Raw genomic sequence first — 57671 nt, 5'->3', positions numbered from 1 at the left:
TATCCTATAAGAGCAGAATTTGGTAGTTCGCATGCAAATGATGACCACCGCAAATACGAGCGCGATACGACAACGCTAAAATACGAATACAAGCCTAGTAATCTTTTGAATTTAGAGGTAACGGCATATAATACCGAGCATAAAAAAGATGATCCGGTCTTAAAAATTTTAGGCGTAAAGACAAACGGCATAAATGCAAAGGCTAAGAGTATAGTCGAGACCGGCGCTTTGACGCAGACGCTTAGATACGGCGCTGAGTTTTACCAAAGTAAAAATTTTAACAAGCCAAATAATCACTATCCTGAAAAGGTAAATAACTACTCTATCTACGCAGAGGATGCGCTAAATTTTAGCTCGCTAACCGTTACTCCAGGCATCAGATACACCCATCACGAGCTAAAAAGCTACGATGGTAGAGCCGGAAATGTAAAGAGTTACACTTATAAATACAATGAATTTACCCCAGCGCTTGCGCTTGACTATGAGATACTTAAAGGTCTTAACGCTTTTGCAAGCTATGCAAGAGTCTTTAGAGGACCTGATGTCATGGAGTCGATGATGGCAAGTGGAAGCAGCAGGGGCAGAGCCTTAAATTGGTCGGCAAATAAGGATCTAAAAGCGACAACTGGTAATAGCTACGAAACTGGTCTTAAATATCATGGTGATATAAATGAAGTTAGCTCATATAGCCTCTCTGCAAAATATTTCATGACAAAATATAAAAATTTAATAGTTGATAACAACACAGCAAATGGGGCTTTAAAGAGGATAAATGCTGGTGGTGCTGATATAAGCGGCGTTGAGCTACTTGCAAGGCTAAATTTAGACGCACTAAGCCTAGCTGCTAGCTACACTCATCAAAATGTAAAATATAAAGATAGAGTTGTAAACACAGAAAGGGGCGGATATTACACTTCAAATGTCATCGGCTACCGAGATCAGGGCGACAAATATACATTTAATGCAGAGTATGCATTTTCTAGCATTGATACGCTAATAGGCTACAATCTAATCTACTTCGCTTCAAAAAATACCATATCAGCTAGCGATAATAAAAATGCCAAAATACCAAGCTATGCAGTCAGCGATATCTATGCTAGCTATACGCCAAGTAGCGGTAAATTTAAGGGACTTGAGATAAATGCTGGAATTTACAACCTCTTTAATAAAACTTATGCTTCGCAGTCTCAAAGAATGGCTGATTATACAGGCAATCCAGACTACGTAGACTGGGAGCCAGGTAGAAATTTTAAGGTAAACGTATCTTATAAATTTTAACTTCAAGGCAAGGTGAGAACCTTGCCAAATTTCTCTTTTATATAAAAATTCTAGCTTTTTTCACTATGCTGTTTGTTTTAAAATTAATATAGTATTATTTTGGCGACTAAACTTTTTTTGGGAGAAAAAATGAGGCAGAAGCACTTTGAAGTGGTAATTGTCGGAGCAGGCATTAGTGGGACGGCGCTCTTTTATGAGTTGGCTGCATTTAGCGACATAAAAAAAGTCGCACTTTTAGAAAAATATGACGGCGTAGCTACTCTAAATTCAAACGGCAAAGGCAACTCACAAACCATTCATTGTGGCGATATCGAGACAAACTACACACTAGAAAAAGCAAAAAAAGTCTCTCGTGTGGCAAATATGCCAGTAAAATATGCTCTAAAATACAATCTTGATGGCAAGTATATGTTCGCTCATCAAAAGATGGCACTAGCTATCGGAGATGCTGAAGTAGAGCGCATGAAAGAGAGATATGAGAGTTTTAGAGAGCTTTTTCCTTACCTTGAAATTTACGACAAAGAGAAGTTAAAACAAATCGAGCCAAACGTCGTTTTTGACGCAAATGGTAATGAGAGGCCAGAAAACATCATCGCCATAGGCACGCAAAATGGGCAGTTTACGACGATGGACTTTGGCGGCTTAGCAAATTCACTTGTGCAAAATGCGCTGAATTTAGGCGCAGATGGCTACGAGATCAGTCTAAACTCAGAAGTAACTGATATAAAAAAGGCGGGCGATACATTTCACATAAAGATAAATGATGGCGAAGTGATCACTGCAAACTACGTTGTAGTAGATGCTGGAGGACACTCGCTATTTTTGGCTCACAAGATGGGTTATGGGCTTCATCTTAGCACATTGCCCGTTGCTGGAAGCTTTTATTTCGCAAAAAAACGCTTACTAAACGGCAAAGTCTATATGGTGCAAAACGATAAGCTACCATTTGCCGCGCTTCATGGCGATCCAGATATCCTAGCTAATGGAAACACTCGCTTTGGACCAACGGCTCTAGTCATACCAAAACTAGAGAGATATCACGGCTGTTCAAGCTTTTTTGACTTTTGTAAATGTCTAAAATTTGATAAAAATGTCTTTGAAGTCTTTACAAATCTCTTAAAAGATAGCGACATCAGATCTTATATTTTAAGAAATTTCTTATTTGAAGTGCCATTTATCAATAAAAAAGAATTTGTAAAAGATGCTAGAAAGATCGTACCAAGCCTAAGTGAAAATGACCTAAGCTATGCTGTAAATTTTGGCGGCGTAAGGCCACAAGTTATCGACCGTAATAAAAAGTGCCTTGAGCTTGGCGAGGGCAAGATAAGCACAGGCGAGGGCATAAGTTTTAATATGACTCCAAGTCCTGGGGCTACGAGTTGCTTTGAAATAGCAAGAACTGATATGATCGAAGCCTGTAAATTTTTAGGTAAAAAATTTAACGAAGAGAAATTTAACGCTGAGTTTTTTGGATAAAAATGGGAGTGTTTGATATTTTTAAAAAAGGTGCGGATATGCCAAAAACAGCACAACAAAGAAAAGACGAGAGCATAAAAATTTTAAAAAAAGAGGGCGTGGCTGTGCTTGAGAGTCTACCACTAAGGTATGACAATAGTGAAGTTACGCCAAGAAGCGTTGATGAGATCATTGCTCGTGCGGTTTGCTCATTTACAGCGATCATGTGTGCTTGCACTATCCGCGACAATGGCCACTTAAGTGAAGATGAGATAGCCTGGGCTAAAGACTTTTTGGGTGATTTTTATGGCGATCTAAGTGTAAAAGAAAAAGAGGTCGTAGAGGGCAGGGCTGATATAAATTTAGCCGTAAATATGGGCTGGAAGTATGAGTCGCTTTGGATATTGCTTTGGGCGCTTGGCATTGCCGAAGATATCGGTAAGATGGATAAAATTTGTGACTGTGATTTTGTGATGGACGTATTTAGAGAGGGCGGGCTCAAAAACCGCTCAAAGCTTCGCAGTTTGGATGAAATTTTAAGCAAACTTGACCTAGTTTATCGTTACCACTGGGCGTGTGTAGATGCTAGGATAAATGGCAAAAAGGTTGCTGGACTTGACGAAGAGGTCGTTATGGAGAGACGTGCAGGGCTTGAGTGGCTATGCTGCAAAGGTTGGGAAAATAACGATTTAAGAGCTGAATTTAACGCTTGGGACTACCCTGATTTAAATACGTAAATTTACATTTTTGCACTAAAATAAGCCAAAAATGAAAGGAAAAATATGAAAATTTTAGTAACTGGAACAGCTGGATTTATAGGATTTCATCTTGCGAATGCCCTTGTAAAAAGAGGCGATGAGGTCGTCGGATATGACGTGATAAATGACTATTACGACGTAAATTTAAAGCTTGCACGCCTAAAAACGGCTGGCTTTGATACGAGCGAGATAGACTACGGCAAGCTTATCATCTCAAAAACACATCCAAACTTAAAATTTATAAAAGCAGATCTCGCCGACGAAAAGACGATGAAAGAGCTTTTTGCCAAAGAAAAATTTGACGTAGTCGTAAATTTAGCCGCACAAGCTGGCGTTCGCTACTCGCTTATAAACCCAAAAGCCTACATCGACAGCAACATCACAGGCTTTATGAACATCCTCGAGTGCTGCCGCCACAATGAGATCAAAAATTTAGTCTATGCAAGCTCTAGCTCGGTTTATGGACTAAATGAGAACATGCCATTTTCTACGCACGAGGCGGTAAATCACCCTATAAGCCTCTACGCAGCGACCAAAAAGAGCAACGAGATGATGGCACATACTTATAGTCATTTATTCAACGTGCCAACGACTGGACTTCGCTTTTTTACAGTTTACGGACCATGGGGACGTCCTGATATGGCGCTATTTTTGTTTGTTGATGCAGCGCTTAAAGATAAAACTATCGACGTCTTTAACTACGGCAAGATGAAGCGTGACTTTACCTACGTGGACGATATTGTAAAGGGCATCATCAAGTGCATCGACAACCCTGCTAAGCCTAATCCAAACTGGGACGCAAAGCACCCAGACCCTGCCACTTCAAAAGCGCCGTTTAAGGTCTATAACATCGGCAATAATAGCCCAGTCGAGCTCATGGACTACATCAAGGCGGTTGAGATAAAGATCGGCCGTGAGATCAAGAAAAATTTTCTCCCACTTCAAGCAGGCGACGTGCCAGCAACATTTGCTGATGTGAGCGATTTGGTGGCTGACTTTGACTACAAGCCAAATACAAAAGTAAACGACGGCGTGGCTAAATTTGTTGAGTGGTACTGCGAGTTTTATGGAGTTGAGATTTAAGGGACGCAGATGAGGCGATGCGAATGGGCAAAAGGCGAGCTTGATATAGCTTACCACGATAATGAGTGGGGTAAAGTCGTAAAAGATGATAGAAAATTTTTCGAAATGATAGTTCTGGAGGGCTTTCAGGCTGGACTTTCGTGGCATGGAGTGCTTCAAAAAAGAGAGGCTATGAGAGAGGCATTTGACGGCTTTGATCCAGAGAAGATCAAGCATTACGGCGAGGCTGAGATAGCTAAATTTATGCAAAATGAGAGGCTGATTCGTAACCAATTAAAACTAAAATCGCTTTCTGCAAACGCCCTTGCATTTTTATCCATAACACAAGAATTTGGCAGCTTTTATGACTATTTGTGGGGGTATTTGCTAAGAAAATTTGATCCAAAATTTGACGGCAAGCAGATCATAAATCACTATCAAGATATCAAACAAGTGCCAGCCACTACGCCTATGTCAGACTTTGTGGCAAGGGATCTAAAAAAGCGAGGGTTTAAATTTTTAGGCTCTGTTAGCACCTATGCATTTTTGCAAAGTGTGGGCGTTGTAGATGATCATATGGATTATTGTTTTTGCAAGGCAAAAGCTTGATTAGAATAATTTTTGCGGTTTTAGCCCTTTTAAATTTTGCATTTTCTCTTGACCTGCTGCGACTTAGCGAGTATAAAGATCAAAATGTCAGTGGCTGGCTAGCTAGCGAGAAGCTTGATGGCGTGCGTGCCTACTGGGACGGAGAGAATTTACTCTCAAGACAGGGCAAAAAGCTAAATGCACCGCTAAGTTTTACTAAAAATTTCCCAAAATTTGCGCTCGATGGCGAGCTTTATGCTAAAGAGCTTAAGTTTGAAGAAATTCAAGCAACAGTGATGGATAAGTTGCCAGATGAAAAGGCGTGGAAAAGGCTTAAATTTCACGTTTTTGACGTGCCAGAGGCAAGTGGTGGCTTGCTTGACCGTCTTGAAGTTTTGGCTAAATTTCTAAAAAATGAGCCAAATCACAATTTAATCATCATAAAACAGATAAAAATGCGAGATAACGCCCAGTTTTTGAAATTTACTGAAAGTATCATCGCAAAAGGCGGAGAGGGAGCAGTCGTACGTGAGCCAAATGCACCGTACGAGCGAAAACGAAGTAAAAATGTGCTTAAATTTAAGAAATTTAAAGACGCCGAGTGCGAAGTAATCGCTATAAATAAAGGTAGCGGCAAATATGCGAAATTTGCTGGCTCGCTTACCTGCAAAGCGCTTGGTGGCAAAGATGACGAAGAAAAAGCTGGCGAGCCAAAACCTGGCACTATCTTTAAAATAGGCTCAGGACTAAGCGATGAAAAGCGCCGAAATCCCCCAAAGATAGGCTCTATCATCACATATAAATTTCAAAATTTAACAGCCAAAGGCAAGCCAAGGTTTCCTATATTTTTGAGGGTTAGAGAGGATTAATAAACATTTTTATGCACCTTTAAAAAAATCAGCAATATCACAATTAAATAGTTTTGAGAGCTTAAAAAGATGGAGTATATTAAAGCGTTTATTATCTGTAAAATTTTCCATATTTGCATAAAAACCATTTGAGGCTTGTCCTATGCTAAGAGCGGTTTCAAGCTGGCTAAAACCTTTTTCTTGTCTTATTCTTTTTACATTATTTGCCACATTTTTTAGGAATTCTTCCTCTTCTTCTTTTGAAACAATTTGTGGCAAATTTAGCATTTTTATTCCTATAGAAAAGTTTCCTATAAGTTTAATTGCATTAAAATACTTTTACAATCATCTGTAAATAATATTTATATAGAGAATAAATAAGGAAATTATAGTGAAAAAGATTTTGTTTTTGGCTTTTGCATGTGTTGCCTTGTATGCTGAATTTTATAAAATTTATGTAACCAGAATTGATCAAGACCTATATAAAACATCAGATGGTATTTATATTCAAACTAAATATTGTTATGCATATGCGATCAATCAAGAAGCTATTTTAATATATGATCAATATAGTTATGACAATGAGCTTATATTTGATAGACATCAAAAATGTGATGTTGAGAGAATTTTTAAATAAAAATAAATAAAAAATAGATATTGCTATTTAAGATCGTGTTAAATCCTATATCTTTTATGGCTATATCTGGTTTTGCTGGCATGACGAAATGCTGAGTTATAGGTAATAAAATTTTACAGGAGTGAAAATGAAAAACAGGCAACTTATTTTTATAGTAGTATTTGCTTTAACATTTGTTGGTTGTTCTAGTGCCGGATATTTTCAAGCTAATCATAATGGAAGATACTATTGGAACCCTGGTAATTGTGATGCATTTGAGTATTATAACGACGATAGCAGCGGAGCTATATATTGTATGACTGACAATCAGCGAAATGGTATCGTTTTATATCCGGCATCAAATGAAGAGGTTATGCTATATAATCAGCAACAAGCAATAGCAGCACAACAATTTCAACAATCCTTAAACCAATTAAGTCAAACTATGAATAATGCACTTATACAACAGCAAAATAGCTATAACCAGCTACAGCAAATGAATCACAATATGCATATGCAAAATATAGATAGAAGTCTACAAGGCATTAATAATAGTTTAAATAGGATGTCAAACCCATATTGGTATGGCTATTAAAGACCGTAAAATTATGTGGGTTTTAGTCTGATATCACTAGCTAAAACCCAGCGTCTTTAAATTCATAACTTTTAATATACCTTGCTTTACTTTTACTTTACTCTATTTTTGATAAAATTAACCACTTTTTATGAAAGGCTTAAACTTGAAGATTTTAATAACAGGTGGTGCTGGATATATCGGCAGCCACGTAGTAAAAGCACTTTTAAAGCAAGGCAAAGATGAGATAACCATCATCGATAATCTCTGCAAAGGCTCACAAAAAGCACTTGAGGCACTCCAAAAAATAGGAAATTTTAAATTTATAAACGCAAATTTAGAAGATGATCTAAGTGAAATTTTTGCAAACGGTAAATTTGATGCGATTATCCATTTTGCAGCGTTTATCGAGGTCTTTGAGAGTATGAGTGAGCCGCTAAAATACTATCTAAACAACACAGCAAACGTCGCAAGGGTGCTAAGATATGCAAAGACTTACAACGTAAATAAATTTATATTTAGCTCAACCGCCGCAGTTTACGGCGAGCCAGACGTGGCAGAAGTTAGCGAAACAACGCCTACAAATCCGATAAATCCATACGGCAGAAGCAAACTCATGAGCGAGCAGATCATTAAAGATTACGCCGCTTCAAATGAAAATTTCAAATTTGCTATACTTCGCTATTTTAACGTAGCAGGCGCAGACGAGGAGGGGCTCATAGGTCAAAACTATCCAAACGCCACGCACCTTATTAAGGTAGCTGTGCAAACTATACTTGGCAAGCGTGAGAGCATGAGTATCTTTGGCGATGACTACGCTACAAAAGATGGCACATGCGTTAGAGACTACATCCACGTTAGCGATCTAGCAGACGCCCATATAAGTGCACTTGAGTACATCGGCCAAAATGGCAGCGAAACTTTTAACGTGGGATATGGCAGAGGATTTAGTGTAAAAGAGGTCATCGAGACCGCAAAAAAGGTAAGTGGGGTAAATTTTAAGGTGCTAAATGCGCCAAGAAGGGACGGCGATCCAGCTATCCTTATCTCAAACGCAAGCAAACTGCGCTCGCTAACAAGCTGGAAGCCAAAAAGAGATGACCTAGCGCTCATCATAAAAACTGCCCTTGAGTGGGAAAAGAAAATTTAAGGATAAACATGAGAGTGGCAGTAATTGGAACTGGATATGTTGGGCTAGTAAGTGGTGCATGCTTTGCTAAGATGGGCAACAGCGTGATCTGCGTCGATGTTGATAATAAAAAGATCGAAGCACTAAAAAACGGCGTCGTGCCGATATATGAGCCAGGGCTTGCTGATATTGTAAGTGAGTGCTACAAAAATGGCTCGCTTAAATTTAGCACGCAGATAACTGAGGCGCTAGAGCATGCAGACGTGCTATTCATAGCAGTTGGTACACCTATGGGCGCTGATGGGCAGGCGGATTTAAAATACGTTCTCTCGGTTGCTAAGTCTATCGGAGAAAATTTAAGCAAACCGCTAATCGTAGTTGATAAATCAACCGTTCCAGTGGGTACTGGAACTAAGGTGCATGAGATTATCGAGGCTGAGCTTAAAAAGAGAAATGTAGAGGTTAAATTTGAGGTAGTCTCAAACCCAGAGTTTTTAAAAGAGGGTGCGGCGGTTGAGGACTTTTTAAAGCCAGACCGCGTAGTTATCGGAGCTAGCAGCGAGTGGGGCTTTAGCGCGATGAGAGAGCTTTATGAGCCATTTATGAAAAATCACGACAGGCTAATTTGTATGGACGTAAAGTCAGCAGAAATGACAAAATATGCTGCAAATTCGATGCTAGCAACAAAGATAAGTTTTATAAATGAGATAGCAAATATCTGTGAACGCGTGGGCGCTGATGTAAATTTAGTAAGAAAAGGTATCGGCAGCGACTCAAGGATCGGATATAGCTTTATCTATCCAGGCTGCGGATACGGCGGCAGCTGCTTTCCAAAAGACGTCGAGGCGCTCATCTACACAGCTAGGCAAAATGGCTTTGAGCCAGAGCTTTTAAACGCGGTCGAGTCAAGAAATAAGGCTCAAAAAAGAGTGCTGTTTGATAAAATTTATAACTTCTTTGGCGGCGATCTAAAGGGCAAGACGATTGCACTTTGGGGGCTTGCGTTTAAACCAAATACCGATGATATGAGAGAGGCTAGCTCGCTAACTTTGATAAAACTTTTGGATGAGGCTGGCGCAAAAGTGGTGGCGTATGATCCAAAATCAAGCGAAGAAGCTAAAAAATATATGCCAAATTTAGATGTAAAATACGCTAAAAATAAATATGACGCGCTTAATAACGCCGATGCTATGGTGCTTGTGACCGAGTGGAGCGAGTTTAGATCGCCTGATTTTATGGAGATAAAAGAGAGGCTAAAAAATGCCGTTATTTTTGACGGACGTAACCAATACAACGCTAAAATTTTAGCTGAGCATGGATTTAAGTATTTCCAAATCGGAGTAAAGGCATGAGAAAATTTTTACTTTTTATCGCAGCTTGCGTGCTTCCATTTGCGCTTTTGGCAGGCGAAAACGTGGCAAAAACCGAGGAAAATATTTTTGAGCTACCTATCTCAAAGATGCCACCTGATTATTTTAAATACGAAGTCGCTTTTTTTAAAGAGATAGAAATCGACTGCAACTTTGCCTTTTTGCTCGGCGGAAAGCTTGAAGAAAAAGAGGACGCGCGCGGGATTTATTATAAATTTAGCGGCGGGGATGAGCTAGCGCAAACGATGATGCTATGCAAGGACGGAAAGAAAAAGAGGCGGGTTTATTATGAATTTACTAAAATTTTACCAGGCGTTAGCCCTATTAGAATCATAACTCCAAAAGGTGTAAGTGCGGAAATAAGAATGTATGAACGCGTAAAAAAGATAGAAGCAAAAAAGAAAGGAAAAAGTAAATGAAAATAGCAGTAGTAGGACTTGGATATGTTGGACTTCCACTTGCAGCAGCTTTTAGCGAGAAGTACGAAGTAGTGGGCTTTGATGTAAATGCAAAGCGTATAGAAGAGCTTAAAAGTGGCCACGATAGAACGCTTGAACTTAGCAATGAGCAGATGAAAAAAGCTATCGATAATGGTATGAAATTTAGTCTAAATTTAGACGATATTAAAAAGTGCAACTTTTTCATCGTGACTGTACCAACTCCGATAGATAAAAACAAGCGCCCTGATCTAACTCCAGTCGTAAAAGCGACTGAGAGCGTGGCAAAAGTGCTTAAAAAAGGCGACATAGTTGTTTATGAAAGCACCGTTTATCCAGGCGTCACAGAAGAAATTTGTGTGCCGCTTCTTGAAAAAAGTGGGCTTAAATTTAACAAAGACTTCTTCTGCGGCTACTCACCAGAGCGTATAAACCCAGGTGACAAAGAGCACACAGTGACAAAGATCAAAAAGATCACAAGTGGCTCAACTCCAGAGATCGCTGACAAGGTCGATGAAATTTATCGCTCGATCATCACAGCCGGCACTCATAAGGCCTCAAGCATCAAGGTAGCCGAGGCTGCAAAAGTTATAGAAAATACACAGCGTGATATAAACATCGCCTTTATAAACGAGCTTGCGATGCTCTTTGAAAAGCTTCACATCAACACTATCGACGTGCTTGAGGCTGCAGGTACTAAGTGGAATTTCTTAAATTTCCGCCCAGGTCTAGTTGGTGGACACTGCATCGGTGTAGATCCATACTACCTCACTCACAAAGCTCAAGAGGTAGGCTATCATCCAGAGATGATCCTAGCAGGTCGCCGTATCAACGATGACATGGGAAGATACGCAGCTGATCAGGTTATAAAACTAATGATAAGAAAAGGCGTGCTTATTAACAAAGCCCGCGTACTTGTCCTTGGTATGACATTTAAAGAAAATTGCCCAGATATAAGAAATTCTCGCGTTATAGACGTAGTTGATGAGCTAAAAGACTTTGGCTGCAAAGTCGATGTGACCGATCCTTGGGCTGATAGTGCTGAGGTAAAACACGAGTACGGCTTTGATCTAGTAAAAGAGTATAACCTAGATGACTACGACTGCATCGTGATCGCCGTAGCTCATAATGAGTTTAAAAAGCTAAATTTAAAAGGCCATTTAGTTTACGATATAAAAAATATCTACCCAGAGGCTGACGCTAGGCTGTAAGGAATTTAGTGCACAAAGTAAGCGTAAATTGTAAAATTTTACTTATATTTCTGGCTGCTTATCTGTTTGGATTTGCGGCTAGGATGCTCTGGGTATTGTGGGCAAAGGATATGCCAGAGTTTTACTTTAATGGCGAGTTTATGCTTACGACAAATGACGCATACTATTACGCAGAGGGTGCTAGAGACATGCTGGCTGGCTTTCATCAGCAAAATGACTTTAGCCCCTTTAATCACCCAATCTCAACTATAGTTTTTTATATTTGCAAAATTTTACCTTTTAAGATCGAAAGCGTGATGTTTTACATGAGCGTCTTTTTAACACCACTTATCGTGCTTCCAGTTGTTTTGATATCAAATGAGCTTAAGGCGCTAAAAGCTGGGGCTGTGGCAGCGTTTATGAGTGTTATCTTGCCAAGCTATCTTTCAAGGACATCGCCTGGATATTTTGATAGTGACATGTTAAATGTCACATTTGCGCTTTTTATTATCTATTTTTTGATCAGGCTTTTAAACACAAATGAACAAAAATTTATCGTTTTGCCTGGAGTCTTTGTGTCGCTTTATCTTTGGTGGTATCAAAGCTCATATGCACTTATTTTAAGCATTTTCTTTATGTTTTTACTATATACGCTAGTTTTTATGCGAGATAGATTGCAAAATTATCAAGCGATATTTTTTATGTTTATAAGCATCGTAAGCTCAAATGCTTTTACCAAAGATCCACTAATAGCAAATAAAATTTTGATTTTTAATTTAGTGGTTATTGCTTTATTTTTCTCTCTTTTTTTCAAATATAAAAATTTACTCTCAGCTAGAAATTTAGCCATTTTTCTTACTTTAATGCTAGCTATTTTTATCTATTTTGGTGGTTTTGATTTCATTACTTCAAAAATGGGTATTTATGTTTTTAAAGGCAATGAAATTCTTAGCGATAAATTTCACTTTATAAATGAGTATAATTTCATCAGTGAAGTAAAAAGTGCTAGTCCTTTGTATTTTATATATTTCATGTCAGGAAATATTCTTATATTACTGGCAGCTATTATTGGATACTTGTTACTTTGCTTTAAATTTCGTCCATTTTTACTTACTTTGCCAATGCTTGGACTTGGACTCCTATCTTTCTTTGGTGGAGTTAGATTTGTTATGTACGTAACACCACTTGTTGCGCTTGGTTTTGGGTATTTTTTGCATTTTTTTTTAAATTTATTTGATCTTAGAAATTCTATTAAAAATTTATCACTTTTGGTTTTTGTCGTAGCTGCTCTTGCTATAAATTTAGATTTTGCTTATTCATATAGGCCAAACACTGTAATTAGCCATGATGAAGCAGTAGCGCTTGATGGGCTCAAAAAGCTCACTAAGCGCGATGATTATGTATTTTCATGGTGGGATTATGGATATGCTATAAGGTATTTTGCTGATGTTATGACTTTAAACGATCCTGGCAGACAAGGTGGCGAAAATAATTATTTTGTTAGCCTTGCTTTGGGAAAAGATGAGGCTTTTTCGGCTAGACTTGCAAGAGTGGCAGTTACGTATAATGACATCTCGCTTGAGCAAAATATAAGGCCAATAGATAAAATTTTAAAAGACTACAACACAAGTGATATAAATACTTTTTTAAGTCAGCTTGAAAGCGAAAATTTCACTCTGCCAGCTGCAAAAAAAGATGTTTTTTACTATCTTGTGCCAAATATGATTGACATCGCACCAAATATCTTTAGATATAGCTATATCGACATTACAACTGGCAAAAGGCAAAAAGAGGATTTTTATCATGTTAGTGCATTAAATGGCGTTAGCGAAGCTGGTATTGACCTTGGAGACGGCTATACTTTGCCTACAAATGAGCAAAAATTTATCATACATAACGGCGAGAAAAAAGCTATAAAATCATTTTATAAGGTAAAAGGTGCTGGAAAAGATTTGCGAATAGATGAAAAAATCATAGATAAAAATGCCAAAATTTATGTGGTTTTTTTGGAAGATTATGCGCGGATATTGTTGCTTGATGAAAATGCTTTTAACTCATCTTTTGTGCAGCTTTTTATATTTGAAAAGGCCAATGAGAGATACTTTGAGCCATTTGTCATCTCAAGTGGCGTAAAAATTTATAGGTTAAAAATCTAATGCTAATCAATCTAATAAGCTCAATCGTCGTTTTTGTCGTATCAATGGGCATAAATTTCTTTCTTACGCCATTTATTTTAAAAAGCCTTGGTAACGAGGCGTTTGGTTTTGTAGGTCTTAGCAACGCCATCGTTAGCTACGCAGCAGTTATAAGTGTAGCAATAAACTCTGTTAGTGGGCGCTTTGTCGCTCATGCTTGGCACAAAAAAGATCTAAACCTTGCAAACACCTACTACTCATCAGTGCTTGTCGTAAATATCTTCTTTTGCGCCGTTGTCGTGGTGCTAAGCTCCGTTTTTATTATAAATTTGCAAAGCTTTTTAAATGTCCCTGAAAAATTACTCTTTGATGTAAGAATGACCCTTGTTTTTTACTTTATAAATTTCTGTGTTGGGCTATTTAACGGTGTCTTGACGGTTTGTGCCTTTGTGACAAATAAGCTCTATTTGCTCTCCATCAGAAATGCCATCTCAAGTGCGATCCTAGCGATCCTCATCGTGGCGCTCTTTTTCTTTTTTAAGCCATTTATCTCATACATCGCTATTTCAGCACTTATGGCAAGCCTTTTTGTATTTTTTAGTACCATTTTTATGTCATCTCGCATCACGCCGGAGCTAAAATTTAGCCTTGGCAAATTTGACTTTTCTAAGATCAAAGAGCTTTTAAGCTCTGGCATTTGGAACAGCTTTAATGCCCTAAACCGCATACTTTTAACAGGCATGGACCTATTTATCTGCAACATTTTCGTAAATGCAAACGCCACTGGTCTTCTTTCTGTCGCCAAGGCCGCTCCTATCATACTTGAGAGCTTTGTGGCGCAGCTTAGTGGTATCTTTGCGCCAAAATTTGTCGAGCTTTACTCTAAAAATTTGATCACGGATCTTATAAAAGAGGCAAAATTCTCTATGAAAGTGATCGCCTTTGTAATGAGTGCTCCAGCTGCATTTTTCGTCGTTTTTGGGCTTGATTTTTACACGCTTTGGTTACCGTTTAAAAGTAGCGAGGAGATAAAATTTATCTATAACGTCTCGATGATCACGCTTGTACCCATCGTCTTTATCAGCTTTGTTTTCTCGCTTTTTAACCTTGATAGCGCGACAAACAAGCTTCGCCGTCCAGCCATTGCCAACACTATTCTTGGCGTTAGCACGATCATAGCGCAGATCGCGCTGCTTAAATTTAGTGGCTACGGCGTTTACGGCATCGTCATCATCGCAGCCATTTTTTATAGCATAAGAATTCTTGGCTTCGACCTCATAAATGCTGCTTTAAATTTAGAGGTAAAGCTCACTACATTTTATGGGGTTTATTTTAAAAATTTAGCCGTTTTTGCGCTCTGTGTGCTTGCGATGTTTACCTGCAAGGACTTTGTGAGCTTAGATAACTGGTTAAAATTTGCTATCTTTGCTGTGATACACGCCGGCGCAGCTTATGTTTTGGGATATTTCTTATTTTTTAATGACTTCGAGAGAGGCATAGTCTGGCGTAAAATTTTAAAAAAAATTAAAAGGTCTTAAATGGATGAAATTTACCTGATCTCTTTGGCAAAAGATACCAAAAGGCGCGAGCTTTTGCAGCAGAAATTTAGCTCTTATGATAGCTTTAAGCTAATAGACGCAGTTGATGGCAGGGAGCTAAACGCGAGGGAGTACTATAAGATTATTTCGCCATCATTTAAAGCTTACGGCAAGGTTTTAAGCCCAGCAGAGGTTGGCTGTTCGCTCTCACACGTGAAAGCCTATGAGGCGTTTTTGGCAAGTGAAGCCAAATTTGCTCTCATCTTTGAAGATGACGTGATAGGGGGTGATGAGGACATAAAAGAGGCCTTTTTGGCAGCTAGCAAGATGCCTGAAAACAGCGTGTTGATATGTGGCATGCAAGATGGGCTGGAGGGCAGGTTTAGCGCCTTTGGCAAAAAGGTGGATACTAGCCTAAGTAGGCCGCTTTGGCAGGTCTCAGTGCACTCATTTTCAAGCATTTATAGAGCAGGGGCCTATGTGCTAACTAAAAAAAGTGCCAAAAATTTGCTTGAAATTCACAAACGTGCACTTTGTACGACCGATGTTTGGGACTATTTGCTTGGCGTTAATGATATGCAGATGTATTTTTGCGACCTTTTTGCGCACCCAACTGATCTTAGCGGCTCAAACATCGAAGGCGAGCGCCTTGAGAGAGGATACAGCGCAAATTTAAAGGCCTATATCAAGACAATTAAATTTATATTTTTCTCACGTCTTGAAAAGCTTCAAGGCTATGAGAGAATTTTTAAAAGGGGCTAAATGAGCGAGCCATTAATCAGCATCGTAACAGCGACCTACAAGCGTCCAGAGCTTTTAAAAAAGGCCATAAGAAGCGCTCTAGCTCAAAGCTATAAAAATTTAGAAATAATTGTAACTGACGACGGCAATGACGAGAGCGCGAGAGAAATTTGCAAGAGTTTTAACGACGCAAGGATCAAATTTGTAAAAAATAGTGCTCACAAAAAGAGCCCAAATGGCAACAAGAATAATGGCTTTGATAATGTAACAGGCGAGTTTATCTGCTTGCTTGACGATGATGACGAGCTTTTACCAGAGGCGATTGCTGAGTGCTATGAAATTTTAAAAAGTGGCGAGTATTCGTGCGTTTTTGCAGACGCGATCTGCGAAAAAGATGGCGTGATGACTGAGGTGATGGCTGGTAGAAGCCCATATAGCAAGAGTGGGGCGATGAGTAAGGTTGATTATCACTGCGGGCGGATAAATGGCGAGTATTTTAAACTTTTTTCGCGCGAATTTATAAACGGCTTTAGGTTTGATGAGAGCAGTTTTGGCGGCGAAAATGAGCTTTACATCCGCTTTTTTGAAAAAAATGTCTTCTATCTTAAAAAGCCACTTTACATCTACCGCATCGCAAGAAGTGATAGTGCTACGCTAAATGCCGGCAAGCACGCGTTAAGCGTGGCAAACGCCTATATAAAAACAGCAAATTTGCACTACGATATCGCTATAAAAAATGAGCCAAAATTTCTAGCTATGCAGTATAAAAATGCCGCTTACTACGCCAAGATAGCAGGCGAATATGGTTTGATGTTAAGGTGTATCTTTAAAAGCCTTAGCATTAAATTTAGCAAAGAAGCGTTTATTTTCTTGCTGCTTTGTCCGCTCCCAAGTGGGCTTTTACCAGCACTTTCAAAGCTTAGAGTAAAGATCAAGCAAAGGTTTGGTGTATGAAGATATTATTTGTCACATCAACGCTTAGAAGTGGCGGTGCGGAGCGAGTTTGCGCGGTGATCGCATCAAGATTTAGCATGGATCATGATGTAAGCCTTGTTAAATTTGACAATGATGAGCCATTTTACGAGCTAGCAAGTGGCGTGAAGCTCATAAATTTAGGCGTTGGGGCTGATGAGCTTGGCTTGGTTGGAAATTTAAAAAAGAGAGTTTCAAAGGTGCTTGCCTTAAGAGCGCTCATAAGAGAGGGTAAATTTGACGCTGTGATATCCTTTTTAGACGCTGTAAATACCTTGGTGCTCTTTAGCTCAGCTGGGCTAAAAACGCCTATTATTATAAGCGAGCACACAAACTATCTTGCGCCAAAAAAGGCGATCTTCAAGGTGTTAAGACGCATCAGCTATCCATTTGCAAACGCACTTAGTGTCTTAAGCGATGAGGATCTTAGTTACTACTCGAAATTTTGCAAAAATGTGATGAAAATTTACAACCCACTCTTTAAAGATATGTGCAGTGAGAGCTTTACGAAAGAAAATTTAGTCATCTTTGTTGGCAGGCTAAATAAGATAAAAAATTGCGAAATGTTTGTAAGAGTGGCTGCAAGCTTAAAACAAAGCGGCTATAAATTCGCAGTTGCTGGAGATGGCGGCGAGAGAGCAAATTTAGAAAATTTAGCCAAAAGCTTGGGCGCTAATGTCGAATTTTTAGGCAACGTTAGCGACATCGCCTCACTTTATAAAAGGGCAAAGGTGCTGATCTCTTGCTCAAATTTCGAGGGTCTTGGAAACACCTTAATAGAGGCGATAAACTATGACTGCGTGCGGGTTGCGACAAGGACTAGCGGGGCAAAAGAGCTTATAAAAGATGGCTTTGATGGCTTGCTTTGTGAGATAAATGACGCTGATCAGATGAGCGAAAAGCTTGCAAATTTGCTGCAAGATGAGGCAAAAATGGGCGAATTTGCTAAAAACGCAAGGGCTAGGCTTGATGAGTTTAGTGTGGAGCAAATTTATAAAAAATGGCTGGAGCTTTTAAAGCTTGGAGGTGTGAAGTGAAAATTCTTTTTGTCATCGCCGCACTTAGAAATGGTGGGGCTGAACGTGTGCTAAACGTGCTTGCAAACGAGCTTTGCAAAGACAATGAGATCACTATCGCTCTGCTTGAAGAGGATCTTGGGCTTTATAAATTTAGTGAAAAGATAAAGATCATAAACCTTAATGTGAGTGGTTCAGGGCTTGCTTTAAAATTTAAAAAAATCCTAGCTCTTAGAGCGCTTTTTAAGGAGCAAAGGGCTGATCTGATAATTAGCTTTATCGACTGGACAAACGTCGCTTGCGTGCTGGCAAATGCTGGGCTAAAGAGCAAACTAATAGCAACTGAGCATCACGAGCACAGCTACCTAAAAAGCAAAATCGCAAGTGCTATGCGTGATATTAGCTACCGCTTTGTAGATGGCTTAAGCGTGCTAAGTAAAAGCGACTACGACTACTATAAATTTGCCAAAAACCGCGAGGTCATCCACAACCCACTCTTTATCGACGTGCCTGAAGTTTGTGAGAAGCAAAATGTCATCTTAAGCGTGGCAAGGCTGGAGGCGGTAAAGGGCTATGATATCTATTTTGAGGCGCTTAGCAAGATGGATAAGAGCTTGCTTGATGGCTGGGAGATAAAGATCGCAGGCAGTGGCAGGCAAGAAGCCGAACTGAAGCAAATGGCGTCAAATTTGGGACTTAACATTAAATTTCTAGGTCATATGAGCGATGTTAGCAAGCTTTATAACGAGGCAAAAATTTTTGTTCTTAGCTCACGAAGCGAGGGACTTTCAAACGTGCTAATAGAATCAGGCGCCCTTAATTGCGCTAGGCTAAGTAGCGACACTGTGGGTGCAAGAGAGCTTATAAATGACGGCATTAACGGGCTTATCTTTAAAAATGGCGACGCAATTGATCTAAAAAATAAGTTTGAGATGCTTCTAAAAGATGAAAATTTAAGGGCAAAACTAGCAAAAAACGCCAGTAAAAATGCAAATTTATTTAGCAAAGAAAATATCATCAAGCAGTGGCGAGAATTTATAAAAAAGGTTGTTAGCAAGTGAAAAAATTAGCCGTTTTCTTATACTCGATGGGGCCTGGCGGGGCTGAGCGAAATGTGGCAAATTTACTGCCATTTTTGGTTAAAAGATATGAAGTTCATCTCATCTTAATGAGCAAGGTCATCGCTTACGAGATCCCAAGTGAGGTGCAAATCCACTTTATAGAAAATAGCGATCCTTATGAAAGCGGGCTAAAGAAGCTTGCAAGGCTCTTTTTAGCGATGCCAATGCTTGCCTTTAAGTATAAAAAGCTTTGTCAAAATTTAAACATCGACATGCAGTTTGTGCTGATGAACCGCCCTTGTTATATTGCTGGGCTTGCTAGAATTTTGGGCCTTAAAAAGAGGCTAGTTATCAGCGAGCGAAGCTGTCCATCGGTCCTATACAAAGACGATCTAAGCGGCAGGGTTAATAAATTTTTACTCACTCATCTTTATAAAAAGGCTGATCTAATTCTTGCAAATGCAGCTGGCAACAAAGATGATCTGGTGCGAAATTTTGGTATGAGTGAGGACAAAACAAAGGTGCTTTATAACGCCCTTGATCTAAAAACTATAAATTTGCTAAAAGATGAGCCACTTGAGAGTGACTTTAAGCCATTTTTCATAAACATCGGCCGTCTTGATAATGGTAAAAATCAAGCCATGCTAATAAAAATAATCGCCTCTATTAACGATCCTCGTGCTACGCTTGGCATTTTGGGGAAAGGGCCTTTAAAGGATGAGCTGCAAAATTTGATAGACAAATTTGGCGTGGGCGAGCGAGTAAAACTTCTTGGCACTGATAAAAACCCTTTTAGGCATATAAAAAACGCCTCTTGTTTGCTTTGTGCTTCGCGTTTTGAGGGCTTTTCAAATGTCTTACTTGAAGCACTAGCGTGCGAAAAAACTATCATCTCAACCGAGCATAAAAGTGGCGCAAGGGAGCTTTTGGGCGAGAGCGAGTTTGGCATTTTGGTGCCAGTTGATGATGAAAATGCGATGAAAGAGGCGATGATAAAGGTGCTTAATGCGCCTGAAATAAGGCAAAATTTTGAAAAGGTTGCGTATAATCGGGCTAAATTTTTTGATAGTGAAAATATAGCGAGCGAGCTTATAAATTTTTTGGAAAATCCTAATGAATAGAAATTTATTTTTTAAAAATTACTCTTTATACTTGATGATATTTGTCGCAGTCCTTTTTGGCATGGTTTGTAGGCTCTACTGGGTCTTTTGGGCGAGTGAATATCCGGTATTTTTCTGGAACAACGAGCTAATGATCAGCACAAACGACGGCTATGCATTTGCCGAGGGCGCAAGGGACATGCTAGCTGGCTTTCACCAAGAAAACGACCTTAGCTACTACGGCTATCCGCTTTCCACACTTACTTACTGGGTAGTGAAATTTCTAGGCGTCAAGCTTGAGACAGCGATGATTTATATGAGTGTATTTTTTTCATCGCTTGTGGCTGTGCCAGTTATTTTGATCGCAAATGAATACAAACTAAAAATGGCTGGCTTTATCGCCGCACTTCTTGCTGTTGTCTCAAACAGCTACTACAACCGCACAATGGCAGGCTACTACGACACTGATATGCTCATCATCACACTTAGCGTCTTTGTCGTCTGGGGACTTATTAGAGTACTTGAGAAAAAGGACGCAAAGAGCCTAATAATCGCACCTTTGAGTGTGCTTATTTATATGTGGTGGTATGCGAGCGCATTTTCGCTTATTAGCATTTTAACTGGGCTATTTTTACTTTACACGCTCATTTTTGATAGGAAAAATCCACTTTTTTACCTTGAAATTTCGCTGCTTTTACTTGCCATTTCAAATCTTGATCTAACACTTAAATTTATCGCTATCATGGCTATTTATGCGTTTTGTCTTTTTAAAAAAGAGGTGATAAATTTAAAATTTGCTCTTGGTGTTTTGGTTGTTGTTTTTGCTGTTTTTGTCATTCGTGGCGGACTAAATCCGATTATTTTTCAGCTTAAATTTTACGTCTTTAGAGATGCGCCTGAAGTTGGAGGCATGAGCTTTCACTTTTTTAATGTCAATCAAACCATCCAAGAGTCAAGCATCGTTGATTTTACGCTATTTTGCGAGAGGATCAGCGCAAATGTCATAACATTTTTGATCTCGCTTGCAGGCGTTGCTCTTTTTTGCATTAAAAACCGCTCATTTGCCGTCTCACTTGGCATGCTCGCACTTGGCTTTTTAGCCTTTAAAAGTGGTCTTAGATTTACTATTTACGCTGTGCCTATCATGGCTCTTGGCTTTGGCTACTTAGTGGAGTTTGTGCTTGCAAATTTAAAGCTAAAAGGGGCCGTTTTAAATCTCATAAGAGCCTTCATAGCGGCTCTAGTGCTTGCTCCAGCGCTCATTCACATCTATGGCTACAAGGCTGAGCCAGTCTTTGTAAATAAAGAGGTTGAAATTTTAAATAAGCTAAAAGGTATCGCAGGACGCGAGGACTACGTGGTTGCGTGGTGGGACTATGGATATCCGATCAGATATTACAGCGATGTTAAGACGCTAATTGATGGCGGAAAACACCTTGGACGTGAAAATTTTGCCGTGAGTTTTGTGCTTGGAAACGATGAGATGAGCTCGGCAAATATGGCAAGGCTTGATGTTGAGTACACAGAGAGAAATTTTAAAGAGCGATTTAATGGCAACTTGGCTCAAATTTTAAAAGAGAGAAATGCAAGCATTGATCAGTTTTTTAGCGATATAAAAGAGGCAAATTTTAGCCTACCAGCAAAGACTAGGGATATTTACTACTACTTGCCAGATAGGATGCTTGGTATTTTTCCGACCATTTTGCAATTTAGCAAGATCGATCTAAAAAGCGGTAAAAATTTAAACAACGGCCTTTTTATCGTCACAAGAGCGATCTCTCAAAATGAAAATGGCATTAGACTAAATGGTGGATTTACGCTCACAAGTGATGTCACAAATTTAATCTATGATGGCAATATCTTGCCTCTTAAATCTTTCATAGAGACTGATTATAACGAGGCTGGCAAGCTAAATGTCAAAGAGTATAAAAATAACGAAAGCTCAAATATTTCTGTCATTTTTATGAGAGATTATGGTAGGTTTATCATCCTTGATGAAAGTATTTTAAATAGCGCATACATCCAGCTTTTTGTGCTTGAAAGGTACGATCCAAAAATTTTTGAGCCAGTCATACTTGATGGGGCGGCAAAAATTTATAAACTAAAGAGGTAAAAATGGCAAGGATAGGGTTTTTAAGCCACGCTGACATGAGTATACACTTTTTTAGACGCCCTATTATGCAGGCTTTAAAAGATATGGGGCATGAAGTTTTTGCTATCGCTCCAAAAGGAAATTTCACTGATGAGCTTGCTAAAAGCTTTCACGCTGTTACATACGAGCTTGACAAGGCCAGTCTAAATCCGCTAACCGTCATAAATAACTCAAAAAAACTATCTCAAATTTTGGGCGAGCTAAATTTAGACCTGCTTCAAACTGGCGCTCACAAGTCAAATGTATTTGGCACGTTTGCTGCCAAAAACGCTGGCATAAAGCACGTGATAAATTTGGTTGAAGGACTTGGTAGCTTTTATATCGATGATGATATTAAGACAAAGGCCGTGCGTTTTGTCATGGAGAGCCTTTATAAGCTCTCTTTTGCAAAGGCTGATGCTTGCATTTTCGTAAATGACGCAGATCCAGACTATCTGATCTCAAGAAATTTGATAGACAAAAGCAAAGTGTACCGCATAAAAAGTGTCGGCGTGGATACTGCTAAATTTGATCCAGCTATCACGCAGGCGGCTAACCTTGGTGAAAAAAAGGTCATTTTAATGATCGCAAGAGCTATGTGGCACAAGGGTGTTCGTGAATTTTACGAGGCGGCAGAAATTTTAAATGGCTATAAAAACTGCGAATTTGTCTTTGTGGGTGAGGGCTTTGCTGGCAATAAATCAACCGCAGACGAGGCCTTTTTAAAAGGCGGCAAAGTGCGTTACCTTGGCGCTAGAAATGATATACCGCAGCTTTTAAAGGCCTCTTATTTACTGGCTTTGCCAAGCTATAAAGAGGGCTTTCCAAGGACGGTTTTAGAGGCGATGAGCATGGCTAAAGCAGTCGTAGCAAGCGATGTGACGGGCTGTAATGAGGCCGTGAAGGACGGCTACAACGGGCTTTTATGTAAGGTAAAAGACGCAAGTGATCTAGCTGGAAAGATAAAAATTTTGCTTGATGACGAAGCACTTTGTGCTAGACTTGGGCAAAACGGCAGAAACTGGGCGGTTAGCGAGTTTGACGAGAAGCAAATCGCGAAAAGATATATAGAAATTTATAGGAAATTTATAGATGTATAGAAATTTTTTAAAAAGGGTGATTGATATTTTGGGGGCACTATTTTTGCTCATTTTAACATCGCCTATCATCATAGCAACGGCGATTTTTATCTATTTTAAGGTAAGCCGCGATGTCATTTTTACGCAAGCAAGACCGGGTCTTAATGAGAAAATTTTTAAAATTTATAAATTTAAAACGATGAGTGACGAGCGTGACGCAAATGGCGAGCTCTTGCCAGATGAGCAGCGTCTTGGTAAATTTGGCAAACTGATCCGTTCGCTTAGCCTCGATGAGCTGCCACAGCTTTTTAATGTGCTAAAAGGCGACATGAGTTTTATCGGGCCAAGGCCGCTTTTGGTTGAGTATCTACCCATCTATAACGAAACGCAAAAGCACCGCCACGACGTACGCCCTGGTATCACGGGCCTAGCGCAGGTAAATGGCAGAAACGCCATAAGCTGGGAGAAAAAATTTGAGTACGACGTCTATTACGCTAAAAATTTAAGCTTTATGCTTGATGTAAAGATCGCATTACAGACCATCGAAAAGGTGCTAAAACGAAGTGGCGTCAGCAAAGAGGGGCAGGCGACGACGGAGAAATTTAATGGCAAAAACTAAGAAAATTTACATCTATGGAGCAAGCGGTCACGGGCTAGTCGTAGCTGATATCGCTAGAAGTAACGGCTACGATGAGATAGTTTTTTTAGATGACGCTAGCGAGCGTAAATTTAGCCCAGAGCTTGAAAAAGCCGACATTGTAATAGCTATTGGCGACAATAAAACAAGACAAAAAATCAGCCAAAAAGTAGAGGCTGCTGGCTTTGATATAGTAAATTTGATCCATAAAAGTGCGGTTGTGAGCGAAAGTGCTGTGATAGAAAAAGGTGTAGTTGTCATGCCAAATGCCGTTATAAACGCAAAAGCTCACATAAAAGAGGGCGCTATCATAAACTCTGGCGCGGTGATAGAGCATGAGTGCGTGATAGGTAAATTTGCTCACATCAGCCCAAATGCGGCTCTTGCTGGAAACGTTAGAGTGGGCGAATTTACGCACATAGGTATCGGCTCAAGCATCATTCAGGGTATAAGCATCGGCAGCAGCTGTATCATCGGCGCTGGAAGTGTGGTTGTAAGAGATATAAAAGATGGCACAAAGGCTTACGGCGTGCCAGCAAGTGAGCGTGCTAAGATATAAATTTAAAAATAAGTGCTAAAATCGCCAAAAAATCACGAAAGGGATGAAATGGATAGGGTTTTTTTATCTCCACCAAATATGAGCGGAAAAGAGCAAGAATATATAAAAAAAGTTTTTGAAAGCAACTATATAGCGCCACTTGGCGAGTATGTAAATAAATTTGAAGAAAGTATAAAAAGCTACACCGGAGCAAAAGATGCTCTTGCGCTAAGCGCTGGAACGGCTGCGCTTCACCTAGCGCTTCGCGTCCTTGGCGTAAAAGAGGGTGATTTTGTACTGGCTTCTAGCTTTACTTTCATGGCTTCAGTCTCGCCTATACTTTATGAAAAAGCAACTCCAGTATTCATAGACTGCGATGAGAGCTGGAATTTAAGCCCAGAGCTACTTAAAAAAGCGATATCAAATTTACCTAAAAAGCCAAAAGCGCTAGTCGTCACTCATCTTTACGGACAAGCTTCAAAGATGAAAGAAATTTGTGAAATTTGCCAAAATGAAGGCATCGCTTTGGTCGAGGACGCAGCTGAAGCGCTTGGTGGATTTTACGGCTGCAAGGCGCTTGGCACATTTGGCGTGATGGGCGGATATAGCTTCAATGGCAATAAAATAATCACCACTTCAGGTGGCGGTATGCTAGTTGGTGACAAGGAATTTGTAGAAAAAGCAAGATTTTATAGCACTCAAGCTAGAGAGCCACTGCTTCACTACGAGCACAAAGACTATGGCTACAACTATCGCTTAAGCAACGTACTAGGTGCTATTGGCGTGGCTCAGATGGAAGTTTTGGAAAAAAGAGTCGAGCAAAAGAGAAAAGTCTTTGAAATTTATGAAAAAGAGCTTGGCGATATATTAGAATTTATGCCAGAGCTAGCAAATTCTCGTGGCAACAGATGGCTCACAACTGGCGTTTTTGCTAAAAAAGATACACATTTAAAAGTTATCAAAGCACTAGCTGATGAAAATATTGAGAGTCGCCCACTTTGGAAGCCTATGCATTTACAGCCTGTATTTAAAGGTGCGTTAAGCTTTATCGATGGATATAGCGAAGACCTATTTTCAAGAGGAATTTGCTTGCCAAGTGGCAGCGATATGAGCGAGGAGACGCAAGCAAGAGTGATCAAAATAGTCAAGGAAAATGCGTAAATGTTTCATGCAACGAAGTTAAAAAGACTCGTATTTTTCCTTTTTGGCGATGTTTTTATATTTATCTTTTCGATATATACGGCTTATCTTTTAAGATTTAACGCTGACATCCCAGATATCTATATGCAGGGGCTTTTTGTAACGGCTGGATTTTTGATCGTTTTTAAACTATTTTTCATGTGGATGTTTAAAATTTACAAGGTGCCGTGGAGATTTTTTGGATTAAACGAAGCAAGAAAAATTTTCCTAGCTCACGTTTGCTCAGCGGTTTTATTTACGATCGTTTTTTTTATCATTCAAGATTTTTTAAATCCATATCCAAGAAGCGTTATTTTCATTGATCTTCTTATTTCATGCTTACTTGTTGGGCTTTTAAGAATTTCAAAACGCATGGTGCTTGACTTTTCAAACAGACCTCACAAAGGCGAGCCTTGTATCGTTATAGGCGCGACCTCAAAGGCGCTTCACGTCTTACGTGGCTTAAAGCAGGGCTATCTTGACTACTACGCAGTTGGCGTGGTAGATGGCAGAAGTGACCTTGTTGGCACATATTGTGATGGATTTTTAGTTCAAGATAAAAAAGAGATACCAAGCCTTATAAAAGATTATGACGCAAAGACCGCTATCATTGCGCTTGCGCTAGATCAAGACGAGCTTCAAGCCTTAGTTGATGAGCTAACTGGATATGGCATAAGAGATATGAAACTCTTTTCGCTTATCGAAAATGAGCCGATCAAGGATATCTCGATCGAAGACTTGCTTGCTAGAAAGCCAAAAGACTTAAATCCAGAAGCTATTTCAAATTTTTTAAAAGATAAGAGAGTACTTGTCACTGGAGCCGGCGGCAGTATAGGAAGTGAAATTTGTAAGCAATGCTTAAAATTTGGTGTAAGTGAGCTTATAATGGTTGAGCACAGCGAGTTTAACCTTTATAAAATAGGCGAAGATACAAAAGATAAAAGAACTATTAGCAAGCTTGTAAATATCACAAATTTAAAGGATTTTGAAGAGGTTTTTGCTGACTTTAAACCTGAGATCGTCATCCATGCCGCCGCATATAAGCACGTGCCACTTTGCGAGCTAAATCCTCGCTCGGCTGTCGAAAACAACATCCTTGGCACAAAAAATGCGGTCGATCTTTCAAAAAAATATGGCGTTAAGAAATTTGTCATGATCTCATCAGACAAGGCTGTGCGTCCGACAAATATAATGGGTACAACTAAGCGTGTTTGCGAGCTTTATGCACTAAATTCAAACGAAGCAGGTATATGCGAGATAGTTTGCGTTCGCTTTGGTAACGTCCTTGGCTCAAGCGGATCTGTCATACCTAAATTTAAAGCGCAGATCGCTGCAAATAGGCCACTAAGCGTCACCCACCCAGAGATCACAAGATACTTTATGCTTACATCAGAAGCTTGTCAGCTAGTCCTTCAAGCGGCCTCTATCGCAAAAGGTGGAGAGCTTTTCGTACTTGATATGGGCGAGCCTGTTAAGATCGTTGATCTTGCTAAAAAGATGCTTCTTCTTTCAAATAAAGAGCATTTGGGCATAGAATTTGTGGGTCTTAGACCAGGCGAGAAGCTTTATGAAGAGCTACTTATCAACAAAGATGATGTACAAACCAAGTATGAGTCGATCTTTGTAACGCATTCAGAGCCTTATGATTTAGTGCTTTTAAACTCGCAGATAAGTGAGCTTTTGCAGCTTGAGGATAATGAGATCGCACCTGCGCTTAAGGTTATCGTGCCTGAGTTTAATCATGCGCTAAATTTAAAAGGCTAATTAAAGGCAAAGAACCAATGATAGCGATAATTGACTATGGGGCCGGAAATATCAAAAGTGTGATAAATGCTTTCGATTTTCTTGACAAAAAATGTGCCTTAGTAAGTAAGCCCGAAAATTTAAAGGAGTATTCGCACATTGTTTTACCAGGCGTTGGAGCTTTTGGTGAGGCGATGAAGAAACTAAAATTTAACAGCATGGATGAAGCCGTAAGAGAAGCCGTAAAAAGCGGCAAAGCATTTATTGGTATTTGCCTTGGTATGCAGCTTTTATTTGAGCGAAGCTTTGAGTTTGGCGAGCATGAGGGACTCTCTCTTTTGCCTGGCAAGGTCGTAAAATTTAATGAAACTAATTTCGATAAGCCATTAAAAATACCTCACATTGGCTGGAATGCTTTGGAATTTAAGCAAAATAGCCCATTAAATTTAGGACTAAAAGAGCTTGAGTATTTATATTTTGTACATAGCTATCATGTGGTTTGTGATGATAAATTTGCACTGGCAAAGACGACTTATGGATATGAATTTACAAGTGCGGTTTGGCATGAAAATATCTTTGGCTTTCAGCCTCATCCAGAAAAAAGTCATGAAGCTGGACTTAAAATTTTAGAGAATTTTGCGAGGTTGTGATGGAAATTTTTCCAGCGATTGATTTAAAAGAGGGGCAAGCAGTTAGACTTAGTAAAGGTCTTATGCAAAGTGCAAAAATTTATAGCAACGAGCCAAGTGAACTTGCTAAAAAATTTGAAGATTATGGCGCAAAATGGCTTCATGTGGTCGATTTAGACGGTGCATTTGCTGGAGAGACGATAAATTTTAAAACAATTGAAAAAATTACAAAGGCTACAAATTTAAACGTCCAAGTAGGTGGTGGTATAAGAGATGAAGAGCGAATAAAACGCTATTTGGATTTAGGAGTTAGCAGAGTGATTCTTGGCTCAGTTGCTCTTAGAGATCCAGAATTTACAGCAAAAATGGCTGAAATTTATAGAGTTGTAGTCGGCATTGACGCAAAAGATGGCTACGTGGCCGTACAAGGTTGGGGTGAGATCTCAAATATAAAAGCAGTCGATCTTGCAAGAAAATTTGCAGATGTTGGCGTGGAAGCTGTGATTTGCACTGATATTAACAAGGATGGAATGCTTGGCGGAGTTAATGTTGAGTTTAGCTTGCAAATAGCTAGAAATAGCAAGCTTGAGACGATAGCAAGTGGTGGCGTGAGTGATATAAATGATATTTTGATGCTAAAAGCTACAAATGAGATTAGTGGCGTAATAGTTGGGAAAGCCTACTATGAGGGGTTGCTTGACCTAAAAGAGGCCTTTAAACTACTTAGATAGCGTTAAAGCTTTTATAAATTTTAAATTAGCTAGAATAGAGCAATTTTTACTAAAAGGATATTATGTGAAGATTTTGGTAGTAGATGATAGTTCAACAATGAGAAGAATCATAAAAAATACTTTACAAAGGTTAGGACATCAAGAAATTCTTGAGGCTGAGCACGGTCTTGAGGCCTGGAATATCTTAACTCAAAACGAAGGTATCGAAGTTCTTATCACTGACTGGAATATGCCTGAGATGAATGGTCTTGAACTTGTTAAAAAGGTAAGAGCAGAGCAAAAGTATGTTGATATGCCTATCATAATGGTAACAACAGAGGGCGGAAAAGCCGAAGTTATAACAGCTTTAAAAGCAGGTGTTAATAACTACATCGTTAAACCTTTTACGCCACAAGTTTTAAAAGAGAAGCTTGAAGACGTTCTTGGTTAATGAAAGATAAATTCTACGAATTAAGCATAAAAACATCAAATTTTTATGATGAAATTTTAGAGCTAGTTTTCTCTTTTGGAGTTACCTGTGTTGAAGAGCTAGATCACGAGATCATCATCAGGGAAGAGTATGATCTAAAAGATATAGCTTGGGGTATCGAAGAGTATGCAAAAGGGCTCTCTAGTGTTCGTAAAATTTCAAATGATTTAAAAATTTCTCTTAATTTAAAAGAAAATAAAGACTGGCTAGGTGAATATAAAAAGGCAGTTAAGCCTATTTTGGTTGATAAAATTTATGTTAGACCTAGCTGGGAAGAGCCACTTAATGGCGTAACAAATATCATAATCGACCCAGCTCTAGCCTTTGGCTCAGGGCACCATGAAAGCACAAATTCTTGCTTGCAGCTTTTACAAAAATATGCAAAAAGTGGCAATACTACTTTAGACGTGGGCTGTGGAAGTGGAATTTTAAGTATTGCCTTGGCAAAGCTTGGCTGCAAGATTGATGCTTGTGATACAGACGAGCAAGCCACACAAAGCTCACTTAGCAACGCCGAGTTGAATGAGGTTAAATTTAATAAAATTTGGACAGGTTCTATCGCAAATTTAGAGCAAAAATATGATATTGTCGTAGCAAATATCATTGCTGATGTCATTTTTATGCTCTCAAATGACTTAAAAAAATCGCTTAAAAAAGGTGGCTACTTGGTATTGTCAGGAATTTTAAACAAATACGAAGATAGGATTAAAGATGCGTTTAAGGATTTGGAGCTAATTGAGATAAAACAAAGTAACGATTGGAGCAGCTTTGTTTATAAGGAAATAGATGAATAACCAAAATAATAACCAAAACAATGGCAATAATAACGGTTTTTTTAATAAAAATCCTATTTTTATTTTTGCCATTTTTGCAATAGTTATAGTTTTAGCTTTTAGAAGCTTTAGTGGAGACGGACTAGGTGGCTCTTTTGGGCTAAATAGTAATGCTCAGAGTAAAATGGTAGCTTATTCTGAGTTTAAAGATATGTTAAAAAATAAGCAACTAAATGAGGTTGCTATCTCGGAGACTACCATAAAAGGCATAGGTAGTGACAAAACTATCTATCTTGCAAAACGCATAAATGATCCAACGCTCATTGGCATACTTGAGCAAAACGGCATAACTTATAGCGTTTATAGCGAAAATAACTGGTTTGGTGATCTTATATTTTCATGGATCATCCCGGTATTTATATTTTTTGCTATTTGGATGTTTATTGCTAGTCGTATGCAAAAGAATATTGGCGGTGGCATACTTGGCATAGGAAGTGCAAAAAAACTTATAAATTCTGAAAAACCAAAAGTTAAATTTGACGATGTCGCAGGCGTTGAAGAGGCAAAAGAAGAGGTTCAAGAGATAGTTGATTATCTAAAAAGTCCTGATAAATATCTAAGACTTGGGGCAAAAATCCCAAAAGGTATTTTACTAGTTGGCCCTCCAGGTACTGGTAAAACGCTTCTTGCAAGAGCAGTTGCAGGCGAGGCTAGTGTTCCATTTTTCTCTATGTCAGCATCAAGCTTTATAGAGATGTTTGTCGGTGTTGGCGCAAGTAGGGTTAGAGATCTTTTTGAAAATGCTAAAAAAGAGGCTCCAGCGATCGTTTTTATAGATGAGATCGATGCGATCGGTAAAAGTAGAAATTCTGGTCCGATGGGCGGCAATGACGAGAGAGAGCAGACGCTAAATCAGCTTCTTTCTGAGATGGATGGCTTTGACGCGGATAAGTCGCCAGTCATCGTAATAGCAGCTACAAACAGACCTGAAGTTTTGGATGCTGCACTTTTAAGGCCAGGTAGATTTGACAGGCAAGTGCTTGTTGATAAGCCTGATTTTAAAGGACGCTGCGACATTTTAAAAGTTCATATGAAAGATGTAAAGATTAGCAAAGATGTAAATATCGAAGATATTGCAAGGCTTACGACTGGTTTAGCTGGTGCTGATCTTGAAAATATCATAAATGAGGCTGCACTTCTTGCAGGACGTAAGTCAAAGACCTTTGTCGAGCAGGCTGATCTTGTGGAGGCTGTCGAGAGATCGATCGCTGGTCTTGAGAAAAAGTCTCGCCGCGTAAATCCAAAAGAAAAAAGGATCGTCACTTATCATGAGTGTGGTCATGCCTTGATAGCTGAGCTAACAAAAGGTGCAAAAAGAGTAACAAAAGTCTCAGTCGTACCACGTGGTCTTGCGGCACTTGGCTATACTCTAAACACGCCTGAAGAGAATAAATTTATGATGCAAAAGCATGAGCTGATAGCAGAAGTAGATGTACTTTTGGCTGGTAGAGCTGCTGAAGAGGTGTTTATTAAAGAAATTTCAACTGGAGCTAGCAACGACCTAGAGCGTGCGACCGATATCATAAAAGCTATGGTTAGTATGTATGGTATGAGCGATGTTGCCGGTCTTATGGTGCTTGAAAAACAACGTGCTACATTTTTAAATGGTGGTCAAAGTATCAAAGACTATAGTGATAAGATGGCTGAAAAGGTTGATGAGTTTGTAAAAACACTTCTTCATGAAAGATACACAGCTGTACTTGGTTTGCTTGAAATTTATAAAGGTGCTATTGAAAATATGGTATCAGCACTTTATGAAGAAGAAACAATCGAAGGAAAAAGAGTTAGAGAGATCATTAAAAACTACGAGATCGAAAATGATCTAGAGAGCAGACTCGTAGATACTGAAGAAGATGAAAAGAGTAAAAAAGAGGAATAAAAATGAGTGGCTATATCGCGAAAGCAGGATATAAATTTATATTATTTTTTCTAATTTTATTTGTTTTATCTTTGCTGTTTGGGATCTTGCCACTTTTTTTTGCTATTTTACTTTTTTTGGGACTTTATTTTTTTAGAGATCCTGAGAGAGAGCCATTTTCTGATGATAAATTGGCTTTACTATCGCCGATTGATGGCAAGATAAAAGAGATCAGTGCTTCAAATTTTGACAATAATGAAGTAGCTAAGATCGTTATAAAAAAATCTTTTTTTGATGTTGGTACATTAAGGGCTGTAAGTGATGTAAAAGTAGCTGAAATACGTAAAAGACATGGCTTATTCTTATGCCAAGCTATGAAAATTTCAGAATTTTTAAATGAAAGAGCTATTATTCGCTTTGAAAAAGAGAATATAAAATTTGTTATGAAAATTATAGCTGGAGCTTTCAGTCGAAGTTTAGAAATTTCAAATGTTACTAGCCTAAAAGCATCTAGAAAATTTGGTTTTTTAGGAAGTGGTGAGGTGATTTTATACCTACCAAGAGATACTAAGATATGTGTAAGCGTCGGAGAAAGCGTAAAGGCTGCTTCACTTTTGGGATATTTTGAAGAGGGAAAAAGAGATGAATAACATACAAAAGATGCAACTAATGTATATCTTGCCAAATTTATTTACAGCAGCTAGTGCTTTTTTGGGTGTTATTAGTATTATTTCATCTATTCAAGGTAACTATTTTAAAGCCATTATTTATATAATCTTATCGCTTATTTTAGATGGACTTGATGGGCGTGTGGCTAGACTTACAAAGACAACTAGTAAATTTGGAGTAGAGTTTGATAGCCTTGCAGATCTTGTTGCCTTTGGTGTAGCACCAGCGATTTTATTTTATTTGACTATTGGTAAAAATTTTGGTAGATTTGGGGCACTTATAGCTGCTATGTTTGTAGTTTTTGGAGCTATTAGGCTTGCTCGCTTCAATGTCACTACTGGCACATATGAGCCAAATGTTTTTATCGGACTTCCTATTCCATCAGCAGCTATTGTGAGCGTACTTTGGGTTGGTATTTATATTGACTATACTTTTTTGGAAGGATTTGAGTGGTGTTTGATGCTACTTGAAGCTACTTTGGCAGCTTTAATGGTTAGCAACATTCGCTATCCGAGCTTTAAAAAAATAAATTTAAAACAAACCCATGTGATAAGAATTTTAGTAGCTCTTGTAGTTGCATTTTCGATGCTTTATCTATATCCATTTGAAAGTGCGACTTTGGTTATGAGCGTCTATATGCTTTATGGCATAGTAAGAGCCACTATAATGTTTAGTAAAAATTCCAAAAAAAAGGAGAGCGAATGAGCGAAAATGGCGTCATAAAATCACGTAAATTTTTACCAAAAATCGAAATCAAAAACTCTCTACTGCTGCTACTTAGGTAGCAAATTTCTCTTTACTTAACTCATCAAATTTAAAATTTAAATATAAAAAATAAAAAAGGACAAAAATGGATAAGAATAAAATTATAATCTTTGATACAACTTTAAGAGATGGTGAGCAAAGCCCTGGTGCATCGATGAATACAGCCGAAAAACTACAGATTGCACTTCAGCTTGAAAGGCTTGGTGTGGATGTTATGGAGGCTGGATTTGCAGCAGCAAGCCCAGGGGATTTTGATGCGGTAAACCAAATAGCAAAGCAAGCCTCAAATATCACGGTTTGCTCTCTTGCACGCGTAGTTGAGCGTGATATCAAGGCAGCTGGCGAGGCATTAGCTCCAGCTAAAAATAAGAGAATTCATACATTTATAGCGACAAGCCCAATTCATATGGAGTACAAGCTAAAAATGAGCCCAGATGAAGTAATAAAACGTGCAGTCGAGTCTATAAAATACGCAAAAACCTTTTGCGATGATGTGGAGTTTAGCTGCGAGGACGCTTGTAGAAGTGAAATGAGCTTTTTAAAAGAAATTTGTGATGCTGCCATAAATGCGGGTGCAAGAACCTTAAATATCCCTGATACAGTTGGTTATTTATATCCTGAAGAGATAACTGCTCGCATTAGTGAAATAGTAAAATTTGTAGGCGATAGAGCGATAATCTCTGTACATAATCATAATGACTTAGGCATGGCTACGGCAAACTCGTTAGCGGCTATAAAAGCTGGCGCAAGGCAGGTCGAAGGTACGATCAATGGCATAGGTGAGCGTGCTGGAAATGCTGCACTTGAAGAGATCGTGATGGCTATTAAAACTCGCCAAGACGTCTTTGCTCCACTTTATACAGACATTATCTCAAAAGAAATTTATCCAACTTCAAGACTGATTGCTAGTATTATAGGCATTGAACCTCAACCAAATAAAGCTATCGTTGGTAAAAACGCTTTTGCTCATGAGAGTGGCATACATCAAGACGGTGTGCTGAAACACAAAGAGACCTATGAGATAATTAGCGCCGAGAGCATAGGCCTTGAGAAAAATTCTCTTGTTTTAGGTAAGCATAGTGGTCGCCACGCGTTTAAAGATAAGCTTGCTAGCCTTGGATTCGACCTTGATAGCGATGCTCTTAATAAGGCATTTGAAAAATTTAAAGAGCTAGCTGATAAGAAAAAGGAGATATTTGATGATGATATCAGAGCTCTTGTGGCTGAAGAGATTACAAAAATTCCACAAGCTTATGAGATCACGGCTCTTCTTCAAAGTAGCGGCGGAAGCCTTGCGAGTGCTTCAATTAGTATAAAACACAATGATGAGATCATCAGTGACTCAGCTCTAGGAAATGGTACTGCTGATGCGATATTTAAGGTGGTTGATCGCATTAGTGGCATTAGTGGCACGCTAAAAGACTATAAAGTAGCATCCGTTTCTCAAGGTAAAGACGCACTTGCAAAGGTTGATGTAAAGGTCGAGTTTGAGGGTAAAACGGCTGTAATAGGCCATGGACTTGACATAGATACTATGATGGCAAGCGCAAAAGCCTATGTTGGCGCACTAAATAGCTACATTCGCATACACAAAAACTAAAATTTTAGCTGGCTGCTAAATTTGCAGCTGGCTGATTTAAATTTAATCCAAAAACTATATAAATTTTTAAAATTCAAAGCCTTTATTTAAAAAATAGAATTTTTACCATCTTTACAAATTTTAAAATCTTACTCACTCACCTTAGCAACTTACTAATTTTAGGGCTCATAAACATTCACTACTAAATTTAGAAGTGTGATATGCTCGCTTGTAAATTTTAAAATTTGATAGAGTTTAGACCGCATGTAGTACGAAGTATGAGCGTATGCCCTTTGAATGTGCGAAGGGTTTGGGGGATTTTTTAAAAAAAGGAGAGAGATAAGGGGATGGACTTCGTGTCTGCCACGCAGTTGCGAGCCTGAGAAGTAAATTCAAGTCCCCTTACCTCCCTTTTGAATAAAAAATTGCAAATTTAATCAAGCTATTTTGTAAATTTTAAAATATTAGACACTCGCCTTAGCAGACTACTAAATTTATATCCAAAAAATGCCAGCCCTAATTTGAAATTTTACTTGGAGAGTAAATTTTTGACTTACTGCCCAACTATCTTTTTAATAGCTAGTGAAGCTAAATTTAGTCCAAAGCAAGCAGTCACGCCCATGAAACTTCCAAGTGGCTTGCAAAGTGGCTCTTCTGTTGAAAAGACCACGTCAAATTTGCCGCTAAAGCCTGATTTTTTGAGCTCATATCTATATTTTCTAGCTAGTGGATCGACCGAGGTTTTCCACACGCTAGCCACCTTTATCTTGGTTGGATCGATCCTTTTTGCACCACCCATAGAGGCTATAAATTTGCTAGGATCTACCGCATTTGCAAGGGCGATCTTAGCAGTGATATCATCGATCGCATCGATCACCACGTCAAATTTACTAAAGTCAAAGTTAGCAATAAATTCTGGCGTGATCAGTGCTTGAATAGGCGTGATACAAGGATAAATTTTGGCAAACTCCTCCACCTTTACGCCACCAACGTTTTCGCTGTAAATTTGGCGATTTTGATTTGTCACGTCAAAGATGTCTTTATCAATCAGCGTGATGCTTCCGACCCCGCTTCTAGCAAGCGCATCCACGCACATTCCGCCCACACCACCAGCTCCGCAAACTAGCACTTTCGCATTTTGAAGCTTACTAAAACCATCCTCGCCAAAGAGCCATCTTATCCTTGTAAATCTATCATTTTGCATCAAATTTCCCCTTTAGGCTCTCCAAGCTCTCGTATGAAGTCATATTTAGTTTTATGGGCGTTATCGTCGCAAAGCCCTCATTTACTTTGCTGATGTCACTTGGCTCGCCCTTTTCGTATTCAAGCGCAGCGTTTCCGAGCCAGTAGTACTCGATCCCTCTTGGGTTGCGATTAAGCGTAGCATGTGTTGCATAGGTGCGTTTGCCAGCTGGTACTACGGAGTAGCCTTTGAAATTTTTGCTAGTTACGGCCGGGATATTTACATTTAGAAATTCTCTTTGATTTAGCGAAATTTCACCCTCTAGCACCTTTGGTACAATAAATTTCACCACCTCTTTTGCTAGCTCAAAGCCAAGTTCATTTAATGAATTATTTGCATAAAACTGCGAAAAGGCGATACTTCTAATGCCTTGCAAAACCCCCTCCATTGCCGCTCCGCACGTGCCAGAATAGGTGATATCTTCGCCTAAATTTGCTCCGTGATTTATGCCGCTTATCACTAGGTCTGGCTTTTTGTTATAAAGTGCGTGAAGTGCGAGATAGACGCAGTCACTTGGTGTGGCGTCATCGAGTTTAAAAAAGTTATCATCAAGTTTTATAAACCTAAGCGGTCTTGTGAGAGTTAGTGAGTGAGCGCAGGCTGATTTTTCAGAGCTTGGAGCTACGATCGTGACATTCATGCCATCTAGATCGCTTAAAGCTTCTTTTAAAGCAAGCAAGCCAGCCGCCTCAAATCCATCATCATTTGTTATCAAAATTTCTTTCAAATTTTATCCTTTAAAGGCTTGGATTTTATCACAGCTTTCTTAAAATTTTAAAGAATTTTTGCGTATAATGCCCCTAAAAAAGACCTGATGAAAGTGTGTAAATGAAAATTTTAGTCTCCGCTCTTGAGCCATCGGCAAATTTGCATTTAAAAGAAATTTTGAAAAATTTCGAGGGCGAATTTGAGCTAATGGGAATTTTTAGCGAAGAGCTTGGCACGCCATATATGAAAAGTAGTGAGTTTTCAGCGATGGGCTTTGTTGAGGTTTTGCCGCTCATCTTTAAAGCAAAAAAGGCGATAAAAGTGATGAGTCAGATGGCAAAAGAGGCTGATGCAGTGCTGTTAATAGATAGTCCAGCTTTTAACTTGCCTCTTGCAAAGGCGATAAAAGAGGCTGGAGTAAAGGCAGCCGTGACATATTACATCTTACCTCAAGTTTGGGCATGGAAGCCAAAAAGAGTGAGTGCGGTTGAGAAGTACTGTGACAACCTTGCTTCGATCCTGCCGTTTGACTCTAAATTTTATAGCCGCTCAACCTACGTGGGACATCCTTTGATGGATGAGATAAGGCTAAAAAAAACTAGCCTAAGCAGCAGTAGCAAAGTGGCGTTTTTGCCGGGGTCAAGAAGGTCTGAAATTTCAAGACTCATGCCAGTTTATAGGGAGCTTGCTAAAAAGATAGAGGCTACAAGGCTACTTGTCGTGCCACCATTTTTGCTTGATAAAGTGGATGAAATTTATGGTGACACAAGCGACTTTGAGACCATCACAAACACGCCTGAGGCTTTGTATGATAGCGATTTTGCCTTTATTTGCTCAGGTACGGCTACGCTTGAAGCAGCACTCATTGGTACGCCATTTGTGCTAGCTTACAAGGCAAAAGCAATAGATGTTTTCATTGCTAGGAAATTTGTAAAGATCAAGCACGCAGGACTTGCAAATATAATGTTTGACTTCATGGGCAAAGAGCCACTTCATGAGGAGTTTATACAAGAATTTGCGACAGTTGAAAATTTACTAAGAGCTTATGAGAGCTGCGATAGGCAGAAATTTTTAAAAGGCTGTGATGAATTGAGAGAGTATTTGTCACATGGCAGCAGCAAAAATGTAGTAAAAATTTTAAAGAATATGGAGTAAAAAATGAGTGAACCAATGACAATATACGGATACGAAAAAATAGAAGCTGAACTAAAGGATTTAAGGCTCGTGCAGCGTCCTCAAATCGTAACTGAGATAGATATCGCAAGAAGCCATGGCGACCTAAAGGAAAACGCCGAGTATCATGCTGCCAAAGAAAAACAAGCTTTCATAGATGCTAGGATAGCAGAGCTAGGCTCGCTTCTTGCAAATGCTGAAGTGATCGATCCAAGTAGTTACGAGCATGATAGAGTTAGGTTTGGCTCAAGTGTTACGATAATGGACGAGGAAACCGAAATAGAGCATACCTACACGATAGTTGGTATTAGTGAAAGCGACATAGATAAAGGCTATATCTCGATAAATTCGCCACTTGCAAAGCAACTTTTAGGCAAGGCTGAGGGCGATGAAGTGGTGCTAAATTTACCAAAGGGTAGAAGCGATGTTGAGATCGTAAAGATCTGCTACAAGCCTATAAAATTTAATTAAAAATCTTAAAAAGTGATATCGCTAGAACCAAAAGTCATGCTTGATAATAGTCAGTATGCAGGCTTTTGGCTCATGAATGGATTAAATTTATATCTTTTAGTTAAGGCCAAATTTGAGTGAATATTTATACGCACCCGTCATTAAAGATGGTGCGATTTTTATAGGCGACGCACACGAAAATGTAAATAGGGATGGTTTTTTAAAATTTTTGCGTGCCATTGATAGTGGAAAAATCCCAGAGCCACCACAAATTTTTTTACTAGGCGATATGTTTGATTTTTTAAGTGGCGAGAGCGAATACACTATAAATTTCTACGCCGAGCATTTGAGACTTATAAATAAAATTTCTGAAAAAATAGAGATCTTTTATTTTGAGGGCAATCACGACTTTAGACTTTCAAATTTATTTAATAAAACAAGAGAAATTTGGGATGGGCATGAGGTGCAAAGCTATAAAGCTGTTAAAATCTATGACATTTCCGCACAGCCAGCAATTTTTAAGACGATCAATGAAGAGCGCGTCCAGATCGCACATGGTGATATATTTTTGCCGTTTGTGGATAAATACGCACTCAGATTTTTGCGTGTCAAATGGTTTTTAAAATTCATGAATGCTTTGGATAAATTTTTGCATTTTAAAATATCAAAAGCAATACTGACTAGACTTACTAAGAAAAATTTAGACTACAAAATTCCTAATTTTGAAGAGCTGATGAACAGTCATTTACGCGACTACAGCGCTAATATAGTAGTAGAAGGGCACTATCATCAAGGCAGGCAATTTAATATTTATGATAGATTTTATATAAATTTACCTTGTTTTGCATGCGAGCAAAGTTATTTTGTTGTAGAATACGCCCAGCAAAAATTAAATTTGCTCAAAATGAGTTTGAAAGGACATTGATGTTTGGAGATAACGTACTAAAAACGGACTCAAACGAGATGGAACTTGTTGATTTTCGTATCTTTAAAAAGACCGAAAACAAAGTATATGAAGGAATATACGGAGTCAATGTCGCAAAGGTGCGGGAGATCATTAAGATGCCAAATCTTACAGAGCTTCCTGGCGTTCCCGAGTATATCGAGGGAATTTTTGATTTAAGGGGCGTGGTGATCCCTGTCATAAATTTGGCAAGATGGATGAATATTATCGAGCCAACCGAAGGCGTAGTTATAAAGCCACGTGTTATTATTGCTGAGTTTAGTGGTATTTTGATCGGCTTTATCGTCCATGAGGCAAAAAGGATCAGGCGTATAAGCTGGAAAGATATCGAGCCTGCAAATTTTGCTTCAGGTTCCGGCGCTTTAGATAAAGGCAAAATAACAGGCGTAACAAGAATAGAAAATGATGAAGTTTTGCTTATTCTTGATCTTGAAAGCATAGTGGAAGAGCTTGGAATTTACTCACCAAAGATCGAATTTGATGTAACAGATGATCAAAAATTAAAAGGTGTTTCTTTGGTTTTAGATGATAGCTCGACTGCTAGAAAACTAGTAAAAGATGCACTTGAGAAGATGGGACTTAGCGTAGTTGAGGCTAAAAATGGCGTTGAGGGCTTGGAGAGAATGGAAGAGCTTTATCAAAGATATGGAGATAACTTATCAAGAGAGCTTAGAGTTATCTTAAGTGATATCGAAATGCCACAGATGGATGGATACCGCTTTGCTTCAACTCTTAAAAATGATGAAAGATTTAAAGAAGTTCCAATAGTATTTAACTCCTCATTGAGTAATGATTTTAGTGAAATCAAGAGCAAAGAAGCTGGTGGTGCGGCGTATCTTACAAAATTTGATGCGAGCATATTTTATCAAGAAGTGCTAAAAGTTATTGAAGCACATTCTAAATCTGCAAAATGAGGTGAAACATGGATGATATGAAAGAAATAATGGAAGACTTTTTAATAGAAGCTTTCGAACTTATTGAGCAGATAGATCATGACCTTGTTGAACTAGAGGCAAACCCTGAAGATTTGGAGCTTTTAAATAGAATTTTCCGCGTTGCTCACACAGTAAAAGGTAGTTCAAGCTTTTTAAATTTTGATGTTTTAACAGAGCTTACTCACCACATGGAGGATGTTTTAAACAAAGCTAGAAAAGGCGAGCTAAAGATCACTCCAGACATTATGGACGTAGTTCTTGAGTCAGTTGATATGATGAAAGGCTTGTTAAGTAGCATTAGAGATCATGGAAATGATACAGCTGCTGGCATTGATATTAAAAACATTTGTGCAAGACTTACTCAAATTTCTGAAGGCGAGGCTCCAGCAGCAGCTCCAGAAGCTCCTGCTACACCAGTAGCTGAGCCAGTGCCAGAGCCGGCACAAGAGCCAGAACCAGCTGCACCTACCGAAGAAGCACCAGAGATAAGTGATGCTGAACTTTCAAAGCTAAGCGACTCTGAAGTAGAAGCTGAGATAGAGAGGCTTTTAAAAGTTAGGAAAGCTGAAGATAAGGCTAGACGTGCTTCAAAAGGCATAGCTCCAAAATCTCCTAGCGAGATAGCTCCAGCTGCAAGTAGCACTTCAACTCCAGCTGCAAAAGCAGAGAGTAAAGAAAAAGACGGAGATAAAAAGGTCCCAGCAGCAAGCAGCGGTGCAGTAGCGCAGGAACAAACTATACGCGTTGAGGTAAAAAGACTTGACCACTTAATGAACTTAATCGGCGAGCTTGTTCTTGGTAAAAACCGCTTATTAAAAATTTATGATGACGTGGAAGAGAGATACGAGGGAGAGAAATTTTTAGAAGAGCTAAATCAAGTAGTTTCAAGTCTAAGCTTAGTAACGACTGATATACAGCTTGCCGTTATGAAAACAAGAATGCTTCCAATAGCAAAAGTCTTTAATAAATTTCCACGTATGATACGCGATCTTAGCCGCGATCTTGGTAAGCAAATCGATCTTGAAATTTCAGGTGAAGAGACTGAGCTTGATAAGTCAATCGTAGAAGAGATCGGCGATCCACTAGTGCACATCATCAGAAATTCATGTGATCATGGCATCGAGGATCCTGAGACAAGAAAGGCAGCAGGCAAGCCTGAAAAAGGCCTTGTTCAGCTAAAAGCTTACAATGAAGGCAATCACATCGTTGTTGAGATAGTTGATGATGGTAAGGGTCTAGATGCGGATATGCTTAAATCTAAATCGATAGAAAAAGGCATTATCACCGAGCGTGAAGCTGATGCGATGAGCGAAAAAGAGGCATTTGGCCTTATCTTTAGACCAGGATTTTCAACTGCGGCAAAAGTTACAAACGTATCTGGTCGTGGTGTTGGTATGGACGTTGTTAAAACTAATATCGAAAAACTAAACGGTATCATTGATATTGAAAGTGAAGTTGGAAAAGGCACGGTTATGAAGCTTAAAATTCCACTCACGCTTGCGATTATTCAGTCATTGCTTGTTGGAACGCAAGAAGAATTTTATGCTATTCCACTTGCTAGTGTTCTTGAAACTGTTCGTGTGCCGATCGATGATATTTACACGATCGATGGCAAAAATGTACTAAGGCTAAGAGATGAAGTCTTGTCTCTTGTTAGACTTTCTGACGTATTTGGTGTAGAAAAGGCATTTGATGGCGGAGATCAAACTTATGTCGTAATAATCGGTGTTGCTGAAGCAAAACTAGGCATTATCGTCGATACTTTGGTTGGACAAGAAGAGATTGTTATTAAATCAATGGGTGATTATTTGCAAAATATCCCAGGTATTGCTGGTGCTACTATTAGAGGTGATGGTCGTGTGACATTGATTATCGATGTTGGTGCTATGATGGAGATGGCAAAAGATATAAAGGTAGACATTAGGGCCGAAATAGAAGATAGCACAAAAGCAAAGGAAAAACCAAGCGATTATAAAGTCTTGATAGTTGATGACTCAAAAATGGATAGAACTATCATGCAAAAAGCGCTTGAACCAACTGGGGTAACGATAATAGAAGCCACAAACGGTGTTGAGGCACTAAATATCGTAAAATCCGGAGAGCACTCCTTTGATGCGATTTTGATAGATATTGAGATGCCAAGAATGGATGGATATACACTGGCTGGCGAAATTAGAAAATACTCTAAGTATAGAAATTTACCACTTATTGCTGTTACATCAAGGACGTCAAAAACAGATAGATTGCGTGGCGTAGAAGTTGGAATGACTGAGTATATTACAAAACCATATTCAGCCGAGTACTTAGAAAATGTCGTTAGAAAGAATATAAAATTAGCTTAGGGGTAAGGGATGAACAATAAACTAAATCAAGTTTTAAGCAAACAAAAGCAGCAAATGAATGGAACTGAGCTAAAAAATAACGAAGATATAGTTCAGCTAGTAGGATTTGTTGTCGGTGAGGAGGAGTACGCAATACCTATTTTAAATATCCAAGAGATAATCAAACCTATTGAATATACACGTGTTCCTAGTGTGCCTGATTACGTTCTTGGAGTGTTTAACCTACGTGGAAATGTTATTCCGCTTATTGATTTGCGTAAGCGTTTTTCACTAAATGTCACAAAACAAAGCCCAAGCACAAGATATATCGTTATGAAAGATGCGGATAATATCGCTGGCTTTGTGATAGACCGCTTGACGGAGGCTATTAGAATAGACCGCAATAGGATCGATCCGCCACCAGAGACTTTAGTAAAAGACAAAGGTATGATTTATGGTATCGGTAAGCGCGACCAAAATATCCTTACGATCTTGAAGGTCGAAAGCCTTTTAAAACGTGATTTTTAGGGTATAGCTTGATAAAACTTTGTGTTTTTGACTTTGACTCTACAATAATGGACGGCGAGACGATAGATATTCTCGCCGCCGCTAATAATGCTAGCGAAGAAGTAGCCAATATAACTAAGCGTTCGATGGACGGTGAGCTTGATTTTTTTGAAAGTCTTACAAAAAGAGTAAAATTTTTAAAAGGATTGCCACTTTTAAAAGTAAATGAAATTTGCAAAAATTTACCCATAATGCCAGGAGCTGGCGAGCTAATAGAGGCTTTAAAACAAAAGGGTATTAAAGTTGTGGTTTTTAGCGGTGGATTTCACAATGCAACCGATGTAATGCAAAAAAAACTTAATTTTGATGCAAATTTTGCAAATATATTGCACCACAAAGATGGAATTTTAACAGGCGAAGTTGGCGGAGAAATGATGTTTAGTAGTTCAAAGGGAGATATGATTGACCGCTTGTGTGGACTATTAAATTTAGGCAAGGACGAGATAATGTGTGTTGGGGACGGGGCCAATGACATATCGATGTTTAGAAAGTGCGACCTTAGCATTGCATTTTGTGCAAAAGATATCTTAAAAAAAGAGGCGACACATTGTGTTGATGTTAAAGATTTACGTGAAATTTTAAAATTTATAAGGTAGAAATTAATGTATGACAACGAAGCTAAATTCTCTCTTTGGTGTGATTTTATAGAGAGAAATTTTTTACAAAGCGAATTTAACTCTTTATTGGAAAATAATGTTATAAACGGTGCTACAAGCAACCCAGCTATTTTTAAAACAGCATTTGCTTCACCTGCTTATAAAAAGATAATAGAAACTAGCAATAAACGCCATCCAAAAGATCTTTATGAAATTTTGGCTACTCAAGATATAAAAATCGCCGCATGTAAAATGTTAAAAAATTATGCAAATGGCGATGATGGCTTTGTAAGCATTGAGGTTGATCCAAATTTAAGTGACGATACAGCTGCAACGATAGAAGAAGGTATCAGGCTACATAATCTAATATCAATGCCAAACGTTATGATAAAAATTCCAGCTACAAAAGATGGCTATGAGGCGATGAGCGCGCTTATGGCAAGGGGGATTAGCGTAAATGCTACGCTTATATTTTCACTAGATCAGGCTAAAAACTGCCTTGAAGCATTCAAAGAAGGTAGTAAGGCTTATGCAAGTCGCTTTATAGATACTACTATGCCAAAAGGTGTGATAAGTGTTTTTGTAAGTAGATTTGATAGAAAGCTTGATGAGGTTATGGCTGCAAAGAGCTTGCCAACGGGGCAAATCGGCATAATGAATGCTGCAAATATATACCACCTGATTGAAGATTTTGGACTAGAAAATGTAAGAACACTTTTTGCAAGCACAGGCGTAAAAGGTGGTGGTTTAAGAGGGGATTATTATGTTAGAGAGCTAATGTATAAAAATTCTATAAATACAGCACCTATCGAAACGATAAAAGAATTTATAAAAGAAAAAGCAGAGGTAAAAAATGTACCTAGTAAAGAAAATGTATCAAGCTTTTTCCAGATTATAAAAAATAATGAGATAGATATAAATGTCGTTTATAAAGATTTATTAAGCGACGGTTTAAAGCAGTTTGTGTCAGCATTTGATGATATTATGAAATCACTTTAGACAAAGAAGCCTAAGCTAATACACAAACAGCAAAAGTGATCATTCTTGAACAAGCTTTATGTGAAATTTATAAAGCATTGGATAAAATCAGCACCTATTTTTTATGAAAGGAAAACGATGTTAGAAGGAATCGTTAGAGAGAGTATCGGTAAAAAGTCTGCAAAGGCTTTGAGAAGAGATGGTTATCTAATCGCCAACATTTATGGCAAGGGATTAGAGAATGTTGCAGCTGCTTTTAAAGTCAATGACTTTATAAAAGAGGCACGCAAAAAAGAGAGCCTTGCTTTTGATGTAAAAGTAGGCGGAAAAGTTTATAATGTCGTTATTGTTGATTACCAAAGAGATGTTGTTACAAGCGATCTTAAACACGTAGATCTAAAAGTAGCACTTCCAGGCGTTTTATCAAAATATATGATCCCAGTTAAGCCTGTTGGAACACCTATTGGTCTTAAAAATAAGGGCGTTTTGATCCAGTCAAAAAGACGTCTTTGCGTAAAATGCACGGCTGAAAATTTACCAAATTCATTTGACGTTGATGTAAGCAAACTTGACATTGATGATACGATTTTGGTTCGTGATATCACAGCTCCTAAAGGCGTTACTATCATTGACGCTGACCGTGTTGCGGTACTTGGAGTTATTAAAGCTAAATAAAAAGGGCTTTTGTGACACTAATAGCGGGGCTGGGAAATCCTGGCCCCAAATACGAAAACACTAGACACAACATAGGCTTTATGCTTATAGACCTCCTAAAAGACTCAAATTTCAAAGATGTTAGCTCAGCCAAATTTCAAGGCGAAGTTTTTAAATTTAATGACATTATCTTGCTAAAACCAACGACCTTTATGAACCTCTCAGGTCAAAGTGTTAAAGCGGTAAAAGACTTTTATAAACCAGATAGGATAATCGTCATCCACGATGATCTTGACCTTATTTTTGGCGCGGTTAAATTTAAAAAAGGCGGCAGTAGCGGCGGACATAACGGCATAAAATCGATCGATAATCTAATAGGCAACGACTACGAAAGGGTGCGTGTTGGTATCGGACATGAGGGCGATGCTAAAAATTTTGTTCTTGGTGAGTTTAGTGACGATGAGAAAAAGGCTTTAGATGAAATTTTAGCCTATACAAAAAATGCGGTTTGTGAGCTACTAAAGAGTGATATCAATGAAATTTCACAAAAATTTACGGTAAAAAAAGGTCTTATCAAATGAAACTATACGCCAGATACGTTGGCTGGGTCTATATAAAATCTTTTCTTATCGTATTTTTAGCGCTTGAGCTATTTTATGTTGGCATTGATCTGCTTACAAATTTAAAAGACCTGCCGCCATCTGCCAACCTTCAGCTACTCTACGTCGGCCTTACTGCGCTAAGTGCCATTAGCTACGTTTTGCCACTTTCACTCATTTTTGCGCTAATAATTTTGCATGTAAATATGGTTCGCTCAAACGAGCTAATCAGCTTTTATGCTCTTGGCATCAGTAAAAACAAGCTCATTTTGCCGCCATTTCTCATCGCACTTTTTGTGACGATTTTTTACGTTGGGCTAAATTTTACGCCATTTGCTTATGCGCATGACTATCAAAAAAGTATCGCAAAAAACACCGCTTTTTCAAAAAGCACAAACGACTCATTTTTGAAATTTGAAGGCAAATTTATCTATATAAAAGAGCTAAACTCAGCCAAGCAAAGAGCAAATGATGTGAGAATTTTTGACATTAATGGCACCGACTTGCTCTCAACAACTTTTGCCGACCACGCTAAATTTAAAGACAATGAGTGGGTTTTAGAAGATGTAAATCAGACCTTCTTGCCTCAAAGCTTAGAGCTTGGCGAAAATGGCTTTAGCAAGGTAAAAAGTGAAAATTTAGATGCGTTAAGAGGCTTTAAGCCAAAGAGCATCGAGAGTGCTGCAAGCGTTGAAAACTCAAAATTTAACATACCTGATGCGATAAATTTTATAAAGACATTTAAAAACGAAGGCATAGGGCTTGATAGCGCGAGGACTGCATTTTATAACCTAGCTATCACACCATTTTTTGCGCCATTTTTATTGCTTATTTTCTACTATCATTTGCCAGTGACTGGCAGGTTTTTTAACCTCGCACTCTCAACATTTATCTTTGTTGTGATAACGCTCGTAGTTTGGGGACTTCTCTTTATCTTAACTAAATTTGCTCAAACCTCAGTCATCTTGCCAGAGATCGGCATGGTTCTTCCTATTATTTTGCTTTTTGCATACGCCATTTATCTCATAAAATCGCATCGTTAAGCCAAATTTTGGCAACTTTTTTGTAAAATCAAACCATTTTAAAAAAGGCTATTTTATGGATTTTAAAGAGCTTGCAAGCAAATACAAAACCCCACTTTACGTTTATGATTTTAACTACATTAAAGAGCGCTATGAGGCGCTAAAAAACGCATTTTACGCTAGAAAATCTCTGGTTTGCTACGCTGTAAAGGCAAACTCAAATTTAAGCGTTTTAAAATTTCTGGCTGATCTTGGAGCCGGATTTGACTGCGTGAGCATCGGCGAGGTCAAAAGAGCGCTTCTTGCAGGAGCCAAGAGATATCAGATCATCTTTAGCGGCGTTGGCAAGAGCGATGAAGAGCTAAAAGAGGCTTTAGAAAATGAAATTTTGCTGATAAATGTTGAGAGTTTTGCCGAACTTTTAAGGCTTGAAGAGATAGCAAAAGGGCTAAATTTAAAGGCAAGGATCAGCATCAGGGTAAATCCAGGTGTCGATGCAAAAACGCACCCATATATCTCGACAGGGCTAAATGAAAACAAATTTGGCGTCGATGCGCAGACAGCTAAAAAGATGTATATCCACGCTAAAGCTTCAGAGTTTCTTGAGCCAACTGGCATACACTTCCACATCGGCTCGCAGCTAACTTCACTAAGCCCGATAATAGACGCCGCAAAGATCGTTAGTGAGCTTTTAAGAGAGCTAAGAGCACTTGAGATCGATATCAAATTCTTTGACGTTGGTGGCGGACTTGGCATCATCTACAACGATGAAAAAGAGATAAATTTATACGACTACGCACAAGGAATTTTAGGCGCACTAAAAGGTCAAGATGTGACCATCGTTTGCGAGCCAGGACGCTTTATCGTGGGCAATGCTGGCTACTTTGTCGCAAGCGTTTTATATGAGAAATTTAACGGCAAAAAGAGATTTGTCATCACTGATGGCGCGATGAATGATCTCATAAGACCAAGCCTTTATGGCGCGCATCACAAAATTTTTGTCGATGGCAAGGATGAAAATTTAGGCACTTGTGACGTGGTCGGTCCAGTTTGTGAAAGCGGTGACTTTTTAGCAAAAGATATCAAGCTACCAGAGTGCAAGAGTGGCGACGTCATCGTGGTTAAAGGGGCAGGAGCTTATGGATTTAGTATGAGTTCAAACTACAATACAAGAAACAGAGCTGCTGAAGTTTGCGTGCTTGATGGCAAAGATAGGCTGATAAGAAGACGTGAGTGCTTTGAGGACGTCGTGGCACCTGAGATTGAGTTTTTGGAGAGCACTGATGCAAGAGCTAAATGAGCTTAGAAAAGAGATCGATAGTATCGATGATCTCATCTTAAATAAACTAAATGAAAGAATGAAGCTTGTCGAGCAGATCGGCAAGCTAAAGCAAACGACTGGGACGCCTATATATCGCCCTGAGCGCGAGCGAGCCATCATAAACCGCTTAACTAGCCTTAGCAAAGATAAAGCCTTAAATAAGGCTGCGATCGAGGCCATTTATCTTGAAATTTTTGCTGTTAGTAGAAATTTAGAGATGCCTCAAAAGATCGTCTATCTAGGGCCTGAAGGCACTTATACACATCAAGCGGCGCAAAGTAGATTTGGTGCGATGAGTGCATATTTACCACTTGCTACGATCGAGGCAGTTTTTACGAAGCTAGCTCAAAAAGAGGCAAAATATGGCGTTGTGCCTATCGAAAACAACACTGAAGGCGCTGTTGGAGCTACGCTTGATTGTTTGAGTAAATTTGATGATATAAAGATAGTGGCAGAGCTCTACGTAGATATCCATCATAGCTTTGTTAGCATAAATGAAAATTTAAAAGAGATAAAGCGAATTTACTCGCATCCTCAAGGCTACAACCAGTGCCGTAAATTTTTAGAAGATCACTTGCTAAATGAGGTCGAATTTGTCCCAGCCAAATCAACTGCAGCAGCTGCATATATGGCATCTATGGATAGAGAATCAGCCGCCATTTGCTCAAAAATCGCAGCTAAAATTTACAACGTGCCAATCGTCTATGAGACTATTGAAGATAATATGGCAAATAGAACGAGATTTTTGATCTTAAGCGATTTTAAAAATGCAAAGGTTGAAAACTCAAAAACTTCGATCCTAGCAAAGACTGATCATAGTCCAGGACGCCTTGCTGATCTGCTTTCTATCTTTAAAAATGAAAATATCAATATCACAAAACTTGAGTCACGTCCTATAAAGCAGCGCGAATTTAAGTCAATTTTTTATCTTGACTTTGAAGGTCATATCGACGATGAGAAGGTGCAAAACGCCTTTGAACTCGCAAAAGAGAGCGGCGCTGAGATAACGTGGCTTGGAAGCTATTTAAACGGAGATGAGTAATGAAATTTAATGACTTTTTAGATGATCTAGTAAATTATGAGGCTGGAAAGCCGATCGAGCTTGTAGTTAGAGAGTTTGGCATCGATGCAAAAGATGTGATAAAACTAGCGAGCAATGAAAACCCTTTTGGCACGAGTAAACGCGTAGAAGAGGCGCTAAAAGAGGTCGCTAAAAACGCACATCTCTATCCAGACGATAGCTACTTTGAGCTAAAAGAGGGGCTGGCTAAGAAATTTGGCGTAACTAGCAAAAATCTAATCATCGGCTCTGGAAGCGACCAGATCATAGAATTTGCACTTCACGCAAAGGCGAACAAGCAAAGTGGCGTCTTGATGGCTGGTGTGACATTTGCGATGTATGAAATTTATGCAAAACAAACTGGAGCTAAAATTTACCGCACAAAGAGCGTGGAGCATAATTTGAGCGAGTTTTTAGAAATTTATAACGCGCACAAAGATGAAATTTCTGTCATCTTTCTTTGCTTGCCAAATAACCCTTTGGGCGAGTGCATCGACTCTGATGAGGTCTATAAATTTATAAAAAACATTGATGAAAACACGCTTGTGGTGCTTGATTGTGCTTACAACGAATTTGCTAAATTTAAAGATAGCAAAAAAGAGATAAAGCCAAGTGAGGTGGTAAAATTTAAAAACGCCATCTATCTTGGCACTTTCTCAAAGGCCTACGCACTTGGTGGCATGCGCGTGGGATACGGCGTGGCAAATGAAGAGATCATAGGCGCACTTTCAAAGCTAAGAGCTCCATTTAACATCACAACTCCAAGCCTAAGAGCAGCGATAGTGGCGCTTGATGATGACGAGTTTGTGCATAAAACTATGCAAAACAACTTCGAGCAGATGAAGAGATATGAGGAGTTTGCAAAGCAAAATGGCATCGAGTTTATCCCAAGCTACACAAATTTCATAACTTTTAAATTTAACGAGCCAAAATCAAGCCAGATATGCGAAAAGATGCTAAAAAAAGGTATAATTTTACGAGATTTAAAAAGCTACGCCTTAAATGCGGTGAGAATAACCATCGGTCAAGCGTGGCAAAACGATAGAGTTTTTGAAGAGTTAGAGCAAATTTTAAAGTAGGGATATGGATTTTAAGGCATTACTTCATCAAATAAGTCAAATTTATCAAAAGCTTTCACTAAAACAAAAGATCGTCGCAGGCAGCTCGATCGTTTTGGTTGTGGCTTTTTTGGTATTTTTAACGCTTTACAAAAGTAAAAGTGATAGTTTTGCAGGATATAGCGTCCTTTTTGAAAATATCAGCCCAAGCGACTCAGCCTTAATAGTCGATCAGCTAAACAAAGACGGCATCAAGTATAAACTAGCAAATGAAGGCACGATCCTTGTGCCAACAAGCGATGTATATAAAGAGCGTATCGCTGTTGCAACGCTTGGCATACCAAAAGAGAGCAAGATCGGTTTTGAAATTTTTGACAAGCAAGAATTTGGCGCAACGGACGCTGAGCAGAGAGTTAAATTCCAAAGAGCGCTTGAGGGCGAGCTAGCTAGAACGATCGAGAGCCTCTCATCTATCCAAAAAGCAACCGTAAGAATAGCCATACCAAAAGAGAGCGTCTTTACTGAAAGGCAAGCACTCCCGACCGCTTCTATCGTAGTCGAGCTAAAGCCAGGCGTTAGTCTAAATGCGAAGCAAATTTTTGGCATTAAAAACCTTGTCGCTGCATCTGTTACAAACTTAAGCACAGAAAATGTAAAGATCGTCAATCAAGATGGCGTCGCACTTGGCGATGAAGATGGTGAGTTTGATAGTGACGCTATAGCTCAGCAGATCCGCTATAAGCGCGAGTTTGAAAATAATTACGAGCAAAAGATCGTAAATGTCCTAGCTCCTATCGTGGGCGGTGCGGACAAGGTCGTAGCAAAGGTAAATATCGACTTTGACTTTGATAAAAAAGATACAAAAAGCGAGGTTTATGACCCAAATAACGTCGTAAGAAGCGAGAGCAACATCGAAGAAAAGCGCCAAGGCTCAGCTCCAAATGAAGTAGGCGGCGTACCAGGTGCGGTTAGCAACATAGGCCCTGTTCAAGGTCTTGATGATAGCACTTTAAAAGAGCAGTACAACAAAAGCTCGCAGCAGACAAACTACGAAATTTCAAAGAAAGTGACAAACGTCAAAGGGCAGTTTGCTAGCATAAACAGAGTGAGCGCAGCTGTCGTTATAGATGGTATTTATAAAAGTAAAAAAGATAGTGATGGCAAGCCAACTGGCGAGTTTGAATTCACCCCGCTTACCAAAGAGCAAAGAGAATCAATCACAAATTTAATCAAGCAATCAATCGGCTACAATCAAAATAGAGGCGATGAGGTAAGCTTGGATAACTTCGAGTTTAAAACACATAAAGACGTAAGTGCTAGCGAAAAAATGGATAGCTTTATGAATAGCTATGTGGTGCCTTTCTTGCCGATATTTAAGTATCTTTTTGCAGCATTACTACTTTACATCTTCTACAAAAAAGTTATCGTACCATTTATGCAAAAGATGCTTGAAGAGACAAAAGAGGAAGAAGAACAAGTTCAGAATGAGTTTGAAGATATCGAGACTGATGCTGAAGATACACTTGAGAAATTTAAAGCTGCTCGCAAGAAAGTCGAAGAACAACTTGGTCTTGGTGGTGAATTTAATGAAGACGAGCTAAAATACGACGTATTGCTAGAAAAAATGAGAACGGTTATCTCTGAACGTAGTGAAGAGATTGCGGCATTACTTCAAGATATGGTTAAAAATGATAGTGACTTTAACATGCGCAAGGAAATTTAATGTCGATGAAGTTAAATGATAAGCAAAAGATGATCTACGATGATCTATCAATGCCTGAAAAGATTGCTATTTTATTAATTCAACTTGGCGAAGAGGCAACAGCTGTTATATTTTCTCATATGGATGTTGATGTTATCACTGAAATTTCAGGCTACATAGCGACTGCAAAAAATATAGATAAACAAGTTGCAGGCGCAGTGCTTGAAGAATTTTACGCTCTCATGCAGTCAAATCAATATATGAGAAGTGGCGGTTTAGAATACGCAAAAGAAATTTTATACCGCACATTTGGTCCAGAGGCTGCGCAGAAAATTTTAGACAAGCTTGCAAAAAGCATGGAAAACTCAAAAAGCTTTGGCTATCTTGATAAGATAAAGCCGCAGCAACTCGCGGACTTCATCGTAAAAGAGCACCCTCAAACTATCGCGCTAATCCTAGCCCACATGGACTCAAGTAGTGCTGCTGAGACGCTAAGCTTTTTTTCAGATGAGCTAAGAAGCGAGGTCGTGATCAGGATGGCAAATCTTGGCGATATTAGCCCATCAGTAATAAAACGTGTCTCAACCGTACTTGAGGGCAAGCTTGAAAGCCTTACATCTTACAAGGTCGAGGTTGGTGGTCCAAGAGCTGTGGCAGAAGTGCTTAACAGACTTGGTCAAAAAGCTAGCAAAAGCACGATCGAGCGCATCGAACAAAGCGATGATAAGCTTGCCACAACGATCAAAGAGCTTATGTTTACATTTGAAGATATTATCAACCTTAACGCAACTGCGATTAGAGAAATTCTCAAAAATGTCGATAAAAAAGACCTTATGGTTGCATTTAAGGGTTCAAGCGATGGCATTAAAGATAAATTTTTATCAAATATGTCTCAGCGTGCAGCCGAAGCCTTTAAAGAGGAGATGCAATACCTTGGCGCTGTTCGTGTAAAAGATGTTGAAGAGGCTCAAAGACGCATTGTAGAAGTAGTACAAACCTTAGCTGATCAAGGTGTATTCCAAGTTGGCGAAGCAGATGAGATGATAGAATGAAAAGTAGCGTAATAACAAGTGAGACCTCGCCGGCTCACTTTATAGAAAATTATAGATTTAAGGTACTTGGGAGCAATGAAAGAGCCCAAGATAGCGCACCTGTTTTGATAGAAGAGAACAACCTTAGTGAAGAGCTAAATGAGCAAAATTTAGAGCAAGGTGGTGAAAATTTCACGCCTCAGATGCCGCACTCAGTGCAACCAAACATGCAAAATCACTTTGCGCCTCAGCCTCAAAATAGCCAAGCTCACCAGCCTGGATTTGACTCGAGTTTTGTCGAGGAGCTGCTTAAAAAGACAGATGAGCTAAGTAGTAATATCATCAAGCTCCAAATGCAAATAGAAAATCAAGAGAGCGAATTTGCAAAGCGACTTGAAGCCGAGACCATCCGTGCAAAAGAGGATGGCAAAAACGAAGGCATCGCTCAAACAAATGCTGCAAATGAGGCAAAGATAAAAGAGCTTGAGGCTAAATTTAGCGCTTCAGCTGCAAAGCTAGATGAGCAGTACGCTAAATTTGATGAGTTTTTGAAAAAGAGCGAGGAAGAGCTTGGGCAAACTGCGATAAAGATCGCAAAAGAGGTAATAGAAAAAGAGGTTTCAAGCGCATCTAGCCAGATCGCTTACCACCTAGCAAATTCGCTTATAAAAGAGCTAAGCGACGTAAAAAATATAGAAATTCGCGTAAATCCAGAAGATAGCGACTATCTAAAAGAGCAATTTAGTAAAAACGAACGCGTAAAAGTAAGCGCTGATGATGCCATAAGCAAGGGTGGCGTGGTGATAATAAGCGAGGGCGGAAACATCGATGCGACGATGCAAACAAGGCTTGAGAAGCTAAAAATGTTGGTAAATAATGAATAAAGACGTTAAAAGCCTAAATGTCGATGAGCTAAACGCACTTTGCCACGACATCAGAGATAAAATTTTAGCTACCGTTAGTAAAAATGGCGGCCATCTTAGCTCAAACATCGGCGCAGTCGAGATCATCGTTGCGATGCATAAAATTTTTGACGTTACAAAGGATCCATTTATCTTTGACGTGAGCCACCAAAGCTACGCGCACAAGCTGCTAACTGGGCGCTGGGACAACTTTGATACGCTTAGAAAATTTAATGGTATCAGTGGCTACACAAAGCCAAGCGAGAGCAAATTTGACTACTTTGTGGCAGGCCATAGCTCGACATCCATTTCACTTGCAGTTGGCGCTGCAAAGGCGATCAAACTAAAAAATGAAGAGCGCTTGCCAGTAGCTGTCATAGGCGACGGCTCGTTAAGTGGGGGTATGGCGTACGAGGCGTTAAATGAGCTTGGGGATAGAAAATATCCTTGCGTCATCATCCTAAACGACAATGAGATGAGCATAAGCAAGCCAATAGGCGCACTTAGCAAGTATCTAAGCCAGATGATGGCAGGGCAGTTTTATCAAAAATTTAAAGGCAGGGTTGAGCGCTTTTTAAGCTATATGCCAGACTCTGCAGCCTATATGGCTAGACGCATGGAGGAGGGCATCAGGCTCATCACTCCTGGCATGTTTTTTGAAGAGCTTGGACTTGAGTATATAGGTCCAGTCGATGGACACGACCTTTCAGCGCTTCTTAGCACATTTGAAACCGCTAAAAACATGAAAAAACCAGTCATCGTGCACGTGCAGACGCTAAAGGGCAAAGGGTATGAATTTGCCGAGGGTTACTATGAAAATTGGCACGGAGTTGGGCCATTTGATCTAAAAAGTGGCGAATTTATAAAAAGACAGTCAAACAAGTCAGCCACGGCGATCTTTAGCGAGCAGCTTTTAAAGATGGCAAAAGAGCACAGCGACATCGTTGGCGTAACGGCTGCGATGCCAACAGGCACTGGCATGGACGCGCTCATACATGAGTTTCCAGACCGCTTTTGGGACGTGGCGATAGCCGAGCAGCACGCAGTTACCTCAATGTCAGCCATGGCAAAAGAGGGTTTTAAGCCATTTGTCGCGATATATTCGACCTTTATGCAAAGAGCCTATGATCAGGTCATCCACGACGCTTCTATCTTAAATTTAAACATCACATTTGCGATGGATAGGGCAGGCATCGTGGGCGAGGACGGCGAAACGCATCAGGGCGCCTTTGATATTAGCTTTTTAAACGCTGTGCCAAATATGGTTCTCTTTGCCCCAAGGTGCGAAGAGAGTATGAAAAATGTTATGGAATTTGCCTACTCTTACAAGGGCGTAAGCGCATTTAGATACCCGCGCGGAGCATTTATCTTAAGAGATGAATTTAATGCCAAACCACTTGAGTTTGGCAAGGGTGAAATTGTAGCCGATGCAGAGTCTGATGTTGCATTTTTGGGCTATGGCAACGGCGTTGGCAGGGCAAATTTGGTTAGAAATTTACTAGCTGACAAGCTTGATGTGGTATTAGTTGACCTTGTCTTTGCAAAACCACTTGATAGCGAGCTTTTACTAGGTCTTGCAAAACGCACTAAAAAGTGGTATATCTTTAGTGATAGTGCTAAAAAGGGTGGTATTGGCGATATAGTAAGCGCATTTTTACAAGAAAACAAAATATCAAATATAAGTGTCATTAGTTTTGAGTATGAAGATAAATTTATCCCTCATGGTTCAACTACTGAGGTCGAAAAGTACCTTGGTATAAGTGCCGAGCAGATCACCAAAAATTTACTAGAGAATAATTAATATCATTTAATAAAGTAACGTTTAATATTATTTTTGCTAGCATAAGCCAAAATAAAAACAAGGAAAAGCATTATGCAATACGTATCATTATTAAAGCAATCTGGGCTAAAAGTCACGCCACAACGCCTTAGCGTTTTAAGAATTCTTGATCGCCACACGCATCCAACGATTGATGAGCTTTATGATGAAATTTTAAAGGAGAGTCCATCGGTTTCTCTTGCGACAGTTTATAAAAATTTAAATACTTTAAAAGACGAAGGTCTTGTAGTTGAAGTAAATATCGTCAATCAAAAAGCTAGATACGACATCTACGAATATCCACATATCCATGTAGTTTGTGAAAGCTGTGGAAGCGTTGAAGACGTGAGCTACGATGATGCTGAGCTTGGCAAATATCAAGAGGCACTAGAAAAGAAGATCGGAAATATAATAGAACGTCTAAATATAGTAGCTAGCGTAAAAAGCTGTAAACACTGTAAATAAAATTTATGTTGCTATTTAGCAGCATAAATTCCATCTTTTTTCTTATAAAAATACTTTTAAAATAAGCCTAAATTTAGCATTTTTCTCATTGTTTTAAGCACTAACTTGCTAAAATGAACAAAAAATTTTGGAGAAAAATGTGAGTTTGGAGATAGAGCGTAAATTTTTACTCAAAAATTCTCAAATTCTAGATTTTTTAAAAGAAGCTGGAGTAGTCTTTAAGCATCTTGAAATTTCTCAGTTTTATACCAAGATAACGCAAAATGAAGAGATTCGCTTTCGAAGTGAAGAGGATAAATTTATAAAAACTGTAAAGATCGGTAAAGATCTAATCAGAGAAGAAAATGAAGAATTTTGCGAAAAGGTGGAGTTTAAAAAGGCTCTTAAAAACCGCATCGGTAGCGTCATCTTAAAAGATAGATATATTTTTAAACTAAATAACAATCCTTGCAATATCGATATTTTTAAAAATGAACTAAACGGGCTTTGTACATTTGAAATCGAATTTAGCGATGAAAATGAGGCTGTCTTTTTCAATCTGCCACCATTTTTAGAAAATTTTTGCCTAAGTGACGTAACTTGTGACAAAAGATATAAAAACAAATTTCTTGCCATCCATGCTAATGAAAATGAACAAATCGACTACAAAAGAGCCTACAAGATCATAAAAGAAAAAGAAATTCTGCCAAATTTTGCTGCAAATCTAAAAAGCGGAGAGGCGCTAAGAGTCCTTTTTGTTAGTATTTTTAAAGTAATAAAAAGGCTAAAAAGCCAGTATTTGATAGATAAAGATGAAGAAGTTTTGCATGAGCTTCGCGTAAATTTAAGAAAGGTTAGATCGATCCTTAAAATTTTTAACGGCGTTTTTGATAAGAAAGTGACACTTTTTTTTGGTGAGAATTTTAAAATGCTTGCAAACTCGACAAACAAAAAGCGAGATTTGGATGTATTTTTGAGCTTTTTAAACGAGCAAAAGCACGCAAATGAGCCTATCTATTTTGTGCAAAAGGCTCTAGATTTAGAGTATGAAAATGTAAAAAGCTACCTTGGCGACGAAGAAAACTACGCATTTTTAAAAGAGTGGGAGATATTTTTAAACGAGGGTGAATTTTATAAGTCAAAACTCTTTGATGTAAGCCTTTCGCGACTTGGTTCGTTTAAGCTTAGAACACTTTTGGTTTTAGCTCAAAAAAGGCTAAAAAGCCTTAATCAAGACTGCCCAAATGAGAGCTTTCATGATCTTAGGATAGAGCTTAAAAAGATGAGATACACATATGAGTTTTTATGTGAAATTTTTTATTTTGAAGGGCTTAAAAAGTATGAAGAGAAGCTAAAGCAGATGCAAGAAATTTTTGGTAATCTTCAAGACTATGACGTCTGGCTCGGCATCCTTAA

Annotated in this window: 56 protein-coding genes (2 of these 56 cut by a window edge); 53 read left to right on the top strand and 3 right to left on the bottom strand. The window is 38.9% G+C overall.

Translation table 11 applies throughout. The features are described 5' to 3' along the window. The 6 genes from B9N66_RS09915 to B9N66_RS05730 form a co-directional block, all read left to right on the top strand. On the top strand, positions 1-1278 hold the 3' portion of the coding sequence (locus tag B9N66_RS09915) for a TonB-dependent receptor domain-containing protein (protein WP_307772182.1). The gene continues 108 nt to the left of window position 1, outside the view; the window shows 1278 of its 1386 coding nt (coding positions 109-1386); its start codon lies beyond the left edge, outside the window; the stop codon is at positions 1276-1278. Positions 1279-1407: 129 nt separating this feature from the next. Beyond that, complete coding sequence (locus B9N66_RS05750) at positions 1408-2754, top strand: FAD-dependent oxidoreductase (protein WP_087580274.1); 1347 nt, start codon at positions 1408-1410, stop codon at positions 2752-2754. Between the two features lie 38 nt (positions 2755-2792). Continuing rightward, a complete protein-coding gene (locus B9N66_RS05745; RefSeq protein WP_257639783.1) occupies positions 2793-3470 on the top strand; it encodes a DUF4272 domain-containing protein in 678 nt (225 codons plus the stop codon). Positions 3471-3515: 45 nt separating this feature from the next. Beyond that, entirely contained in the window at positions 3516-4574 is a 1059-nt protein-coding gene (locus B9N66_RS05740) for an NAD-dependent epimerase (protein WP_087580272.1), read from the top strand. A 9-nt stretch (positions 4575-4583) separates the two neighbouring features. Beyond that, a complete protein-coding gene (locus B9N66_RS05735; RefSeq protein WP_087580271.1) occupies positions 4584-5162 on the top strand; it encodes a DNA-3-methyladenine glycosylase I in 579 nt (192 codons plus the stop codon). Then, complete coding sequence (locus tag B9N66_RS05730; RefSeq protein ID WP_087580281.1) at positions 5162-6010, top strand: DNA ligase; 849 nt, start codon at positions 5162-5164, stop codon at positions 6008-6010. Before B9N66_RS05735 ends, B9N66_RS05730 begins: the two co-directional genes overlap by 1 nt. Before the next feature lie 9 nt (positions 6011-6019). Here the strand turns inward: B9N66_RS05730 and B9N66_RS05725 are convergent, their stop codons facing one another. Next, positions 6020-6277, bottom strand: a complete 258-nt coding sequence (locus tag B9N66_RS05725) for a helix-turn-helix domain-containing protein (protein WP_087580270.1) — start codon at positions 6275-6277, stop codon at positions 6020-6022. Positions 6278-6380: 103 nt separating this feature from the next. Here B9N66_RS05725 and B9N66_RS05720 point away from each other — a divergent pair, with 103 nt between their 5' ends. The 27 genes from B9N66_RS05720 (at position 6381) to B9N66_RS05590 (ending at position 34729) form a co-directional block, all read left to right on the top strand. Further along, the gene (locus B9N66_RS05720) at positions 6381-6626 is read left to right on the top strand and encodes a hypothetical protein (protein ID WP_087580269.1); all 246 of its coding nucleotides are present in this window, start codon (positions 6381-6383) and stop codon (positions 6624-6626) included. A 127-nt stretch (positions 6627-6753) separates the two neighbouring features. Beyond that, positions 6754-7200 carry a hypothetical protein gene (locus B9N66_RS05715; protein WP_087580268.1) on the top strand — a complete coding sequence of 149 codons (447 nt, stop codon included), beginning with the start codon at positions 6754-6756 and terminating at the stop codon, positions 7198-7200. A 145-nt stretch (positions 7201-7345) separates the two neighbouring features. Continuing rightward, positions 7346-8329, top strand: a complete 984-nt coding sequence (gene galE, locus B9N66_RS05710; protein ID WP_087580267.1) for a UDP-glucose 4-epimerase GalE — start codon at positions 7346-7348, stop codon at positions 8327-8329. A gap of 8 nt (positions 8330-8337) precedes the next feature. Continuing rightward, positions 8338-9660, top strand: a complete 1323-nt coding sequence (locus B9N66_RS05705; protein ID WP_087580266.1) for a UDP-glucose dehydrogenase family protein — start codon at positions 8338-8340, stop codon at positions 9658-9660. Beyond that, complete coding sequence (locus B9N66_RS05700; protein WP_087580265.1) at positions 9657-10097, top strand: ecotin family protein; 441 nt, start codon at positions 9657-9659, stop codon at positions 10095-10097. The genes B9N66_RS05705 and B9N66_RS05700 overlap by 4 nt, the downstream gene beginning before the upstream one ends. Continuing rightward, positions 10094-11326 carry a nucleotide sugar dehydrogenase gene (locus tag B9N66_RS05695; protein ID WP_087580264.1) on the top strand — a complete coding sequence of 411 codons (1233 nt, stop codon included), beginning with the start codon at positions 10094-10096 and terminating at the stop codon, positions 11324-11326. Before B9N66_RS05700 ends, B9N66_RS05695 begins: the two co-directional genes overlap by 4 nt. An 8-nt stretch (positions 11327-11334) precedes the next feature. Next, positions 11335-13461: an STT3 domain-containing protein gene (locus B9N66_RS05690; protein ID WP_087580263.1), complete on the top strand. Its 2127-nt coding sequence runs from the start codon at positions 11335-11337 to the stop codon at positions 13459-13461. Beyond that, positions 13461-14978: an MATE family efflux transporter gene (locus B9N66_RS05685; protein ID WP_087580262.1), complete on the top strand. Its 1518-nt coding sequence runs from the start codon at positions 13461-13463 to the stop codon at positions 14976-14978. Before B9N66_RS05690 ends, B9N66_RS05685 begins: the two co-directional genes overlap by 1 nt. Then, positions 14979-15740, top strand: a complete 762-nt coding sequence (locus tag B9N66_RS05680; protein WP_087580261.1) for a glycosyltransferase family 25 protein — start codon at positions 14979-14981, stop codon at positions 15738-15740. Next, positions 15741-16673 carry a glycosyltransferase family 2 protein gene (locus tag B9N66_RS05675; RefSeq protein WP_087580260.1) on the top strand — a complete coding sequence of 311 codons (933 nt, stop codon included), beginning with the start codon at positions 15741-15743 and terminating at the stop codon, positions 16671-16673. Then, on the top strand, positions 16670-17728 hold the full coding sequence (locus tag B9N66_RS05670) for a glycosyltransferase (RefSeq protein WP_087580259.1): 1059 nt from the start codon (positions 16670-16672) through the stop codon (positions 17726-17728). The genes B9N66_RS05675 and B9N66_RS05670 overlap by 4 nt, the downstream gene beginning before the upstream one ends. Beyond that, a complete protein-coding gene (locus B9N66_RS05665) occupies positions 17725-18768 on the top strand; it encodes a glycosyltransferase (RefSeq protein WP_087580258.1) in 1044 nt (347 codons plus the stop codon). Before B9N66_RS05670 ends, B9N66_RS05665 begins: the two co-directional genes overlap by 4 nt. Beyond that, complete coding sequence (gene pglJ, locus B9N66_RS05660) at positions 18765-19889, top strand: N-acetylgalactosamine-N,N'-diacetylbacillosaminyl-diphospho-undecaprenol 4-alpha-N-acetylgalactosaminyltransferase (RefSeq protein WP_087580257.1); 1125 nt, start codon at positions 18765-18767, stop codon at positions 19887-19889. Before B9N66_RS05665 ends, pglJ begins: the two co-directional genes overlap by 4 nt. Further along, positions 19882-21981 (top strand): STT3 domain-containing protein, encoded by a 2100-nt coding sequence (locus tag B9N66_RS05655; RefSeq protein WP_087580256.1) that lies wholly within the window; start codon positions 19882-19884, stop codon positions 21979-21981. Before pglJ ends, B9N66_RS05655 begins: the two co-directional genes overlap by 8 nt. Positions 21982-21983: 2 nt before the next feature. Beyond that, positions 21984-23099: a N,N'-diacetylbacillosaminyl-diphospho-undecaprenol alpha-1,3-N-acetylgalactosaminyltransferase gene (gene pglA, locus B9N66_RS05650; protein ID WP_087580255.1), complete on the top strand. Its 1116-nt coding sequence runs from the start codon at positions 21984-21986 to the stop codon at positions 23097-23099. Then, positions 23092-23697 (top strand): undecaprenyl phosphate N,N'-diacetylbacillosamine 1-phosphate transferase, encoded by a 606-nt coding sequence (gene pglC / locus B9N66_RS05645; RefSeq protein ID WP_021088589.1) that lies wholly within the window; start codon positions 23092-23094, stop codon positions 23695-23697. Before pglA ends, pglC begins: the two co-directional genes overlap by 8 nt. Then, positions 23684-24274, top strand: a complete 591-nt coding sequence (gene pglD / locus B9N66_RS05640) for a UDP-N-acetylbacillosamine N-acetyltransferase (protein ID WP_087580254.1) — start codon at positions 23684-23686, stop codon at positions 24272-24274. Before pglC ends, pglD begins: the two co-directional genes overlap by 14 nt. A 48-nt stretch (positions 24275-24322) precedes the next feature. Continuing rightward, positions 24323-25414, top strand: a complete 1092-nt coding sequence (gene pglE, locus B9N66_RS05635) for a UDP-N-acetylbacillosamine transaminase (protein WP_087580253.1) — start codon at positions 24323-24325, stop codon at positions 25412-25414. Next, complete coding sequence (pglF, locus tag B9N66_RS05630) at positions 25415-27196, top strand: UDP-N-acetylglucosamine 4,6-dehydratase (configuration-retaining) (RefSeq protein ID WP_087580252.1); 1782 nt, start codon at positions 25415-25417, stop codon at positions 27194-27196. A 17-nt stretch (positions 27197-27213) separates the two neighbouring features. Beyond that, positions 27214-27825, top strand: a complete 612-nt coding sequence (gene hisH / locus B9N66_RS05625; RefSeq protein ID WP_087580251.1) for an imidazole glycerol phosphate synthase subunit HisH — start codon at positions 27214-27216, stop codon at positions 27823-27825. Then, positions 27825-28535: a 1-(5-phosphoribosyl)-5-[(5-phosphoribosylamino)methylideneamino]imidazole-4-carboxamide isomerase gene (gene hisA, locus B9N66_RS05620; protein WP_084042208.1), complete on the top strand. Its 711-nt coding sequence runs from the start codon at positions 27825-27827 to the stop codon at positions 28533-28535. Before hisH ends, hisA begins: the two co-directional genes overlap by 1 nt. 64 nt (positions 28536-28599) lie before the next feature. Then, entirely contained in the window at positions 28600-28965 is a 366-nt protein-coding gene (locus B9N66_RS05615; protein WP_002939933.1) for a chemotaxis response regulator CheY, read from the top strand. Next, entirely contained in the window at positions 28965-29798 is an 834-nt protein-coding gene (locus B9N66_RS05610; protein ID WP_087580250.1) for a 50S ribosomal protein L11 methyltransferase, read from the top strand. Before B9N66_RS05615 ends, B9N66_RS05610 begins: the two co-directional genes overlap by 1 nt. Further along, positions 29791-31716, top strand: a complete 1926-nt coding sequence (ftsH, locus tag B9N66_RS05605) for an ATP-dependent zinc metalloprotease FtsH (protein WP_087580249.1) — start codon at positions 29791-29793, stop codon at positions 31714-31716. The genes B9N66_RS05610 and ftsH overlap by 8 nt, the downstream gene beginning before the upstream one ends. Positions 31717-31718: 2 nt before the next feature. Beyond that, a complete protein-coding gene (locus B9N66_RS05600) occupies positions 31719-32345 on the top strand; it encodes a phosphatidylserine decarboxylase (RefSeq protein WP_087580248.1) in 627 nt (208 codons plus the stop codon). Beyond that, on the top strand, positions 32338-33069 hold the full coding sequence (pssA, locus tag B9N66_RS05595; RefSeq protein WP_072594435.1) for a CDP-diacylglycerol--serine O-phosphatidyltransferase: 732 nt from the start codon (positions 32338-32340) through the stop codon (positions 33067-33069). Before B9N66_RS05600 ends, pssA begins: the two co-directional genes overlap by 8 nt. Positions 33070-33214: 145 nt before the next feature. Next, complete coding sequence (locus tag B9N66_RS05590) at positions 33215-34729, top strand: 2-isopropylmalate synthase (RefSeq protein ID WP_087580247.1); 1515 nt, start codon at positions 33215-33217, stop codon at positions 34727-34729. A 532-nt stretch (positions 34730-35261) separates the two neighbouring features. Here the strand turns inward: B9N66_RS05590 and B9N66_RS05585 are convergent. Both B9N66_RS05585 and surE read right to left on the bottom strand, forming a co-directional pair. After that, positions 35262-35912 (bottom strand): tRNA threonylcarbamoyladenosine dehydratase, encoded by a 651-nt coding sequence (locus tag B9N66_RS05585; RefSeq protein ID WP_087580246.1) that lies wholly within the window; start codon positions 35910-35912, stop codon positions 35262-35264. Then, positions 35902-36678 (bottom strand): 5'/3'-nucleotidase SurE, encoded by a 777-nt coding sequence (surE, locus tag B9N66_RS05580; RefSeq protein WP_087580245.1) that lies wholly within the window; start codon positions 36676-36678, stop codon positions 35902-35904. Before surE ends, B9N66_RS05585 begins: the two co-directional genes overlap by 11 nt. Before the next feature lie 101 nt (positions 36679-36779). Here surE and lpxB point away from each other — a divergent pair, with 101 nt between their 5' ends. The 20 genes from lpxB to B9N66_RS05480 all read left to right on the top strand — a co-directional run. Beyond that, entirely contained in the window at positions 36780-37814 is a 1035-nt protein-coding gene (lpxB, locus tag B9N66_RS05575; RefSeq protein WP_087580244.1) for a lipid-A-disaccharide synthase, read from the top strand. A 3-nt stretch (positions 37815-37817) separates the two neighbouring features. After that, the gene (greA, locus tag B9N66_RS05570) at positions 37818-38303 is read left to right on the top strand and encodes a transcription elongation factor GreA (protein ID WP_087577567.1); all 486 of its coding nucleotides are present in this window, start codon (positions 37818-37820) and stop codon (positions 38301-38303) included. Positions 38304-38415: 112 nt separating this feature from the next. Then, positions 38416-39207 carry a UDP-2,3-diacylglucosamine diphosphatase gene (locus B9N66_RS05565; RefSeq protein ID WP_087580243.1) on the top strand — a complete coding sequence of 264 codons (792 nt, stop codon included), beginning with the start codon at positions 38416-38418 and terminating at the stop codon, positions 39205-39207. After that, positions 39207-40160 (top strand): chemotaxis protein, encoded by a 954-nt coding sequence (locus B9N66_RS05560; RefSeq protein WP_087577569.1) that lies wholly within the window; start codon positions 39207-39209, stop codon positions 40158-40160. The genes B9N66_RS05565 and B9N66_RS05560 overlap by 1 nt, the downstream gene beginning before the upstream one ends. Before the next feature lie 8 nt (positions 40161-40168). After that, on the top strand, positions 40169-42523 hold the full coding sequence (locus B9N66_RS05555; RefSeq protein WP_087580242.1) for a hybrid sensor histidine kinase/response regulator: 2355 nt from the start codon (positions 40169-40171) through the stop codon (positions 42521-42523). A gap of 9 nt (positions 42524-42532) precedes the next feature. After that, entirely contained in the window at positions 42533-43030 is a 498-nt protein-coding gene (locus tag B9N66_RS05550) for a chemotaxis protein CheW (protein WP_021091642.1), read from the top strand. An 8-nt stretch (positions 43031-43038) separates the two neighbouring features. Continuing rightward, positions 43039-43665 carry a phosphoserine phosphatase SerB gene (serB, locus tag B9N66_RS05545; RefSeq protein WP_087580241.1) on the top strand — a complete coding sequence of 209 codons (627 nt, stop codon included), beginning with the start codon at positions 43039-43041 and terminating at the stop codon, positions 43663-43665. Between the two features lie 6 nt (positions 43666-43671). Beyond that, positions 43672-44664 carry a transaldolase gene (locus B9N66_RS05540; protein WP_087580240.1) on the top strand — a complete coding sequence of 331 codons (993 nt, stop codon included), beginning with the start codon at positions 43672-43674 and terminating at the stop codon, positions 44662-44664. A 117-nt stretch (positions 44665-44781) separates the two neighbouring features. Then, on the top strand, positions 44782-45318 hold the full coding sequence (locus B9N66_RS05535; protein WP_002939542.1) for a 50S ribosomal protein L25/general stress protein Ctc: 537 nt from the start codon (positions 44782-44784) through the stop codon (positions 45316-45318). 11 nt (positions 45319-45329) lie between these two features. Continuing rightward, positions 45330-45878 (top strand): aminoacyl-tRNA hydrolase, encoded by a 549-nt coding sequence (gene pth / locus B9N66_RS05530; RefSeq protein ID WP_087580239.1) that lies wholly within the window; start codon positions 45330-45332, stop codon positions 45876-45878. Beyond that, entirely contained in the window at positions 45875-46939 is a 1065-nt protein-coding gene (locus tag B9N66_RS05525) for an LptF/LptG family permease (RefSeq protein WP_087580238.1), read from the top strand. Before pth ends, B9N66_RS05525 begins: the two co-directional genes overlap by 4 nt. Before the next feature lie 55 nt (positions 46940-46994). Then, positions 46995-48218 carry a diaminopimelate decarboxylase gene (gene lysA / locus B9N66_RS05520; protein ID WP_087580237.1) on the top strand — a complete coding sequence of 408 codons (1224 nt, stop codon included), beginning with the start codon at positions 46995-46997 and terminating at the stop codon, positions 48216-48218. After that, positions 48202-49281: a prephenate dehydratase gene (gene pheA, locus B9N66_RS05515; protein WP_009294657.1), complete on the top strand. Its 1080-nt coding sequence runs from the start codon at positions 48202-48204 to the stop codon at positions 49279-49281. The genes lysA and pheA overlap by 17 nt, the downstream gene beginning before the upstream one ends. Continuing rightward, complete coding sequence (hisC, locus tag B9N66_RS05510) at positions 49281-50378, top strand: histidinol-phosphate transaminase (protein WP_087580236.1); 1098 nt, start codon at positions 49281-49283, stop codon at positions 50376-50378. Before pheA ends, hisC begins: the two co-directional genes overlap by 1 nt. A 4-nt stretch (positions 50379-50382) precedes the next feature. Next, complete coding sequence (gene fliF / locus B9N66_RS05505) at positions 50383-52080, top strand: flagellar basal-body MS-ring/collar protein FliF (RefSeq protein WP_087580235.1); 1698 nt, start codon at positions 50383-50385, stop codon at positions 52078-52080. Further along, positions 52080-53111: a flagellar motor switch protein FliG gene (gene fliG, locus B9N66_RS05500; RefSeq protein ID WP_002939877.1), complete on the top strand. Its 1032-nt coding sequence runs from the start codon at positions 52080-52082 to the stop codon at positions 53109-53111. Before fliF ends, fliG begins: the two co-directional genes overlap by 1 nt. Next, positions 53108-53974 carry a flagellar assembly protein FliH gene (gene fliH / locus B9N66_RS05495; RefSeq protein ID WP_087580234.1) on the top strand — a complete coding sequence of 289 codons (867 nt, stop codon included), beginning with the start codon at positions 53108-53110 and terminating at the stop codon, positions 53972-53974. The genes fliG and fliH overlap by 4 nt, the downstream gene beginning before the upstream one ends. Beyond that, the gene (dxs, locus tag B9N66_RS05490; protein WP_087580233.1) at positions 53967-55793 is read left to right on the top strand and encodes a 1-deoxy-D-xylulose-5-phosphate synthase; all 1827 of its coding nucleotides are present in this window, start codon (positions 53967-53969) and stop codon (positions 55791-55793) included. The genes fliH and dxs overlap by 8 nt, the downstream gene beginning before the upstream one ends. Positions 55794-55865: 72 nt before the next feature. Next, positions 55866-56276 carry a Fur family transcriptional regulator gene (locus tag B9N66_RS05485; RefSeq protein WP_054197019.1) on the top strand — a complete coding sequence of 137 codons (411 nt, stop codon included), beginning with the start codon at positions 55866-55868 and terminating at the stop codon, positions 56274-56276. Between the two features lie 139 nt (positions 56277-56415). After that, on the top strand, positions 56416-57671 hold the 5' portion of the coding sequence (locus B9N66_RS05480; protein WP_257639782.1) for a CYTH and CHAD domain-containing protein. 151 nt of this gene lie beyond the right edge of the window; only the first 1256 of its 1407 coding nucleotides appear in the window; the start codon lies at positions 56416-56418; the stop codon falls past the right edge of the window.

It is taken from the genome of Campylobacter concisus, assembly GCF_002165775.1.
GTDB classification, from domain to species: domain Bacteria; phylum Campylobacterota; class Campylobacteria; order Campylobacterales; family Campylobacteraceae; genus Campylobacter_A; species Campylobacter_A concisus_E.
This window is presented reverse-complemented; position numbering and strand designations above follow the sequence as displayed.

What these genes read in the sequence shown, in the direction of transcription:
- pglA (WP_087580255.1), top strand. Translation starts at nt 21,984, where the DNA reads ATGGCAAGGATAGGGTTTTTAAGCCACGCTGACATGAGTATACACTTT.
- hisA (WP_084042208.1), top strand. Translation starts at nt 27,825, where the DNA reads ATGGAAATTTTTCCAGCGATTGATTTAAAAGAGGGGCAAGCAGTTAGA.
- pglE (WP_087580253.1), top strand. Translation starts at nt 24,323, where the DNA reads ATGGATAGGGTTTTTTTATCTCCACCAAATATGAGCGGAAAAGAGCAA.
- B9N66_RS05670 (WP_087580259.1), top strand. Translation starts at nt 16,670, where the DNA reads ATGAAGATATTATTTGTCACATCAACGCTTAGAAGTGGCGGTGCGGAG.
- B9N66_RS05685 (WP_087580262.1), top strand. Translation starts at nt 13,461, where the DNA reads ATGCTAATCAATCTAATAAGCTCAATCGTCGTTTTTGTCGTATCAATG.
- B9N66_RS05695 (WP_087580264.1), top strand. Translation starts at nt 10,094, where the DNA reads ATGAAAATAGCAGTAGTAGGACTTGGATATGTTGGACTTCCACTTGCA.
- B9N66_RS05600 (WP_087580248.1), top strand. Translation starts at nt 31,719, where the DNA reads ATGAGTGGCTATATCGCGAAAGCAGGATATAAATTTATATTATTTTTT.
- B9N66_RS05525 (WP_087580238.1), top strand. Translation starts at nt 45,875, where the DNA reads ATGAAACTATACGCCAGATACGTTGGCTGGGTCTATATAAAATCTTTT.
- B9N66_RS05585 (WP_087580246.1), bottom strand. Translation starts at nt 35,912, where the DNA reads ATGCAAAATGATAGATTTACAAGGATAAGATGGCTCTTTGGCGAGGAT.
- B9N66_RS05745 (WP_257639783.1), top strand. Translation starts at nt 2,793, where the DNA reads ATGCCAAAAACAGCACAACAAAGAAAAGACGAGAGCATAAAAATTTTA.
- fliF (WP_087580235.1), top strand. Translation starts at nt 50,383, where the DNA reads ATGGATTTTAAGGCATTACTTCATCAAATAAGTCAAATTTATCAAAAG.
- pheA (WP_009294657.1), top strand. Translation starts at nt 48,202, where the DNA reads ATGCAAGAGCTAAATGAGCTTAGAAAAGAGATCGATAGTATCGATGAT.
- B9N66_RS05550 (WP_021091642.1), top strand. Translation starts at nt 42,533, where the DNA reads ATGAACAATAAACTAAATCAAGTTTTAAGCAAACAAAAGCAGCAAATG.
- B9N66_RS05655 (WP_087580256.1), top strand. Translation starts at nt 19,882, where the DNA reads ATGAATAGAAATTTATTTTTTAAAAATTACTCTTTATACTTGATGATA.
- B9N66_RS05725 (WP_087580270.1), bottom strand. Translation starts at nt 6,277, where the DNA reads ATGCTAAATTTGCCACAAATTGTTTCAAAAGAAGAAGAGGAAGAATTC.
- B9N66_RS05555 (WP_087580242.1), top strand. Translation starts at nt 40,169, where the DNA reads ATGGATGATATGAAAGAAATAATGGAAGACTTTTTAATAGAAGCTTTC.
- B9N66_RS05715 (WP_087580268.1), top strand. Translation starts at nt 6,754, where the DNA reads ATGAAAAACAGGCAACTTATTTTTATAGTAGTATTTGCTTTAACATTT.
- B9N66_RS05560 (WP_087577569.1), top strand. Translation starts at nt 39,207, where the DNA reads ATGTTTGGAGATAACGTACTAAAAACGGACTCAAACGAGATGGAACTT.
- lpxB (WP_087580244.1), top strand. Translation starts at nt 36,780, where the DNA reads ATGAAAATTTTAGTCTCCGCTCTTGAGCCATCGGCAAATTTGCATTTA.
- pglC (WP_021088589.1), top strand. Translation starts at nt 23,092, where the DNA reads ATGTATAGAAATTTTTTAAAAAGGGTGATTGATATTTTGGGGGCACTA.
- B9N66_RS05610 (WP_087580250.1), top strand. Translation starts at nt 28,965, where the DNA reads ATGAAAGATAAATTCTACGAATTAAGCATAAAAACATCAAATTTTTAT.
- B9N66_RS05535 (WP_002939542.1), top strand. Translation starts at nt 44,782, where the DNA reads ATGTTAGAAGGAATCGTTAGAGAGAGTATCGGTAAAAAGTCTGCAAAG.
- B9N66_RS05540 (WP_087580240.1), top strand. Translation starts at nt 43,672, where the DNA reads ATGTATGACAACGAAGCTAAATTCTCTCTTTGGTGTGATTTTATAGAG.
- B9N66_RS05485 (WP_054197019.1), top strand. Translation starts at nt 55,866, where the DNA reads ATGCAATACGTATCATTATTAAAGCAATCTGGGCTAAAAGTCACGCCA.
- fliG (WP_002939877.1), top strand. Translation starts at nt 52,080, where the DNA reads ATGTCGATGAAGTTAAATGATAAGCAAAAGATGATCTACGATGATCTA.
- B9N66_RS05750 (WP_087580274.1), top strand. Translation starts at nt 1,408, where the DNA reads ATGAGGCAGAAGCACTTTGAAGTGGTAATTGTCGGAGCAGGCATTAGT.
- B9N66_RS05740 (WP_087580272.1), top strand. Translation starts at nt 3,516, where the DNA reads ATGAAAATTTTAGTAACTGGAACAGCTGGATTTATAGGATTTCATCTT.
- ftsH (WP_087580249.1), top strand. Translation starts at nt 29,791, where the DNA reads ATGAATAACCAAAATAATAACCAAAACAATGGCAATAATAACGGTTTT.
- B9N66_RS05705 (WP_087580266.1), top strand. Translation starts at nt 8,338, where the DNA reads ATGAGAGTGGCAGTAATTGGAACTGGATATGTTGGGCTAGTAAGTGGT.
- pssA (WP_072594435.1), top strand. Translation starts at nt 32,338, where the DNA reads ATGAATAACATACAAAAGATGCAACTAATGTATATCTTGCCAAATTTA.
- B9N66_RS05700 (WP_087580265.1), top strand. Translation starts at nt 9,657, where the DNA reads ATGAGAAAATTTTTACTTTTTATCGCAGCTTGCGTGCTTCCATTTGCG.
- B9N66_RS05735 (WP_087580271.1), top strand. Translation starts at nt 4,584, where the DNA reads ATGAGGCGATGCGAATGGGCAAAAGGCGAGCTTGATATAGCTTACCAC.
- greA (WP_087577567.1), top strand. Translation starts at nt 37,818, where the DNA reads ATGAGTGAACCAATGACAATATACGGATACGAAAAAATAGAAGCTGAA.
- B9N66_RS05590 (WP_087580247.1), top strand. Translation starts at nt 33,215, where the DNA reads ATGGATAAGAATAAAATTATAATCTTTGATACAACTTTAAGAGATGGT.
- lysA (WP_087580237.1), top strand. Translation starts at nt 46,995, where the DNA reads ATGGATTTTAAAGAGCTTGCAAGCAAATACAAAACCCCACTTTACGTT.
- hisH (WP_087580251.1), top strand. Translation starts at nt 27,214, where the DNA reads ATGATAGCGATAATTGACTATGGGGCCGGAAATATCAAAAGTGTGATA.
- B9N66_RS05675 (WP_087580260.1), top strand. Translation starts at nt 15,741, where the DNA reads ATGAGCGAGCCATTAATCAGCATCGTAACAGCGACCTACAAGCGTCCA.
- fliH (WP_087580234.1), top strand. Translation starts at nt 53,108, where the DNA reads ATGAAAAGTAGCGTAATAACAAGTGAGACCTCGCCGGCTCACTTTATA.
- hisC (WP_087580236.1), top strand. Translation starts at nt 49,281, where the DNA reads ATGAAATTTAATGACTTTTTAGATGATCTAGTAAATTATGAGGCTGGA.
- pglF (WP_087580252.1), top strand. Translation starts at nt 25,415, where the DNA reads ATGTTTCATGCAACGAAGTTAAAAAGACTCGTATTTTTCCTTTTTGGC.
- pglD (WP_087580254.1), top strand. Translation starts at nt 23,684, where the DNA reads ATGGCAAAAACTAAGAAAATTTACATCTATGGAGCAAGCGGTCACGGG.
- B9N66_RS05680 (WP_087580261.1), top strand. Translation starts at nt 14,979, where the DNA reads ATGGATGAAATTTACCTGATCTCTTTGGCAAAAGATACCAAAAGGCGC.
- dxs (WP_087580233.1), top strand. Translation starts at nt 53,967, where the DNA reads ATGAATAAAGACGTTAAAAGCCTAAATGTCGATGAGCTAAACGCACTT.